Raw genomic sequence first — 41,304 nt, forward strand, 5'->3', positions numbered from 1 at the left:
CACGTCCTGCTGGCCGGGATGAACGAAATCGCGATGCTCACCGCCCGCGCCGGCGACCCCGCGAGCGCGGCCGCCGAAGGCGAGGCCGCCGCCGGGGACCTGCTCGACCGGCTGCTGCGGGCGTGAGAACGGGCCGGGGCGACGACGTCGTCCCGGCCCGTTTTCACCGCGCGCTACGCGGTCCCGAACGGCTGGACGTTCGGCTGGAACACCTGGCCGTTCGCCGGCACCTTCAGATCGGTCAGGTAGTCGGCCACGGCCTGGTCGACACCCAGCGCGTCACCCAGGATGCAGTGGCCGAACGCGTCCACCGACAGCAGCCGGGTGTTGCCGAGCTCGGCCGCCATCCGCTGCGCGAACCGGTACTGCGTTGCCGGGTCGTAGTAGTTGCCGACCACGATCACCGGGACGTCGGTCTTCGCCCGCCACGGGCCGCGGTAGGCGTCCGGCTTCTTCGCCGGCCACACCGGGCACGCCGCGGTGTCGGCGAACGCCTGGTAGCGGCCGAAGGTGCGCGACTCGCGCTCCCACTGCGCGGCGATGTCCGGCACCTGCTCCTGCCGGATCCGGAACGGCTTGTCGGCGCAGTTGACCGCGAAGTAGGAGTCGTCGCTGGTGTAGGGGCTGTCCGGGTTCTGGTCCGCGAGGCCCCGGCCGCCCGAGCCGAGCACCTGGAGCTTCGCGCCCTGCAGGGCCTGCACCTGTGCCCCGGCCGGGTGGATCGCGGCGTAGAGCTGCTGCAGGTCGGCGGCCAGCGACGGGAACCGCGCCGGCGAGTACAGGGCACTCGACACGCCGCCGGTGAACCTGCTGATGTCCAGGGGGTCGGCACCGGGGAGGGTGATCGGCTGCTTGCGGAGGTACTCCCGCAGCTCGTCGAACTTCGCCCGCGGGTTGCCGTCGCTGAACGCGCACTTCGGGCCCGCCTGGTCACAGCGCTTCAGGAACCCGTCCAGCGAAATCTCGAAGCCCTGCGCCCGCTCGCGGTCGTATTCGACGCCGTCGCTGGTCCGCAGCGCCGGGTCGACGTTGCCGTCGATGACGATGGCCCGCGACTGCTTCGGGAACATCGCCGCGTACGTCGAACCGATCAGCGTCCCGTACGAGAAGCCGACGTAGCTCAGCTTCCGGTCGCCGACGGCCGCGCGCAGCGTGTCGAGGTCGCGCACGACGTCCTTGGTCGACATGTGGTTCAGCAGCGCACCCGCGTTGTTCTTGCAGAACCGGCCGTAGTCGCGGTAGCTGGCCAGGGTTTTCGAGATCTCGGCGCGGGACAGCGGCACGCCGACCTGGGCACCGAAGACCTCGTCGGCGTCTTCCTGGGTGGTGAAGCAGCGCAGCGGGTTGCTGTCGCCGACGCCGCGCGGGTCGAAGCCGATGAGGTCGAAGCGGTCGAGGACCTGCGGCTGGAAGTAGTACTGACCGCCGATCGGCATCGTCAGGCCCGAGCCACCGGGGCCGCCGGGGTTGAGGAACAGCGACCCGACGCGCTTGTCGGGCGTGCGGGCCGCGCGCTTGAGCAGCGCGATGTCGATGGTGCCCAGCGAAGCGTTGTCGTGGTCGATCGGCACGCGGTAGCGCGCGCAGCTGTAGAGCCCGAGCTGGTCCGCGGGCACGCCGGCGAGGACATCGCTCGCGCAGGTGCCCCAGGCGACGGCCGGGGTCGCGCCGACGACGGCGGGCTTGACCGCCGCGTCTTCGGCCGCGGCCGCGGTGCCGGCCGGACCGGCCAGCCCCACGCCGGCCACGAGCGCCCCCACCAGCGCGAACGACCGCACCCGGCTCTGTGTGGATCTCGGCAAGACGTCCCTCCCTAGGTCACGCGCTCGCCGCGCGGTCACGGCGTCACGGCGCGTTACCCGGGAGAGACTGGCACAAAGCGGTGAATCCCGGCACCGGCCAATCGGATGGTCAGTGCCTATCGGGCCACCCGGGCCAGCACGAAAACCGGCAACCGCCGGGCTGCCTCCCGCTGCTCCATCTCATACCCCGGCCAGAACGCGAGCAGCTCGCGCCACATCGCGTCGTACTCCTCGCCGTGCAGTTCCCGCGCGACGACGTCGACGGGCCTGCCGGCCAGCGCGACCTCGCACTTCGGGTGCGCCCGGAGGTTGAGCGCCCACGCCGGGTCGTTCGGGCGCCCCCAGTTGGACGCCGTCAGCACGAAGTCGCCGCCGCGCGGGTAGTAGAGCAGGTTGGTGCTGCGGGGCAGCCCGCTCTTGCGGCCGGTCGTGGTCAGGCGCAGCGACGGCAGCCCGGCGAGCGCCACGAGGCTCACCCGGCCGCCGAACGCCTTGTGCAGTTTCTGATCCGCCCAGACGACGAACCAGGCGGTGCGCATCAGCCACGGTTTCGTGCCCGCGGCCCGGGCCAGCGCCCGGAGAGGATTAGCCACGCACGGATTTTGCCAGGCTCACCCCGAACCGCTGCTGGGAGTCGATCCACCAGTGTTCGAGCGCGAACCCGGCCGCCGCCAGTTCCGCCTCGACACCGCTCGGGCGGAACTTGGCCGAGATCTCGGTCCGGACGTGCTCGCCCGCGGCGAAGGCCACCGTGAGGTCCGCACCGGGGATCTCGACCGTCAGGTCCCGCCGGGCCCGCAGGCGCATCTCGATCCACTCGTTCTCCGCGTCCCAGTGCGAGACGTGCTCGAACTCGTCGGGGTCGAAGTTCGCGCCGAGCCGCGCGTTGATCACCCGCAGCACGTTCTTGTCGAACTCCGCGGTGACACCGGCGGCGTCGTCGTAGGCCCGTTCCAGGATGCGCGGGTCCTTGACCAGGTCGGTGCCGAGCAGCAGCCACTCCCCCTCGTCCAGGACCGCCCGCACCGAGCGCAGGAAGGCCGCCCGCTCGGCGGGCAGGAAGTTGCCGATCGTGCCGCCGAGGAAGGCCACCACCCGCGGCTGGCCGTCCGGCAGCAGGTCCAGGTGCTGGGTGAAGTCGCCGACGACGCCGCGGACGGCGAGGCCCGGGTAGTCCTTCGAGATGGCCTCGGCGGCTTCGGCCAGCGCCGATTCGGACACGTCCAGCGGGACGAACGCCTCCAGCGTGCCGTGCGCGGTCAGCGCGTCGAGCAGCAGCCGGGTCTTCTCGCTCGATCCCGAGCCGAGCTCGACGAGCGTGTGCGCGCCGGTCAGCTTCGCGACGTCGCCGGCGTGCGCGGCCAGCACCTCGCGCTCGCTGCGGGTCGGGTAGTACTCCGGCAGCTGGGTGATCTTCTCGAACAGCTCGCTGCCGTCGGCGTCGTAGAACCACTTGGGCGGCAGCCACTTCTGCGCCGCGGTGAGCCCGGCGACGACGTCCGCGCGCAGTTCCGCGGTGACGGCGTCGCCGGAGCGGTGGTGGTCGAGGTCGACTTCGGTCATGGGGTCTCCTGGGTCAGGGGAAGCAGGTCGACGCCGGCCGCGGTGGCGCGCACGGCGTGGTGGTCGGGGACGGGCCGCCAGCGCGGGTCGCCGTCGAGGGGTTCGGACGCGAGCCACACTCCGGCCGGGGTTTCCAGCACGGACAGCGCGTGCGTCCAGGCGGTACCGATGAGGGTCGAGCCGTCGGTGAGCAGGAAGTTGAGCCGCGAGCCGGGCGCGGCCGCCTCGACGGCGGTGGTCAGCGACGCCACCGCCGTCAGCGGGTCCTCGCCCGTGGCCAGCCGCGCTCGCAGCAACGCCCAGAGCACCACCGAGTCCGTCGGCGCTTCCAGGGTCAGCAGTTCGGTGACCGGCAGGGTCTTGGCCAGTTCGGCCAGCGAATCCGGGTAGCCGCGGACGACGCCGTTGTGGCTGAACAGCCAGGGCCCGGCGGTGAACGGCGCCGCGGCCGCCTCGGTCACCGGCAGGCCGGTGGTGCCGTTGCGGACCGCGGCGACGAACGCGCCCGCGGTGACCGCCGCGGCCAGCGGCGGCAGCGTCTCGTCCGTCCACAGTGGAGTCGAACGCCGGTGGCGCAGCGGCGGCGAGCCCGGGCCGGGGTACCAGCCCAGCCCGAACCCGTCGGCGTTGACCGAGCCGCCGCCGCGCATGTCCGCCGGGGCGTAGGACTGCACCAGCAGCGAATGCGGGGCGCGGAACACCGCCTCGGCAGGCGAAAGCGGCTCGCCGAGGTAGCCGAGGTGGCGGCACATGCGCCTACTCCACCTCGCCGGGGGCCGCGTCGCGGGCCGTGCGGAAGCCGGCGAAGATCTGCCGCCGGATCGGGTAGTCCCAGTTGCGGAACGTGCCCCGGATCGCCGCCGAGTCGGTGCCGAACGAGCCGCCGCGCAGCACCTTGTACTCCGGCCCGAAGAACACCTCCGAGTACTCCCGGTACGGGAACGGCGCGAAGCCCGGGTAGCCGTGGAAGTCGGTCGAAGTCCACTCCCAGACGTCGCCGATCAGCTGGTGCACGCCGGTCGGCGACGCGCCGGCCGGGTACGCCCCCGCGGGCGCCGGGCGCAGGTGCCGCTGGCCGAGGTTGGCGTGCTCGGCCGCGGGTTCCTCGTCGCCCCACGGGAACCGGCGCGACCGGCCGGTCGCCGGGTCGAACCGGGCGGCCTTCTCCCACTCCGCCTCGGTCGGCAGCCGCCGCCCGGCCCAGGCCGCGTACGCCTCGGCTTCGTAGTACGAGACGTGCACGACCGGCTCGTCGGCCGGGACGCGCTCGTAGACGCCGAACGCGGTCCGCCACCAGCCGTCCTGCTCCCGCTTCCAGAACCGCGGTGCGGTGATGCCGTTGTCCTGCCGGTAGGCCCACCCCGCCGGGCTCCACCAGCGCTCGTCGTCGTAGCCGCCGCCGTCGAGGAACCGCGCGTAGGCGCCGCCGGTCACCGGGACGGTGTCCATCCAGAACGCCTCGACGGCGATCTCGTGGGCCGGGCGCTCGTTGTCGAGCGCCCACGGCTCCGCCGACGTGCCCATCGTGAAGGGCCCGCCCGGCACCAGGACCTCGGCCGGAAGCGGCCCGGAGCGCGCGGGCGGCGGCTCGGGTGCGTGCAGCACCGGGTCGCCCTTGCGGAGCTGGTGGGTGGCCAGCATGGTCTCGTCGTGCTGCTGCTCGTGCTGGGTGATCATGCCGAAGGCGAACGCCTGCTCGGTCAGCCGCCTGCCGGCCATTGGCGCGTGTTCCAGCACGTCGAACGCCTTCTCGCGGACCTGCTTGACGTACGCGCGCGCCTCGGCCGGGCCGAGCAGCGGCAGCTCCGGCCGGTCGGCGCGGGCGTGCTGGAACGCGTCGTAGATGTCGTCGATGTCCGGGCGCAGCGGCTCGCGGCCGCCGACGTCGCGGACCAGCCACAGCTCCTCCTGGACACCGATGTGCGCCAGGTCCCAGACCAGCGGCGACATCAGCTTCGAGTGCTGGCGGACCAGGTCTTCGTCGTCCACGGCGTCGGTCAACGCGACGCTGCGCGCCCGCGCCCGCGTCAAGGCCTCGGCCGCCCGGGCGCGCAGGTCCTGTGCGCTCAGGTCGTGCAGTGCTTCGGTGCTCATGCTCCACTCCTCGATCGGTACGCGCGCCCCAGCACGCTCTCGCTGATCTCGGTGATCGACTCCGCCGCCAGCCCGGTCGCGCCCAGCTCGGTGCAGCCGAGCTCGGCCAGTGCGGCCGCCACGGCCGCCAGTTCCGGATCGGCCAGTCCCCGCCGCGCCGCCTCGGTCCACCGGTCCGCGACCGGCGCGCAGACCGCGCGCACCTTGTCGACGGTGGCCGGCCGGGCCAGCAGCGCCGACACCAGCGCCGCCGGGGCCAGCCACTCGTCCGGCGGTTGCGCGTCGAGGTACCGGATCTCCAGGTAACCCTGCGGGCGGACCGGGGTGAACATCGTGGTGAGGTGGTAGTCGAGGTCCGCCACCGTCGGCCTCGGCAGCAGCGCGGCCGCGCCGCGGCCCTCGATCCAGCCGGCGAACGTCAGTCCCTCGGGCGCGTCCCACGGCCGGTCGCCGCGGGGCAGCACCATCAGGGGGACGTCCATCATCCGCCCGGCCCACTCCGCGGCCGGGTCGTCGCCCGACACGGCGGCCGTGCGCGTGCGCACCGCTTCCGTGTCGTGCACCGCCAGCCACCGGGCCGAGGCGTGCCCGGTGTCGCGGCCGGCGTGGACGCGGGAGTTGGCGAAGAGGGCGAGCAGCGGCGGGCCCATCGCGTGCGCGGCCGCCCACCGCGCGGCGTAGTGCTCGGGCTCCCCCGCGTCGAGGCAGACCTGCAGGCCCGCGGTGCTGCACATCATCGTGAGGCCGCCGGGACCGATCGGCGCGAACCGCCGCTCCATCGCCGCGTACCGCGGGGTGTGCAGGAGCCTGCGGGGCGCGCGGTGGGCGTCGATGCCCGTTTCGCCCAGGACGAGGCCGTGGGCGCCGAGGCGCTCGCGCAGGTGGTGGAGGTCGGCCGTGACAACTGCGTCGAGCTCACGCAGGGAGGCCTGGGGAAGGGCGGAAATCTCGACCTGGCACCCGGGTTCGAGGCTCACGGGTGAGCCGGCCGGGAGCGGCGAGGCGGGGCTGCCGGGGCGGAGCGTCCGCGGGGTGTGCGGACCCAGCGCCGCGGCGAGGACGTCGGGATCGAGGGGTCTGGCCGGGTCCTCGGCGTGGTGCACGGTGAACTCCAGCTCCACGCCGGTCAGGCGGGGCGGCCCGTGCTTGAAACACACCGATGCGACGTACGCCTCGCCGGCCGCGCGGTCCGCCAGGACCCGCGCGGTGCGGTTCGACGCACTACCCGACTTCTCGGGGAAATCGTGCACCGTCTGCATGTCCGTTCCTGTTCCGTGTGATGGAACTTCTTGACTTCGGACGCTACACGCGGGGTACGACAAAAACAGGGCGGATCTTGCCCTGCAGGACGGGATCACCACTCCGTAAGAAGTCCCGGATCAGGGCAAAGCGGACTCGGTGCCCAGGCCCAGCTCGGCCGCCGACGCGCGCACGGCGTCGATGACCAGGTGCAGTGCGGGCCGCCGGAACGCGGTGCGCCGGTAGGCGATCGAGACCGTCCGCAGCAGCGGCGTGGTGAGCGTGACGACGTCGATGCCGGGCGGCCGCAGCAGGCGCAGGCCCAGGTCGGACACGAGGGTGATGCCCAGCCCGGCGCCCACCATCGCCATCGCCGTCGACTGCTCTTCGACCTCGTGGTTGATCTTCGGGGCGAACCCGTGCCGCCGGCAGGCCGTGCGCATCGCCCGGCCGAAGTGCGACTTGGCCCCGGCGAGGATCCACGGGTGCTCGGCGAGGTCGTCCAGTGCCGCCGCCCCGGACGGCACGGCACCCCGCGGCACCGCCGCGTGCAGCCGCTCCACCGCGACGACCGCCCGCTCCAGCCCGGCGTCCCAGGGCGTCGGCGCGTCGGAGTAGTCGATGACGAACGAGAAGTCGAGACTGCCGTCGCGGACGGCTTCGGCGGTGTCTTCGGGAGCCAGCTCGCGGGTGCGGACCTCGATGCCGGGGTGCTCGCCGGCCAGTGCCGTCAGCGCGGTCGGCAGCAGCCCGGAGGCCACCGACGCCCACACCCCGGCGGTCAGCCGGACCGTGCGGGCTTCCTGGGCCTCTTCCAGCGCGAGCGTCGCGCGCTCGACCGAGCCGAGGATCTCCTCCGCGTGCTCGGTGAGCAGGGTGCCGAGCTCGGTCAGCTGGACGCGCCGGCCGAGCCGTTCGAACAGCTTCGCACCCACGTCCCGCTCGAGCTGCGCGAGCTGCTGCGACACCGCCGAAGCGGTGTAGTGCAGCGCCGCGGCCGCCGCCGTCACGGTGCCGCGGCGGTGCAGCTCGCGCAGCATCCGCAAGCGGTGCAACGAAAGCTCCATACACAAAACTTAAACGAGATCGTGCAGGTTCGTTAAATGGACGGGCGGCCGGGCGAGGGCGCACGCTCGTGGTGGCGGTCACTCCGGCCGCCCCGGACTTCCCTGGAGGTGAGTGGCCTGATGACCCCGAGCAACGAGCCGCTGATGCGGCTCACGTGGACCGATCCCGGCACCGGCGCGCACGGTTACCTGGTCGTGCACAGCCTCGCCTCCGGGGTCGCCACCGGCGGCACCCGGATGCGGGCCGGCTGCACGATGACCGAGGTCGAGGACCTCGCGCGGGGCATGGCCAACAAGACCGCCACCTTCAACCTGCCGGTCGGCGGGGCCAAGGGCGGCATCGACTTCGACCCGAAGGACCCGCGGGCGTTCGACGTGCTGAAGCGCTTCTGCGCGTTCCTGCGGCCGTGGCTGGACGCCCATTGGGTGACGGCCGAGGACCTCGGCGTGCCGCAGCACCTGATCGACTCGGTGTTCGCCGAGCTCGGGCTGGAGCAGTCGTACCACGCGGCCATCCGCCGTTCGGCCGATCCGGCGCGCACCCTGCGCCGCGTGCAGGCCGGCCTCAACGCGCCGGTGCCGGGCGGGCTGCTGCTCGGCGACGTCGTCGGCGGCTACGGCGTGGCGCAGGCGTGCCTGGGCGTCGCGGCGGCGTGGGACTGGGACGTGCGCGAGACGACGGTGGCGATCCAGGGCATCGGCACCATGGGCGGCGGCGCGGCCTGGTACCTGCACGAAGCGGGCGCGAAGGTGGTCGCGGTGGCGGACGCCGCGGGCACGCTGTACGACCCCGCCGGCCTCGACGTCCCGGCGCTGCTGGAGCTGCGCGACCGCTTCGGTGAGGTGGACCGGTCCCGGCTGCCCGCCGGGGTCCGCTCGCTGCCGCGCGAGACGATCCTGGGCATCGACGCGGACGTCTTCGTGCCGGCCGCGATCTCCTACGCGCTGCGGGTGGACAACGAAAGCGCGGTCAAGGCCAAGGTGGTCGTCGAGGCGGCCAACGCGGCGACGACCCCGGAAGCGGAGGCGGCGCTGTCGGCCCGCGGGATCGCGGTGGTGCCCGACTTCGTCGCCAACGCGGGCGCGGCGGCCTGGGCGTGGTGGCTGCTGCTGGGCGAGGTCGGCGCGGACCCGGCCGACTCGTTCCTGCGGCTGCGCACGGAAATGCAGGCGAAGATCGCGCTGCTGCTGGCGGAGTGGAACACCGACCGGCTCCCCCTGCGCGTCACCGGGCTGCGGCTCGCCGACGCCAACCGCACCCGGCGCACCGAAGCCGCGCTCACCCCGGAAGGCGAGCCGGCCCTGCTCATCCCTTGAGCGCGAACCGGTCGGTCGCGCCGATCAGGACGTCCTGCATCGACGCGGCCGACACGGTGTGCCCGACGTCGGCCAGCAGCACCAGTTCGCTGCCGGGCCAGGCGTGGTGCAGCAGCCAGGGCGTGCCGACGAGGTTGCTCGTGTCCAGCACGCCCTGCGCCAGCACCGCCGGGATCCCGGCGAGCTCGCCCACCCGGCTCAGGATTTCGCCGTCCGGGAGGAACGCGCGGTTGCTGAAGTAGTGCGTGACGAGCCGGGCGAAGCAGAGCCGGTAGGCGGGGTCGTCGAAGACGTCGGGGCGCGGCACGCCCGGCAGCATCGCGTCTTCCCAGGCGCACCAGTCCTCCGCCGCCTTGTGGTGGACCGCGGGATCCGGGTCCATCAGGAGGCGGTGGTAGGCGGCGGACAGGTCGCCGTCGCGTTCGCCTTCCGGCACACCTTCGCGGAACGCGGCGAACCCGTCCGGGAAGTAGGCGCCGAGACCGCGGATGAGCAGCTCGATCTCGAGGTGGCGGTCGGTGGCCAGGCCCATCAGGACGATTTCGCTGACGCGGTCGGGGTGGCGCAGGGCGTAGGTCAGGCTGAGCACCGAGCCCCAGGAACCGCCGAACAGCAGCCATTGCCCGATCCCGAGGTGGCCGCGGAGGCGCTCGAAGTCCGCCACCAGGTGGTCGGTGGTGTTGGCGGACAGGTCGGCGACCGGGGCGCCGGCGTGCGGGGTGCTGCGGCCGCAGCCGCGCTGGTCGGCCAGGACGATCCGGTAGCGCGCGGGGTCGAAGAAGCGGCGGACGTTCGCCGAGCAGCCGGAGCCGGGACCGCCGTGCACGACCAGTGCGGGCTTGCCGTCGGGGTTCCCGCAGGTCTCCCAGTAGATCTCGTGGCCGTCGCCGACGTCGAGCATGCCGTGCTCGTAGGGTTCGATCTCGGGGTACAGCATCCGCGCGTCCTTCCACCGGAGATGCAACAGCGCTGTCACATTAGCCGTGGGGTGTTCCCCGCGCACGGGCTTTCCGGGTCAGCCGAGGGTGCCTGCCAGTTCGGTGAGCGTGTCGGCCAGCTCCTGCGGGCCGGCCGGACCGATGTGGATGACGGCGTCCTCGCCCGAGCCCGAGGTGTAGCTGAGGTAGCGGCCCCAGTCGGTGTCGGCGTAGTGGAGCGGCTGCTGCAGGCAGGTGTGGCGGCCGACGTCGTCGCGACGGCCGACGTAGAGTTCCCCGCTGCCCGAGACCGGGCGCTGGACGAGGCTGACGACGTCGGCGACGGCCGGGTCGAGCGGGTAGGCGGCCTGCCCGCGGCGGGCGGCCTCGGTGAGGTCCGCGACCCGCACGGTCCGCGGGTGCCCGCCGCCCGGCCCGAGCGGCGGCAGCTGCTCGACGAGCGATTCGGCGAGCCGGTTCCGGTCGATCTCCTGCACGCCGACGTGGGTCCCGTCGGAGACGGCCAGGACGGCCTGCAGCCCCTTCGCGGCGGCGAGCACCCCGTAGGTCTGCCCGCCGGTGCCGACCCAGCCGTAGCACTCCCGGGCCGGGCTGACCAGCAGCGGCAGCCAGTCGAGGAAGTCGACGGTGACCCGGCCCCGGGTGTCGACGAGCCCGGCCTCGGCGAGGGCGGCGTCGACCCGCTTGCCCGCCTCCTGCCGTTCGACGTCCGAGAGCCACAGCGGCTCCGGACGCAGGGTGAGGTGGAGCTGGCCGACCTGCTCGCGTTCGGCGAGCGCGGCCAGCGCCTCGACCGGAACGTCCACCCGGCCTGTTGCCACGTCCACCGCCTATTCGCCGATGACCGGCGGACTGGTCCGCTGGTCGGTACCGAAGATCGCGTCCGGGTCCGCTTCGATCAGGAAGTCCGGCCGCTGGTGTTCCTCGTCCTCATCGCCCTCGCCGCGGCGCCCGCCGGGCCCCATCGGCCCCATGGCCCCGCTCCGCGAGGTGCCCGCAGCCCGCGCGGCGGCCGCCTCCGCGGCGGCGGCGTTGCCGAGGCTGCCCATCCCGGAGCCGGCGCCCCGGCCGAGCCCGCGCTCCCCCGCTCCGGCGCCTCCACCGGTACCACTGCCGGTTCCGGCGCCGCCGCGGCCGGTCGGGTCGAGGAGCCGGCCGCCGGCATTGCCGCCGGCGGGACCGCGGCCACCGGTGCCGGAGTTGGGATCGTTGGCGTTGAAGGGGTTCTGGCCGTAGTTCTGACCGCCGCCGCCGGAGTTGGTGGGGTAGAAGTCGATCCCCCCGGTGTTCGGTGGGGTCTTCCCGGGCTGGTCGGTGGACTGCCCGGGCCGGGGCAGGGTGGGGGCGCCGGGGCGGCCGGAGCCGGTGGTGTGGGTGTCGTCGCCGGTGCCGGTGCCGGTGCCGGTGCTCCCGGTTCCGGTACCTCCGGTGCCACCCGGTCCCTCGGTTCCCCCGCCGCCGGTGCCGCCCGTGCCGCCTGAGCCGCCGGTTCCTCCGGTGCCGCCGGTTCCTCCGGTGTGGCCGGGGTCGAAGCCGGTGGTGGAGGTTTGGTCGTTGCCGCCGCTGCCGGGGTGGCCGGGCAGGTAGTTGCCGTGGCCACCGGGCTGGTTGACCCCGCCGGGACCGCTCGGGGTGGTCACGGCGATGGCGGCACCGTCGGACTCCAGCACGCCGTAGTCGGTCGGGAGCACGGCTCTGGTCCCGCTGGTGACGCTGCTGTACTGGTCCATGACGCGGACATTGGTCTCGTTCGCGGCGTTGTACCGCGCCATGCCCTCTTGGTAGTTGTCGATGTCGTCCTTGGCCATGAACGGCCCGGCGATGGGGATGGCGGCCTTGAGCCCGGTGGTCCAGGGGTTGGGCTTTTCGGGCTTGGGCGGGATTTCGACGACGGAGTTGCTGGACGAGTCGAAGACGGCAGCTTGGGTGTCGACGGAAGCCTTGGTCACGTCGAGGGGCGCGGCAGTCTCGGCGAAGGCCTGCTCGAGCGGCCCGGCCCCGGCGTTCGCCGCGTCGGCGGCGTTACCGGTCCAAGCCTGCTTCATCCGCTCCTGCAGCGACTTGATCCCCTGGGCGCGGTCCAGGTAGGCCGACGAAAGCTTTGAAACCTCGTCCGCGGCGTTGCGGAGGCCGGTGGTATCGCCCTGTCTGAAGTTGTCGTAGATCTGCTTGCCGTCCACTCGTCATGCCCCCTTGAGTGTGGTGATGATCGCCGACGCCACCTTTTGGGCCGCGGCACAGGAATCATCCTTGCCGTCGTACCCCCCGGCGTACACGTTGATCGCGATGTCGTCGGCGACACCGACGTCCATGACGCAGTTGCCGATCGGCCGGCGATCACGCTTGTCCAGGTAGATCGCCGGGTAACCATCCACAGCCGGGGCAGGTTCGAGGAACGGCAACTGGCCGCTCTCGTGCGCTCCGTACAGCCCCGCCAGCCCGCCGGCACCCCGGTCACGGTTTCCGGTGCCGATGATGACCTGCATGCTCACGCCTTCGCCGGCGATCTTCCAGCCACACCCCGGCCCGGCCGCGCCGAATCCGTCGTCCTGCAGCTGGGTGTGCCCCGGGTCCGTGAACCGCAAGGACGACAGCACCGAACCCGGCACGATGTCGCAAGGCTTTGAAGCGTATTTCGAGACGTCGAGCGGTGCGGTCACTTTCGGCACGTCGGGATCGGACGACGCACTGGGCGACGACGCCGACCCGCTCGGCGCGGGTGTGGCCGTTCCGGTCTTTTCGGGGGAACACCCCGCGAGCAGCAGCGCGGCGGCCGCACCGCCGGCCAGGATGCGGGCAGGCAGGCGCACGGTCACACCGTCCGGAAGGGGTCGGCCATGCCCTGGTCGGTCGCGACGGTCTTCGTCTGCGCTTCCTTGAGCTTCTTGACGTACCCCTGCACGTACTTGCGCATGGAGTCGTTCTGGCTTTGGAGCGCCGCGAGGGAGTCCATGCTCGTCGACACGTAACCCCCGCTGACCGAGTCCTTCCCGGGCGCTTCGAGCATCACCATGATGTTCTGGATGCGTTCACCGTCGTCGACGATCTTGTCCAGTTCCGCTTCCCACCGGCCGATCACCGCGGCGAGCTCCTCCGGGTCCATCTCGAACCGGCCGCCCCCGCCGCCACCGCCGCCGTAGACGCGGCCGCTCTCGCCGAGGATGTCGCCACCCCACACCGCTTGGACCGCCTGCCCGGCCTCACCGATGATCACGACCGCACCTTCCCCTCAGTTCACCCACCTTGATGGGGCAAACCATAGCCAACCGTCTCACTTCGTGTCAGCGAAACGCCGCAACGTTCGGACGGTGGGGACGCCCGCCCGGTTCCCGCGCACTCCGGGTCACAGTACGTACGTACGGATTGCGAGAAGCCGGTCCGCGGTGCCAGGATTTCAGGATGCCACGCGTAAGCCAGGATCACCTCGACGCACGCCGGCGCCAGATCCTCGACGGCTCGCGCGTCTGCTTCGCGCGCTACGGCTACGAAGGTGCCACAGTCCGGCGCCTGGAGGAAGCCACCGGTCTCTCGCGCGGGGCCATCTTCCACCACTTCCGGGACAAGGAGTCGCTCTTCCTCGCCCTCGCCGAGGACGATGCCCTCCGGATGGCCGACGTCGTCGCCGAACAGGGGCTCGTGCAGGTCATGCGGGACCTCCTGGCCGGGGGTGACCACCCCGCCGACTGGCTCGGGACGCGGCTGGAGGTCAGCCGGCGGCTGCGGACCGATCCCGAGTTCCGGGGCCGCTGGGCCGAACGCTCGCAGCAGCTGACCACCGCCACCCGGCTGCGGCTGCTGCGGCAGCGGGAGGCCGGGAACCTGCGGGACGACGTCGACGTCGACGTCCTCACCGCCTTCCTCGAACTCGTCCTCGAAGGACTCGTCTCGCACCTGGCCATGGGCCTGCCCGCCGCGGGCCTGGGGCCGGTGCTCGACCTCGTCGAGGAGACCGTGCGGCGGCACCGGCCGGGCGCCGCCTGATCCGCGGGTGAGCGCTCCGACACACCCCGACCGCGAGCGGTGCACCACGAAGACACGTTAAACTGGCCCGCATATCCGCAGTACACGCCGATTTCCTGCTAGGAGTGACCGTTTCGTGCGCGCAGCGCAGTCACCCGGTGACAGTACCGGGCCGGGTGACCGACCCGGCTGTCCGATAGGTTCACCCCCCGCCGCCGAGGCGGGTGCGGAATGATCCAGATCCTCTTCGCCGTGCTCGGCGTGCTCCTCTTCGTGCTGCTGACGATCGGCACCGGCCTCGCCGTCGCCGCCGAGTTCTCGCTCACCGCGCTGGAACGCAGCACCGTCGAGGCCAACGCCCGCCAGGTCGGCGACCGCCGCGCGCTGACCGTCCAGAAGGCGCACCGGACGCTGTCCTTCCAGCTCTCCGGCGCCCAGGTCGCGATCACCCTGACCACGCTGATCACCGGGTACCTGGCCGAGCCGCTGATCGGCGAGCTCGTCCGGCCGCTGCTCACCGCCGTCGGCCTGCCGGCCGGGTTCGCCGGGGGCGCGTCGATCGTGCTCGCCCTGGTCATCGCCACGTCGCTGTCGATGATCCTCGGCGAGATGGTGCCGAAGAACCTGGCGATCGCCCGGCCACTGCCGACCGCCCGCGCGGTCGCCGGCTACCACTCGCGGTTCTCTTCGCTCTTCCGCTGGCTCATCACGCTGATGAACAACAGCGCGAACTTCCTCGTGCGCAAGTTCGGCGTCGAGCCGCAGGAAGAGCTGCGTTCGGCGCGCTCGCCGCAGGAACTGGGCTCGATCGTGCGGTCCAGCGCCGAAAGCGGCACGCTCGACACGTCCACCGCGGAGCTGCTCGACCGCTCGCTGCGGTTCGGCGAGCGCACCGCCGAAGAGCTGATGACCCCGCGCGTGCAGCTCGAGTCCCTCGCCGTCGACGACTCCGTGGCCGACCTCATCGCGATCTCGCTGCGCACCGGGTTCTCGCGCTTCCCGGTGCACGCCGAAGACCTCGACGACGTCCGCGGCGCCGTGCACGTCAAGCAGGCCTTCGCCGTGCCCGCCGCGGACCGGGCCGCCGTGCCGATCGGCTCGGTCATGCGGCCGGTGCCGACCGTGCCCGAGTCGCTGCCCGGGGACGACCTGCTGCTGCGCCTGCGCGACTCGCGCTTCCAGCTGGCCATCGTCGTCGACGAGTACGGCGGCACGGCCGGGCTGGTGACGCTGGAGGACGTCGTCGAAGAGATCATCGGCGACGTCCGCGACGAGCACGACGAACGCGAAGCGCCGGCCTCCCAGCAGGTCGGCACGGACAGCTGGCTGGTGTCCGGGCAGCTGCGCGCCGACGAGGTCACCGGGGTCACCGGGTTCCGGATGCCCGACGGCGACTACGAGACCATCGCCGGGCTGATCCTCGAGCGGCTGGGCAAGATCCCCGCCGAGGGGGACGCCACCGAGGTCGACGGCTGGCTGCTGACCGTGACCACGATGGACAAGCGCCGGATCGCCGAGGTCGAAGTCGCTCCGGTCCGCGCCGCTCCGGAAACGGCCCCGGAAGCGGCTTCGGAAGCGGAGGTGGCCTCGTGACCGACTGGCTGAACATCGCCCTCGTCGTGGTCCTGCTGCTGACCAACGCCTTCTTCGTCGGCGCCGAGTTCACCTTGATCTCCTCGCGCCGCGACCGGCTGGAAGCGTTGCTGGAGCAGGGCAAGACGCGGGCGCAGATCGTGATCAACGCGAGCAGGCACGTGTCCCTGATGCTCGCCGGCGCGCAGCTGGGCATCACCATCTGCTCGCTGCTGCTCGGGCGCCTCGGCGAGCCCGCCATCGCGCATCGGCTGTCGGCGGGCTTCGACCTGCTGGGGCTGCCCGAGGCGCTGCTGCACCCGATTTCGTTCGCCATCGCGCTGGCGTTCATCACCGTGGCGCACGTGCTGATCGGCGAGATGGTGCCGAAGAACCTCGCCATCGCCGAGCCCGAGCGGCTCGCGCTGTGGCTGGTGCCGGTGCACGTGGGCTGGGTCAAGCTGGCCCGGCCGTTCATCTGGCTGCTGAACTTCGTGGCCAACTCGCTGTTGCGCGCGGTCCGCGTCGAGCCGAAGGACGAGCTGGAGACGGCCTACACCTCCGACGAGCTGGCCGAGCTGCTCAGCGAGTCGCGTCGCGAGGGCCTGCTCGACCAGTCCGAGCACCAGCGGCTCGCCCAGACGCTGTCGTCGGTGCAGAAGACGGTCGCGGACGTGCTCGTACCCACCGCCGAGCTGACCACGCTCCCCTGCGGGCCCACCGTCGGCGAGGTGGAGCAGGCCGTGTCGTCCACCGGGTTCTCGCGGTTCCCGGTGTGCACCGACGACGGGCGCCTGACCGGCTACATCCACGTCAAGGACATCCTCGACCTGGCGGGCCAGGACCCGAAGACGACCGTGCCCGCCTCGAAGACGCGGGCGCTGACCGAACTGCGCGCCGACGCCCGGCTCGACGTCGCGCTCTCGGCCATGCGCAAGGAACGCAGCCACCTCGCGCGGGCGCTGGACGCGAACGGGAACGCCGTCGGCGTCGTGGCGCTGGAAGACCTCGTCGAGGAGTACGTGGGCACGGTGCGCGACGGCACCCACGTGGGCGCATGACCGGCGCGGAGGTGCTGGCCGAGCCGGACTGGCTGGCCCGGGAGGCGGCGCACGTTTCGCGGATGCGGCGGTGGACCGGCCCGCACCAGGAGCGGCGGTCCCGTGGCGAGAAGCACCCGGTGCTGGACTTCCTCTTCACCTACTACTCGTACCGGCCGTCGCACCTGCAGCGCTGGCAGCCCGGGCCCGGCGTCACGCTCGCCGGGCCCGCGGCGCGGCGGTTCCTGGACCGCAAGGGGTACGTCGAAACACCGGACGGCGTGGTGCTGGATCCCGCCGGGTTCGGCGCGGGCAAGGTGCGGACGGCCGAGTTCGTCCTCGGCCTGCTGACCGCGACGGCGTCCCGCGCGCCCCGGCTGAGCTGCTTCGGGCTGCACGAGTGGGCGATGGTCTACCGCGAGCCGGCGGACTCGGTGCGCCACGACCAGCTGCCGCTGCGGCTCGGGTCGGCGGGCACCGACGCCGTCGTGGAGTCACTGGACATCCGGTGCGGGCACTTCGACGCGTTCCGGTTCTTCACCCCACCGGCGCGGCCCCTGAACGGGTTGACGCCGTCGCGGGAGACGCAGATCGCACTCGAGCAGCCGGGCTGCCTGCACGCGAACATGGACCTGTTCAAATGGGCGTACAAGCTCGACCCGTTCGTGCCCGCCGAGCTCGTGGCGGACTGTTTCGAGCTGGCGGTCGAGATCCGGACGCTGGACATGCGGGCGAGCCCGTACGACCTGGCTTCCCTCGGCTACGCCCCGGTCCGGATCGAGACCGCGGCGGGCCGGGCCGAATACGCCAGGGTTCAAGCGGAGTTCGCCCGCCGGGCGGCACCGCTGCGTCATCGCCTGATTGCGCACTGCCATCGCCTGGTCAGCGCAGCACCCTGAGCACGATCAACTGTGAGTCAGATTATTCTCTCTCCGATACTCACCTGTTAGGGTGATAACGGTTTGATTGCATAGCAGCGCGTGCTTGGCATGCGCTCACCCGGAAAGGATGACGGATGGGGCGACACTACCGGGACGAGGAGCCGGTGCCGCACCCTCAGGACCGCACACCGCGCGCCCCCGCCGAGGGACGCAGCGAAGCTTCCGGCGCGTTCCGCACCCCGGGCCGCAGTTCGATCTCGGACGCGTTCGGCATCGCCGGCCGCGGCGGTTCCGCCGCGCGCACCTCCGGCGAGTCATCCGGTTCGGCTTTCTTCACGAAAGGGGCGAAGGCCCCCGGCTTCCCGCCGGAGAACGGCGGAGGGGCGCCTGCCGGGCGACGGGGCGAGACTTCGGGCTCGTATCCGGTTGCGGGTCGCCCTGACGAGACTTCCGGCTCGCACCCGGTTGCGGGTCGCCCTGGTGAGACTTCCGGCTCGTATCCCGCTGCGGGTCGCCCTGACGAGACTTCGGGCTCGTACCCGGCCGCGGGCGGTGAATCCGTCGTGACCCGCGCTCCTCGGCGTGGTGAGGCTTCCGGCGCCTACCCGGTCGCGAGCAGCGAAATCACCACGACGCTCTCCCCACAGCGAGGCGAGAACCCCGGCGCGCACCCGGCCGCCGGCAGCCCGAGCCGCTCCCGCCGCAAGGGCGGGGACAACTCGGCCCCGGACCGCGTCGAAGCCCCCGGTGGCCGGTTCAGCCGGGCCGCCCGGCGTGGCGAAGCCTCTGGTGCCACCCCAGTGGCGCCCGCCGAGTCCGCCGGCCCGCGCTCGCGGCGCAAGGGCCGGAGTGCCGCTCCCGAGTCCGCCGCCGAGCGGACCGAGGTCATCACCCGGCAGGACGACGCCGAGGCTCGCAGCGAAGCAACCGGAGCAGCCCGCACCCTCGACCGCAGCGAAGGGGCCGAGCCGACCCCCGCCGAGGCGACGGGAGCGGCTCGCATCCTCGACCGCACCGAAGCGACCGGGGCCGCTCGCACCCTCGACCGCAGCGACGACACCGGCACCTCCCGCGCCGCCGGGCGGCGGGGGCGGGCCGCCGACCGCAGTGATCCGACCGGCCCCGACCGCGGTCGCGACGACACCACCGGGCCGCAGCGGGCCGGCCGGAGCGAAGGCACCGGTTCGCACCGCGTGGTCGGGAAGAGCGATGCCACCGGGTCGCACCGGATCGTCGGGAAGAAGGCGCCGCGACGGCGGATCGCCACCTGGCCGATCGCCTGTGCCGTCCTCGCCCTGCTCATCGGGCTCGGCGTCGTCGGCTGGAACTGGGCCGACAACGAGCTCAACAGCCGCGCCGAGGCGCAGGCCGCCAGCTGCAACGGCGGCACCGCGAACATGCGGGTCGTCGTCACCCCGAGCGCGCAGAAGCCGCTCACCGCCGCGGCCCAGCGGTGGAACCAGGCCGCCACCGTCGTCCATGGGCAGTGCGTGCACGTCGTGATCGAAGCCAAGCAGTCGGCGCAGGTGCTCGACGCGCTGGTCGGCCGGGCGAACATGGACTCCATCGGCGGGCTCCCGGCGGCGTGGCTGCCCGAATCGTCATACTGGGTCAGCGAGCTCACCACCAAGAAGCCCGAGATGATCGGCTCGCCCGCGCAGTCGGTGGCGAACGCGCGCTCGGCGGACTACCCGTTCATCGGGCTCGCCGGCCCGGGCATCGACGACACCGCGCTGCGCGCCGCCCAGACGTTCCGCGAGTACCTGGAGCAGCCCGCCCAGCAGGCCGACTTCGCCGCGGCGGGCATCAAGTCGGCCTAGACGCGGGTGCCGTTGTCGAGCTCGGCCACCACGTCGAGGTCGTCGTCGGCCAGCTCGAAGTCGAAGATGCCGAAGTTCTCGCGGATGCGGGTCGTGGTGGCCGACGCCGCCACCGCGACCGTGTCGTTCTGCAGGTGCCAGCGGAGCACGATCTGGGCCGGGGTCTTGCCGTACTTGGCGGCGAGCCCGGTGACCGTCTCGTCCGACAGCAGCGCGGCGTTCGCCGCCGGGCTGGCCGCGGCCGTCACGATGCCGCGCTCGGCGTGGAACGCGCGCAGCGGCACCTGCTGCAGCCACGGGTGCAGCTCGACCTGGTTGACCGCGGGCACCGAGCCGGTCGCGTCGATCAGCCGGCGCAGCTCGGAGACGCCGAACCCGGCCACGCCGACCGCGCGGGCCCGGCCGTCGGTGCGCAGCCGGCTCAGCGCGCGCCAGGTGTCGGCGAACGCGCCCTTCGTGCCGTCCAGCAGGCACAGGTCCACCTGCTCGAGCTGGAGCTCCTCCAGCGCGCGGTCGGCGGCCCGGCGGGCGGTGTCGTAGCCCTGGGCGGGCACCTGGACGGCGACGAACAGCTCTTCGCGCGGCACCTCGGCCGCGGCGAGCACCGCGCCCACCGCGGCCTCGGTGCCCGGCGCGGTGGCGATGCCGCGGTAACCGGTGTCGAGGGCGATGCGGAGGGCGCGGCCGGTTTCGGCCGGGGACAGCCCGGCGACACCGAACAGCAGCTGGGGGATGCGGACTCCGAGGGACAGGGCGAGCGAAGGCGGGACGGCCATCAACCGGTGATCCTCACTTCGGATGCTGCGCGGACCCCCATCATCCCACCCGGACGGTCCGCTCGCGCAGGTACGCCGCTGTCGCCGGGTCGGCCGGGAAGAACGACTCGATGACCAGTTCCGCCACGGTCACGTCCAGCGGGGTGCCGAACGTGGCCACCGTGCTGAAGAACGTCAGGTCGGTGCCCTCGTGGCGGAACTTCAGCGGCACGAAGATGTCGCCGGGGCCGGGAACTTCCACCTCGGGCACCGGCTGGTCGCACGGGTACCCGCGCAGCTCCGCCAGCAGCTCGGCGAGCCCGGCGTCCGCGCTCTGGGCCACCTGGCGCCGCAGCCGGCCGAGCAGGTGGGCGCGCCACTCCCCCAGGTTCAGGATGTGCGGCGCCATGCCGTCGGGGTGCAGGGTCGCGCGCAGGACGTTGGTGGTCAGCCCGGGCGCGATCCCGGCGACGAACAGCCCGACGCCGGCGTTGGCTTCGACGAGGTTCCAGTTCCGGTCGACGACGGCGGCCGGATAGGGGTCGTGGCCCGCGAGCAGCTGCCGCACGGCCTGGCGGACGGCGTCCATTTCCGGGTCCCCCAGCGCGTTCTCGGTGTAGGCGGGCGCGTACCCGGCGGCGAGCAGCAGCCGGTTGCGTTCCCGCAGCGGGACGTCCAGGTGCTCGCCCAGCCGCAGCACCATGTCCCGGCTCGGCTTGGACCGCCCGGTTTCCACGAAACTGAGGTGGCGGGTGGAGATGTCCGCCGAGATCGCCAGGTCGAGCTGGCTGATCCGGCGCCGGTCCCGCCATTCCCGCAGCAGCTCACCGACCGGCCGCTGCCGCGTCTGCACCATCGTCGTCACGCGGGTGACGCTACGGCGATCACGACGGCGCTGCCATTACTTCCGGGGTAATGCCCGTGACCGCCCTCGACCGCCGCCGCGGCATTACCTCGCGCGTAATCGACGCGGCCCGCTCGGTGCGCCAAAGTCGATCTCAGCGCAGGACGACGGCGAAACCGTTGTCCCCCAACTGAAGGAGAAAGTCATGAGCGACGTCCGCAGCATCGTCGAGCAGTACATCGCCGTGTGGAACGAGACCGACGCCGACAAGCGGCGCGCGCTGATCGCCGAGGTCTTCACCGACGGCGCCGGCTACACCGACCCGCTCGGCGCCGTCACCGGGCACGACGGGATCGACCAGTTCGTGGCCGGGGCGCAGCAGCAGTTCGGCGGTCTCACCTTCAGCCTGCCGGCCGACCCGGACGCCCACCACGACCTCGCCCGGTTCCAGTGGTACCTCGGCACGCCCGGCGCGGAGCCGGTCGCCATCGGGTTCGACGTCGTCGAGCTGGAAGACGGCAAGATCGCGAAGGTGCACGGGTTCCTGGACAAGCTGCCCGGCTGAAGGAGCGGGGCACCCGTCCGGGAGCCCCGCTTCCGCTAGGCCTTCAGCGCGCCGCGCCAGCGCACGGTCGGACGCAGCTTCTCGGAGTTCACCCGGTGCTTGTTGGCGCCCACGATGTCGAACATCGACTCGATCAGCGTGTCCGACAGCAGGTGCGGCTCCAGGCCCAGCCCGACCAGCCCGGTGTGCTTGACGTTGTAGTAGTGCTCCGGCGCCTCGGTGCGCGGGTTCTCCAGCTGCTCGATCTGCACCGGGCCGGGGAACCGGTCGGCCACCAGCTCGGCGATGCCGGCGACCGACATGCTCTCGGTCATCTGGTTGAACACGCGGAACTCGCCGGGCTCGGCCGGGTGCTCCACGGCGAGGCGGATGCACTCCACGGTGTCGCGGATGTCGATCAGGCCGCGGGTCTGCGTGCCCTGGCCGTACACCGTGAGCGGCTGGCCGAGCACGGCTTGGATGACGAAGCGGTTGAGCACCGTGCCGAACACCGCGTCGTAGTCGAAGCGGGTCGCCAGCCGCGGGTCCAGCGCCGTCTGCGGCGTCTGCTGGCCGTACACGATGCCCTGGTTGAGATCCGTCGCGCGCAGGCCCCACGCGCGGCAGGTGAATTCGATGTTGTGGGAATCGTGGACCTTGGTCAGGTGGTAGAACGAACCCGGCCGCTTCGGGAACAGCACCCGGTCGGAGCGGCCGTTGTGCTCCAGCTCCAGCCAGCCCTCTTCGATGTCGATGTTCGGCGTGCCGTACTCGCCCATCGTGCCGAGCTTGACGAGGTGGATCGCCGGGTCCACCTCCGCGATCGCGTACAGCAGGTTCAGCGTCCCGACCACGTTGTTGTGCTGCGTGTACACCGCGTGTTCGCGGTCGATCATGGAGTACGGCGCCGACCGCTGCTCGGCGTAGTGGACGACGGCGTCGGGCGCGAAGTCGCGCACCGCGCCGAACAGGAATTCCGCGTCGAGGAGGTCGCCTTCGTAACGGGCGATCGTCCGGCCGGAGACCTCCTGCCACGCGGCGATCCGGTCGGCGAGGGGCTCGATCGGGACCAGGCTTTCGACGCCGAGTTCGGTGTCGTAGCCGCGCCGCGCGAAGTTGTCGAGGACGGCTACCTCGTGACCCTTGTCCGACAAGTGCAGCGCCGTCGGCCAGCCCAGATATCCGTCACCGCCGAGAACCAGCACCCGCATTGTGCCGCCTTTCCTGCTCGTTTGCGCCCCACGAACGCTATAGATCACGTGCTGATGAGGACCTGGCAATGACCTGTGAATCTCCTATGCATGAGGGGGCCGGACGGGGGCGCGGCCGGCCCGCGGGGAGGATGGGGGCATGACGACCGTAACCAACGGCGTGCGGCCCCGCACAGCGGACGGAACCCGCCACCGCGGCTGGGCCCGGCTGGTGCGCGCCGCGACGACGTCGGTCGCGGCCACGGTCCTCAGCCAGGTGGTGCTGCTCGCCGTCCTCGCGACCGGCGGCGCCGCCGCACTGGCGAGCACGCTGGCCTGGGCGGCCGGCGCGGTGCTGAACTTCCTGGTCACCCGCCGCTGGGTGTGGGGCCGCACCGGGCGCCCGCGCGTCCGCCGGGAACTGCTGCCCTACCTGATCGTCATCGGCCTGGGCGGGCTGGCTTCGATCGGCCTGACGACGCTGGCGGGCTCGCTGCTGACGCCGCTGGACCTGCCGCACTTCTGGTGGGTCGCGCTCGTCGACGGCGCTTATGTCGCCAGTTACGCCGTGGTGTTCGTCGTCAAGTTCGCGCTGCTCGACCGGCTCGTGTTCGGCCGCGGCGCAGCACGTACCCCCGCCACCACGTCCCGGTCATGACGCGGGCGTAGTTGGCGCCGTAGACGAGGCTGCCGCCCTTCTTGCTCTTGCCCGCCTTGCGCAGCCGCATGCTCATCGGCAGCTCGACGACCCGGGCCCCGCGGGCGGTGACGCCGAGCAGCAGCTCCGAGGACTGGTACTGCGGCTCGTTCAGCGGCACCGCGCAGGCCAGGTCCGCCCGCATGGCGCGGAAGCCGAACGACGTGTCGGTGATCCGCCGCCGGGTCAGCACCGACGCCAGCGCGGCGAACACGCGCACGCCGAGCCAGCGGACGCGGCTGTCGGCCTCCTCGTGCCCCAGCCGCCGTGACCCGGTGACGAAGTCCGCGGTGCCCTCGACGACCGGGCGGACGAGCGCCTCCAGCTCGCTGTTGTCGTACTGGCCGTCGGCGTCCGTCGTCACGACGTACTCCGCGCCGCCGTCCGCCGCGAGGTGGTACCCCAGCCGCAGCGCGGCCCCCTGGCCGCGGTTGCGGGGCGCGACGCACACGTACGCGCCGTGGTCCTCGGCGATCGCGGCGGTGTCGTCGGTTCCGCCGTCGACGACCACGAGGACGTCCACCGGCATGCCGAGGCACTGGTCCGGCATTTTCTCGAGGACTTCGCCGATGCCGCCGGCTTCGTTGTAGGCGGCGATGACGACGGTCAGTGGCGCCAGGTGCCGTTCCGGGTGCCGGCCGCGGAAGTCGTCGAGGGCACCGGCATCGACGTCGTCGGGGAAGGCGGCGAGCCGCTTCCGGCTCGCCGACGTCAGCGTGGTGAAGCCGAGCGCGCCGGCGACCGGCAGCAGTACGAGCGCCGGGAGCTGGTAGCGCCAGGAGAACTCGAACACCGCCGAGGCGAAGAGGAGCACGAGCCCGCCGGACGCCGCCAGCAGCGCGCCCGCTTGCGCGCGATCCAGGGGTTTCTTGCGCCGGAACACCGTCAGGAGGCCGAGCAGGGCGCCGATGCCGAGGACCGCGCCCGGGACGTACCCGCCGCCGAGCTGGTAGTCGCGCAGGAGCTTCGCCAGTGGCTGGTCGACGCTCGCGACGACGCCGTCGTTCTGCAGCGTGACCAGGTCGATCAGGGACTGGTCGGCCCACTGCGGGTAGGTGAGCTGGAACTGCCACCGGTCCAGCGGGACGTCGGCGGGATCCTGCTCGCGCGTCCAGGCGAAACTCTTGGCGAAGTCGTTCAGGATCGCTTCGGCGACGTCGCCGGGCTGTTCCTTCAGGACGTCGACGGCGAACTCGTGGGCCAGTGCGGCCCGGTCCGCGCCCGCGGGCAGCGGACCCGGCCAGTTCGGGTCGAGGTCGGCGTGGGTGTAGTTGTCGACCAAGCGCGTCTCACGCGGCTCGGCCGGGCAGAACACCTGGAGTTCCGGGGCGAGGTGGCGGTTCGCGCAGTCGGCGACGGCGGCGGTGCGGCCGTAGAGCATGTTCCCGGACGGCCCGGTCAGGCCCCACTTGCCGGTCTCGGCGTGCACCCGGGCCGCGTACGGCACCAGGACGACGAGCAGGCCCAGGAGGCCCACGCCGGCTCGGCGCCAGCCCGCCCACCGCCGCCGCCACGCTCCCCCGGCGACGACCAGGAACACCAGCAGCGGCAACGCCAGCGAGATCCCGATCAGCCGAGTCAGGACACCGAAGCCGAGCAGCAGGCCCGCGGCGCCGGCGCGCTTCCAGCCGGGGGTGCCCCGGCCGAGCAGCAGCCAGAGCAGCCCGAGGAGCACGGCCTCGAACGTCACCTCGGACATGAGGTTCTGCTCGATCTGCAGCTGGTAGGCGTCGAGCAGCAGCGGGGTCGCGGCGAGCGCGCCGACCCACGGCCGGCCGCCGAGACGCAGCACCAGCGCGTAGAGGCCGATCGCGACGAGGATGCCGCCGACGTGCTGGACCGCCGCCACCCAGGCCAGGCCGCCGACGGCCAGCAGCGGCCGCAGGACGAGGTCGTAACCGATCGGGTTGAGCTGGTCGGCCCGCAGGGCGTGCAGGTTGTCGATGTAGCGGAACGAATCGATGTACAGCAGCGCCGGGCGGTAGGCCAGCCAGGTCAGCACCCGGAGGACGATCGCCGGGACGAGGAGCAGGAAGAGCAGCCAGTGCCGCTTGAGGAACCCGGTCACGGGTTCTCGAGGCCGGAGAAGTACTTCCACGCCGTCGCCAGGCCGTCGGTGAGCGACACCTCCGGCCGGTAGCCGATGGTCTCCGCGCTCGCCGAGACGTCGACGACGACCGCGGGCATCTCCCCGGCCGGGGCTTCGACGTGCTCCACCGGCAACTCCGCGCCGGTCACCTCGCGCACGGCCTCCACCAGCTCCAGCACGGACACCGAACGCCCGGCACCGACGATCGCGCGGCCGGCGTACCCGCTGGCCAGGGCCAGCAGGATCGCGCGGACGACGTCGTCGACGTGCACGAGGTCGCGGCGCTGGCGGCCGTCGCCGTAGACCTTCACCCCGCCGCCGGTCAGCGCGGCCCGCATCATCCGCGGCACGAAACTGTCCTTGTGGGACATTCCCGGGCCGTAGACGTTGGTGAACCGCAACGCACACGTCGTCATGCCGTACGCGCCGGCGTACCCGGACAGCAGCATTTCGCACGCGGCTTTGGTGGCGCCGTACGGGGTCAGCGGGCGCAGCGGCAGGTCCGGGGTGATGGTCGCCGTGCCGACGTTGCCGATCACCGCGTTGGTCGAGGCGAGCAGGAACTTCGGCACCTCCCGGCGGCGCGCGAGTTCCAGCAGTTCCTGGGTGACGAGGACGTTGTCGGCGTAGGTGTCTTCGGGCCGCTCGACCGACTTCAGCACCGACGTCAGCGCGGCGAGGTGCACGATGCCCGCGGTCTCCGGCGTGACGGCTTCTTCGCGAACCGCGGCTTCCCGGAGTTCCCCGGTCACCACGCGGACGCCGTCGAGCTCTTCCGGGAACGGGACCCGGTCCACGACGACGACCGGGACGCCCCGGTCGCGCAGGGCTCGCACGACGGCCCGGCCGATGAAGCCGCTGCCGCCGGTGACGACCACGGACGTCCGATCGGGACCGTGCGCACTCAGCATGGCGCCAACCTACCTCCCGTTCCTGTGCGCCGCGGATCAGGCGAACGCCGCCGGCGGCGGGCACGAGCAGACCAGGTTCCGGTCGCCCGCGGCGCCGTCGATCCGCCGGACCGGCGGCCAGATCTTCGGCGCGGCCGGGCCCGCCGGGAACACCGCCGTTTCGCGGCTGTACGGGCGGTCCCACTCGCCCGCGAGGCAGCGGGCCGTGTGCGGCGCCTGCCGCAGCGGCGAGTCTTCGAGGGGCCACTCCCCCGCCGCGACGCGGTCGATCTCGGCGCGGATCGCGATCATCGCGGCGCAGAAGCGGTCGAGTTCGGCGAGGTCCTCGCTCTCCGTCGGCTCCACCATCAGCGTCCCCGCGACGGGGAACGACATCGTCGGCGCGTGCAGGCCGTAGTCCGCCAGCCGCTTCGCGACGTCGTCGACCGTGACGCCGGTGGCCTTCGTCAGCGGCCGCAGGTCGAGGACGCATTCGTGCGCGAGGAGTCCCTCGCGCCCGGCGTACAGCACCGGGTAGTGCCCGGCGAGGCGCCGCGCGACGTAGTTGGCGTTGGCCACCGCCACCAGCGTCGCCCGGCGGAGGCCCGCGGCGCCCATCATCCGGACGTAGGCCCAGGAGATCGGCAGGATCGACGCGCTGCCCCACGGCGCCGCGCTGACCGGGCCGACGCCGGTGGCCGGGCCGGCCGCCGGCTGCAGCGGGTGGTTCGGCAGGAACGGCGCCAGGTGCGCGCGGACCCCGACCGGGCCGACGCCGGGCCCGCCACCGCCGTGCGGGATGCAGAACGTCTTGTGCAGGTTGAGGTGCGAGACGTCGGCGCCGAACCGGCCGTACTGGGCGACCCCGATCAGCGCGTTCAGGTTGGCGCCGTCGACGTACACCTGCCCGCCGGCGTCGTGCACCGCCGCGCACACTTCGCCGACGGTGTCTTCGTAGACGCCGTGCGTCGAAGGGTAGGTGAGCATGATCGCGGCGAGGTCGGCGCGGTGCTCGTCCACTGTGGACCGCAGGTGCGCGAGGTCGATGTTGCCGTCGTCGTCGCAGCGGACGACGACCACGCGCAGGCCCGCCATCACCGCGCTGGCCGCGTTCGTACCGTGGGCGCTGGCCGGGATGAGGCAGACGTCGCGCGCGTGCTCGCCGCGGGCGCGGTAGTGGGCGCGGATGGCGAGCAGGCCCGCGAACTCGCCTTGGCTGCCGGCGTTGGGTTGCAGCGAAACCGTGTCGTAACCGGTGATCCGCGCGAGCCAGGCGCTCAGGTCCGCGGCCACGTCCAGCAGCCCGGCGGCGTCCTCGGCGGGCGCGAACGGGTGCAGCCCGGCGAACTCGGGCCAGCTGATCGGTTCCATCCCGGCGGCGGCGTTGAGCTTCATGGTGCAGGAGCCGAGCGGGATCATGCTGCGGTCGAGCGCGACGTCCTTGTCGGCCAGCTGCCGCAGGTAGCGCAGCATGGCCGTTTCCGACCGGTGCGCGTGGAACACCGGGTGCGCGAGGTAGCCGCTCGTGCGCCGCAGCGGGGCCGGAAGCGCGTCCGCGGTGTCGGCGTCCAGCCCGTCCACATCGGACACCGAGACGCCGAACGCCTTCCACACGCGGGAGAGCCGCTCGCGGGTCGTGGTTTCGTCACAGGCGGCGCCGACGTGGTCCGCGTCGATCCGGCGCAGGGAGACACCGAGGTCGCGGGCCGCGGCGACGACCGCGTCCGCCCGGCCGGGCACCGCCGCGGCGACGGTGTCGAAGAACTCGCCGTGCACGACGTCGACGCCGCCTTCGGCGAGGCCGGCGGCCAGCACGGTGGCCATCCGGTGCGCCCGCAGCGCGATCGAGCGCAGCCCGTCGGGCCCGTGGTACACGGCGTACATCGAGGCCAGCACGGCCGGCAGGACCTGCGCGGTGCAGATGTTGGAGGTCGCCTTCTCCCGGCGGATGTGCTGCTCGCGCGTCTGCAGGGCGAGCCGGTACGCCGGGTGGCCGTCGGCGTCTTCCGAGACGCCGACCAGCCGGCCGGGCAGCTGCCGTTCGAGGCCGTGCCGCACGGCGAGGTAGGCGGCGTGCGGGCCGCCGAAGCCGAGCGGGACGCCGAACCGCTGCGTCGACCCGACGGCGACGTCGGCGCCGAGTTCGCCGGGCGGCCGCAGCAGGGTGAGGGCGAGCGGGTCGGCGGCGACGACCACGCCCGCGCCGTGGTCCTTCGCTTCGGCGATGGCGAGGTCGAGCTCGCGCACCGCGCCGGACGCGCCGGGGCAGGACAGGAGGATGCCGAAGAAGTCGCCGCCGAGCCCGAGCCCGGTCAGCCCCTGCGACAGGTCCTCGACGACGAGTTCGATCCCCAGCGGTTCGGCCCGGGTCCGCAGGACGGCGAGGGTCTGCGGCAGGGTGTCGGCGTCGACGACGAACCGCGGCGACGTCCCCCGCCCGGCCCGGCGCAGGAGGGTCATCGCCTCGGCGGCGGCGGTGGCTTCGTCGAGCAGGGAGGCGTTGGCGACGGGCAGCCCGGTCAGGTCGGCGATCACGGTCTGGAAGTTGAGCAGCGCTTCCAGGCGCCCTTGGGAGATTTCGGGCTGGTAGGGCGTGTAGGCGGTGTACCAGGCCGGGTTCTCCAGGACGCCGCGCCGGATGACGGGCGGGGTGACGGTGTCGTGGTAGCCGAGCCCGATCATGGCGGCGGTCGGCCGGTTCCGCGCGGCCCGCTCCCGGAGTTCGGCGAGCGCCTGGGCTTCCGTGGCGGCGGGCGGCAGCTCGAGCGGCTGCGCGGACGCCCGCAGCGACTCGGGCACGGCCCGCTCGGCGAGTTCGTCGAGCGAGGCGACGCCGATGACGTCGAGGATGTGCCGGAGTTCGTCCGGACCGGGGCCGATGTGCCGGTCGGCGAAGGGGATGCCCTGTTCCAGGGAGGCGAGTGACGGATCCACGATGGCCTCCTGAAAACGACAGCGCTTACCCGACCGACTCTAGAACGCGAGGGCGAGCGCGAGGTGACCACGGCGGGGGTCCGGGGGCGGAGCCCGCCGGGCGGGGTGTGGGGGTTGCACCCCCACAAGACACTCCGGAGGGTTCGGGTGAGCGCTTGCCGCGAGCAGGACTCACCCAAACCCGGAGGAAACCTCCCCGCTCTGTCTGACCCCGAAAGGGGCGCCTGAGAGTTTCGCCCGCAGGTTGAGCCGGGCTTGCACCGTCGGCGGGGCCATCAGGGTGTGTCCTGACGACCCGCTTTCCAGAGGCGTCTCGTCCGCGCGGTCCGGGGTGCCTGAGAGGTTCCGGGGAGGATTTGCTCCTTCGGCGCCGAGCTCAAGGTGTGGCTCGGACTCTCCCGCGCGGATTCGTCGACCGCACGGTGAACCTTACTCTGCCTGCCGCGGCGATGATCAACCGGTCTTGCGGGCGTTGCGGCGCTGGGTGAGTTCGTCCGGTTCGTGGGTCTCGACGATGCCGCCGTCGGCGCGTTCGGCCGGGAACTCGTGGATGGTGCCGCTGATTTCCTGCATCGCGCCGCTGACGGCGATGCCGAAGACGCCCTGGCCGCCCTGGAGGAGGTCGACGATCTCCTCCGGCGACGTGCATTCGTAGACCGTGGTGCCGTCGGAGAACAGCGTCACCCGGGCCAGGTCGCGGACGCCGCGGACGCGCAGGTGGTCGACGGCCACCCGGATGTTCTGGAGCGAGACGCCGGTGTCGAGCAGGCGCTTGACGACCTTGAGGACCAGGATGTCCTTGAAGGAGTACAGCCGCTGCGAGCCGGAGCCGTGCGCGGTGCGGATGCTGGGCGCGACCAGCTTGGTGCGGGCCCAGTAGTCGAGCTGGCGGTACGTGATGCCGGCGATCTGGCACGCCGCCGGACCCCGGTAGCCCACCAGCTCGTCGGGCAGCGAGTCGTCGGGGAACAGTTCACCCTGCTCACCAGCCGCGACCCCGACAGGCTGCTTCTCGGAACCAGCCTCGACCACGCAAGCCTCCCCTCGCCCGACCTGACGGCCGGCGAATGACAGCCGGACGGTCCCAGGAGCGGGACCCGCCGGAGATCAACCACCACGGTCCGGCCCCAGACCGTGAATCACACCGTGGCGATTTACCTCCTTCGACGGTAAGCGTCCGGAGAACACCGGTCAACGCGACGCGCGGCAAGCCCCCGCGGTCGGCTGAGCCTTTGAGCCGTTCGCCGTACCCCTGATCGCGTGGCTTCAAACCTGGTGCACCTTTTTACTCACTCAGGTAACTTGTTACTCATGCAAGTAAAAACCGACCTCATGGCGGAACTGGGGCTCAGCGTCACCGAGGCCGCGCGCCGGGCGCAGATCCTCGGCGCGACCATCGGCGTGCTCGCCGACCTCGGCTACCGCCGGACGACGTTCGCCAAGATCAAGGAACGAGCCGGGCTCAGCAGCACCCGGCTCATCTCCTACCACTTCACGAACAAGGCCGGCCTGATGCAGTCCGTGCTCAGCACGGTGCTGGAGACGCGGCAGGAGTTCCTCACCCAACGCACCGGCGGTGGCCTCGACCCAGCCGACCGGCCCGGTTACCTGCGCGCGCACATCGAGACGTCGATCGCGTTCCTGCGCGCGTACCCGGAGTGCGTCCGGGCGCTGACGGAGCTGGCCGCCAACGCCGACGACGCCGACGGCTGGGTGATGACGAAGGTCGTGCTCGACGACCTGCGCGTGCACGGCCTGGCCCGGCAGCTTAAGCAGGGCCAGGCCGAGGGCGTCTTCGGCCGCGGCTTCACGCCCGAGGTGATGGCGATGTCGATCGCGCAGGCCGTCGACGGCGTCGCGGCCGCCTACGCGGCGGACCCGGCGCTGGACCTGGAGAAGTACGCGCGCGAGGTGGCGGACACCTTCGTCAAAGCGACGGCGCCTTGAGCACCCGGTCGAGGCGGTCTTCGATGCGGGCCTTCGGGAACGCGCCGACGATCGTCTCGACCGGCTCGCCGCCGCGGAAGAGGATCATCGTCGGCAGCGACATGACCTGGTAGGACCGGGTGGTCTCCGGGTTCTCGTCGGCGTTGATCTTGCGGACGGCGAGCTCGCCCGCCCGCTCGGCGGCCAGCTGCTGCAGCACCGGGCCGACCATCCGGCACGGGCCGCACCAGGTGGCCCAGAACTCGACGAGCACGGGGACGTCGTGGGCGAGGACCTCGGCGAAGGTCGCATCGGTGACGTCGGCGATTTCGGACACGGCGGGGCTCCTCAGGGACGCGGGGCTTCGGGCACGACACACGGATCGGGCGCCTGCCGGGCCAGGGCGGCGGCGAGTTTCGCGGCCAGTTCGCCGCGGATGCCGCCGAGCCGCGCGAGGAGCGCGTCGGCTTCTTCGAGCTTGCGCCGGTAGACCTCGATGGAGTTCGCGCAGGAATCGCCGGTTTCGTGGCCGCTGCGCAGGCAGTCGACGAACGGACGCGTCTCCTCCAGCGTCAGGCCGACCGTCTGGAGGGTCTGGATCTCCTGGACCAGCTGGAGGTCGTCCTCGTCGTATTCGCGGTAGCCGTTCGCCGAGCGCCGGGCCGCGAGGAGGCCTTGGTCCTCGTAAAACCGCAGCGCACGGGTGGTGGTACCCGTGCGCTGCGCCAGTTCTCCGATCCGCATGCCTCGACGCTAGACGTTGACGTGCGCGTCAAGGCAAGGTTTTGTCCTACGTATCCGCTCCGCGGAAGTCTTCCGGGGAGACCGAGTCGAGGAACTCGCGGAACTTCTCGACCTCGTCCTCCTGCTCGTCCGGGATGATCAGGCCGGCTTCCTCCAGCACCGAGTCCACGGCGTGGATGGGGACACCGATCCGCAGGGCCAGCGCGACCGAGTCGCTCGGCCGGGCGGACACCCTGATGTCGCCGTCGAACACGAGTTCCGCGAAGAACGTGCCTTCCTTCAGGTCGGTGATGACGACCTGCTCCAGCTCCCGGCCGAGCGCTCCGATGACCTCTTTCAGCAGGTCATGCGTGAGCGGGCGGGCGGGGCGGACGCCCTGCTGCTCCAGGGCGATGGCGGTGGCTTCGACCGAGCCGATCCAGATCGGCAGGTACCGTTCACCTTCGGTCTCCCGCAGCAACAAGATCGGCTGATTCGCGGGCAGCTCGACCCGCACACCGACGACGCGCATTTCGCTCATCGGGCTTCGCCTCCCTCTCGTGCACACGGGCTGCAGCGCTGAACCGGCTTCACGCCCATACTCCCGACGCTACCCGTCATCCGTGCGCTGTGCTCGCTGTCCGGACTCTCTCGGTTCGCCTGCCGCAAACCCGTCCCTTCACGGTACGGCATGCGGTGCCGAACATTCAGTCATTGACATGGGACCGCAAAGAGGATCTCACTGCCCCGTTATCGATCAACACCCGGCGACGCCGCGGATCCCGGCCTTGACGAGGAGCGTGTGCAGGGTCACGGACAGGGCCGCGAGCTCCCGCACCACTTCGTCGGCGCGCGACTTCGCCTCCGGGTCGCGGTGCCGGTACACCGGCGTCACGATCTGCTCCAGCAGCCCGACCTCGCGGTCGGCCGCGGCGCGGAAAGCACGCAGGTGTCTCGGTTCGATCCCGAATTCGGTCATCGCCTTCACCGTCCGCGCGACCAGCACCGCGTCCGGGTCGAAGAACCCGGCGGTACCGGGCCGGACCAGGCCGTACTGCTGCAGCTCGGCCAGCGCGGCGGCGTCGATGCCCGCCTGCTCCAGGAGTTCCTCCCGGGTCAGGCGCAGCTCCTTGCCTGGGACGAAGTCCGCCGCCACGGGCAGGCCGACGTTCTCCGCCGAGACGTCGATGGGCACCAGCCGGCGCGGCGGGCGGGGCAGGGCCGCGGCGGGCTCGGCCCCCGAGTCCGCCGCGTCCAGCTGTTCCTTGATGACTTTCAGCGGGAGGTAGTGGTCCCGCTGGGCGGCCAGGACGAACCTCAGTCGCTCCACGTCCGCCGCGGCGAACTGCCGGTAACCCGACGGCGTCCGGCCCGGGGTGACCAGGCCTTCCGCTTCGAGGAACCGGATCTTGGAGATCGTGACATCGGGGAAGTCGCCGCGCAGCTGCGCGAGTACCGCCCCGATGCTCAGTCCGTGGTTCTGTGGCCGTCCGGCCGCCGTCACTGCGCCCCCTGGCCCCCGTGCCCCGGGCCGGTCAGGAAGACCAGGCGGAACTTCCCGATCTGCACCTCGTCGCCGCCGGCGAGGACGGCCTGGTCGACCGGCTCGCGGTTGACGTAGGTGCCGTTGAGGCTGCCGACGTCGATGACGACGAACTCGCCGCCTTCACGCCGGAACTCGGCGTGCCGGCGGGAGACCGTGACGTCGTCGAGGAAGATGTCGCTGTCCGGGTGCCGTCCGGCGCTGGTGGTGTCGCGGTCGAGCAGGAACCGCGAACCCGCGTTCGGGCCGCGCTTCACGACCAGCAGGGCCGAACCCGGGGGCAGGGCGTCGACACCCTGGACCGGGGCTTCCGGGGCGGGCTCGCGACCTTCGGCTTCGGCCAGGAAGTCGGCCCGGAAGACAGAGGTCCGCTCCGGAGACTGCTCCGGGGGAACGCCGCCGGGCCCGTCGTTCGTGCTCACCTGAGCTCTCCTCCACACATGCTGTGTTGCCAGTACTCAAGAACGTGTAGCTGCCAACGTACCGTGCCTGATCGATTCTCCGAGCCCCGGCTCCCCGAACCGGCGGAGCGGGCTTCAGCCCTTGGTCAGCGCGTCGTACGCCTCGGCTTCGAGCAGGGCTTCCAGGCCCGCCGGGTCGTCGAGCCGGATCTCGATCAGCCAGCCCTCACCGTAGGGGTCGCTGTTGATCAGCTCGGGCGAGTCGGCGACGGCGTCGTTGACCGCGACGACCTCCCCGTCGACCGGCGCGAACAGCTCGGAGACGCTCTTGGTCGACTCGACCTCGCCGAAGACGTCGCCCGCGCTCACCTGCCTGCCGACGTCGGGCAGGTCGACGAACACGACGTCGCCGAGCTGGTCCTGCGCGTACTCGGTGATGCCGACGCGCACGAGGGTGTCCTCGCCGCGGGTGGCGACCCACTCGTGTTCCTCGGTGTAGCGAAGCTCTTCAGGAGCGGACAACGCCGGTCCCCTTTCATGCCTTCACTGGCGAAAAGTGTTGGGCGAAGTCTTACACCCACACGGCGCAGCCGCCCGCCACGACCCGGCAGAACTCATTCCCGGGCGCCGCGGAGCGCGTTGCGCGCCTGCACGACGTAGAGGACGCCGGACCAGACGTAGAGGACGGCGCCCCAGATGGTGAAGGCGTACCCGATCGGCCGCGCGACCGCGGCGACGTCCGAGCCGCCCTGGGCGAGCAGCAGGAACGGGAAGGCGTACATGAGGACGAAGGTGGCCCCCTTCCCGATGTAGGTGACCTCGGGCGGCGCGAAGCCCCGGCGGCGCAGGGTGACGACGCAGACGCCGAGCACGGCCTCCCGCAGGACGAGCGGGACGACGACCCACCACGGGATGATGCCGCGGACGAGGAAGGCGACGAGGGTGGCGAGGATGTAGAGCCGGTCGGCGGCGGGGTCGAGCAGCTGCCCGAGCCGCGACATCTGGTTGAGCCAGCGGGCGAGCTTGCCGTCGAGCCAGTCGGTGAGGGCGCTGAAGACGAGCAGGGCCAGCGCCCAGCCGTCTTCTTCGGGGCCGAGCAGCAGCCAGAGGAAGACGGGCACCCCGGCCAGCCGCAGCAGCGACAGGATGTTGGGGACGTTGAGGGCCTGCCGCAGCAGCGACGGCTCGGCGGCGGAGCCCGTCTGAGCGGCGGGTTCGGGGGCGGCTGTGCTCACCGGGCCATTAAACAGCGGTGGGAGGTGGCGGCGCCCGGTGGTGCGGCGGCTGGGCCGGCGGGATTGTGGTGGCGGCGGGGCGCTGGGATGGCGGGCCCGGTGGCGCAGCGGCTGGGCGCGGGCTTAGTGGTGGCGGCGGGGCCGGCGTGGCAGGCCCGGTGGCGCGGCGGCTGGGCGGCGGGCTTAGCCGTGCGGCGGGACCGGCATAGGGGGCCCGGTGGTGCGGCGGCTGGGCGCGGGATTGGTCGTGGCGGCGGGGCTGGCATGGCGCGCTTGCGGCTCGGCGGACCGTCGGACACTCCCACCCGGTGAGCCGGGAGCAGGCAGCGTGCCAGCTGAAGCCCGCTCGATGTCGCGGCGCTTCGGACCGGGCGGCGCGGAGCTCCGGTTGCCAAGTCATCTTGATGGCGCCCGCTTGCTCGGGGCGGCGAGGTGCCTGCCAGGTCGAAGCGGCGCCAGGCTCGCGCGAGAACGGTGTGCGGTAGACCGGCCAACTGGCGCCCGCTCCTACCCGGCTCCGGTGAGGTGGCTCGGCCTGTCCGGCTCCGCCGCTCCTCGGCGGGCCACCCCCGACATCCCGGCCCAGCGGCCCCACCTACCCAGGCCGGCCACTCTCCGTGGTCCAACCCCCGGGCGGCCGACCTCCCCATCCGGCCCAGCCCGGGCACCCCGTGGCGCGACCAGCCAACTCTCAGCAACCCGCCTCCCCGGGCAGCCCGGGCTCAAGGCGGCCCCCAGCCGACCCAGGCCAGGCGGCCGCAGCCGGGCCGCCCCCTCGGCGCGGCCCGGCCTCGGCTCAGCTCGCGCGGCGGTGGCTCCAGCCGCGGCGCTGCAGCTCCGCGCTGGTCAGCGACTCGGGGCGGCCGCGGTAGTCGGTGCCCATCCAGCGGGCTCGGCCCGATCCGCCCTCGAGGACGTACGGGCGGCCGCAGCACCAGACCACGGTGCTCGGGACGGTCGGCGGACTGGACGGGTCTTCGGTGCTGCTCACAGCGTCGGCGTTCATCGCTCTCACGGGATTCGGGACGGTTGTCGGGGACGGGAAGCTCGGCGGCCTCCACCAAGATCTTCGGCACGCGGGACCGTTTTGTTAACCGTCGCGGCGCGAATTAGACCGATCGATTCTTGATGACAGCGGGAGGTTTCGGAGCGTGAACGGAATGTTAATCGTCCATTGTGGACACCATTTCGACGGCCACCGGAGCCGGCCGCCACCCGGCTGGAGTAATCTCCGGCACAACGTCCACACCAGCCAGCCGGGGAGGAAGGATCGCGGTGTCCCACCCGACCACCACGAAGACGTGGCTCGTGGCCTGCCTCGCCCTGCCCGTGCTCGCCGCCTGCTCGGGCGACCCCGCCGCGCAGGCTCCGCCGGCGCCGCCGCCCGCGTCCGCCGCGCCCTCCGTGACCACGTCCGCGAGCGCTCCGACGCTGCCGCCGTCCCCCGGCGGCAGCGCGCCCGCACCCGCGCCGGCCAACCGGCCGTCCGGGCCGCCGCCGTCCGTGCCGGGCTCGTGCGGCACCGTGACCGCCGCCAGCGGGCTGACGCTCTACGTCTTCGACAGCGGCTCCGCCGGCGTCAGCTGCGTCGCCGCGACGAAGCTGGTCGGCGACTTCCACCGCAAGATCACCGGGCGCCAGGACTCCGGCTCGAACGACGCGGTGAACGAGACCGTCGACGGCTGGCTGTGCACCTCCGGGCCGCCCGCCGCCCAGGGCGGTACCACCTGCACGAAGGGTGAGCAGACGGTCTTCGCCGCCGTCGTGCCGTCCGAGTGAGTCCGTTCCGATCCCCGCGCTCCTGAAGGGTCCATGAAGACACTCGCGTACCCCCTGCTGCTCGTCGCCGCGGCCGCCGCGCTGGCCGGCTGCGGCAGCGACCCGGCGCCCGCCGCGTCGCCCTCCGCACCCGCCCCCGTTCCCGCCGCGGCCGCGGCGGCCGCCTCGACGGCCCCCGGCGTGCCGTGCGGCGACACCACCGGCCCGGGTGGCGCGAAGACGGCGGTCGTCGCGCACGGCCGGGTCGACTGCGCCGCGGCGACGAAGCTGCTGAAGGACTACTTCGCGAAGCTGACCCCGGCGGAGGCGGCCTCCGCCGACGGCCCCGGCCCGATCGCCCTCGACGAGTGGACGTGCGGCAGCGGCCCGAACGACCCGGTGACGGTGTGCTCGACCGAGGACGGCCGCCAGGTCGAGGGCACCCGCCGCTGAGCGGTCCCCGACCGCCCCAAGGCGGCCTTCGGTGCTCCATCCATGCCCCCACCACCACCCTCAACGGAGGCGCTCCGCGCCGCAGTCCTGATTCAACGCACCCAAGGCCGCCTTGGGGCGCTTGAGGCGGGGTGCCGTCAGGACTTGAGGTCCGGGAAGTCCTCTTCGCGGTACTCGGTGCCCGCGCCCCGCGCCGGGTCGCTCTCGCGGCCTCGCAGCTCGACGCGGCGGATCTTGCCCGAGATCGTCTTCGGCAGCTCCGCGAACTCCAGCCGCCGGATCCGCTTGTACGGCGCCAGGTGCTCGCGGCAGTACGCCAGGATCGACCGCGCGGTCGCGGCGTCGGCCGGGAACCCGGCCGCGAGCACGACGTACGCCTTCGGCACCGCCAGCCGGATCGGGTCGGGGGCCGGGACCACCGCCGCCTCGGCCACCGCCTCGTGCTCGATCAGGACGCTCTCCAGCTCGAACGGCGAGATCCGGTAGTCCGACGCCTTGAACACGTCGTCGGTGCGCCCGACGTAGGTGATGTAGCCGCGTTCGTCGATCGAACCGACGTCACCCGTGTGGTAGAAGCCGCCGGCGAAGGCCGCCGACGTGCGCTCGTCGTCGTCGGCGTACCCCGTCATCAGGCCCACCGGCCGGTGCGCGAGGTCGAGGCAGATTTCGCCCTCCGCCGCGCGCTCGCCGCCGACCGGGTCGACCAGCGCGACCACGAAGCCGGGCAGCGGACGGCCCATCGAGCCGGGCACGACGTCCTGGCCCGGCGTGTTCGCGATCTGCACGCTGCTTTCGGTCTGGCCGAAGCCGTCGCGGATGGTGACGCCCCAGGCCTTCTCGACCTGGTCGATCACCTCGGGGTTGAGCGGCTCCCCCGCCCCGACGACCTTCTTCGGCGGGGTCTTCAACGCCGTCAGGTCGGCCTGGATGAGCATCCGCCACACCGTCGGCGGCGCGCAGAAGCTGGTCACCCCGCACCGGTCCATCTGCGCCATCAGCGCACCCGCGTCGAACCGGCTGTAGTTGTAGAGGAACACCGTCGCCTCGGCGTTCCACGGCGCGAAGAAGTTGCTCCACGCGTGCTTCGCCCAGCCCGGCGAAGAAATGTTCAAGTGGACGTCGCCCGGTTCCAGCCCGATCCAGTACATCGTCGACAGGTGGCCGACCGGGTAGGACACGTGGGTGTGCTGCACCAGCTTGGGCTTCGCGGTCGTGCCGGAGGTGAAGTACAGCAGCAGCGGGTCGCCGGCCCGCGTCGGGCCGTCCGGGGTGAACTCCGGGGACTCGGCGGACGCGGCCGCGTACGAGTGCCAGCCCTCGACCGGCTCCCCCACCGCGATCCGCGTGTAGCCGCCCTCGACGCCGTCGAACTTCGGCGCGTCGGCCGAGCGGACGACGACGTGCCGGGCCGCGCCGCGCTCCACGCGGTCGGCCAGGTCGACCGGCCCGAGCAGCGTCGACGCCGGGATGATCACCGCGCCGAGCTTGATCGCGGCGAGGATCGTCTCCCACAGTTCGCCCTGGTTGCCGAGCATGAGGATCAGCCGGTCGCCGCGGCGGACGCCGAGGCCGCGCAGCCAGTTCGCCACCCGGTCGGACCGGGCGGCCATCTCCGGGAACGTCCAGCGGTTCTCGGTGCCGTCCTCCTCGACGATCCACAGCGCGTACCGCTGCGCGTTGGCGGGGTCGTGCGCGACGACGTCGAACCAGTCGATCGCCCAGTTGAACTCCGTGAGCTGCGGCCAGGCGAAGTCGCGGTACGCCGTCTCGTAGTCCTCGCGGTGGGCCTGCAGGTAGTCCCGCGCCGCGCGGAACGCTTGGTGGACCTCCGAAGCGGTCACGCTGCCTCCTTCTACTCGCCCTTGAACTCCGGCGGGCGGCGTTCCATGAAGGCCTGGACCGCTTCGCCGAGGTCCTTGCTGGGCAGGAACGCCGAGTTCCAGGCGGCGACGTACCGGAGGCCGTCGGCGACCTGGCGTTCGGTGTTCGCCGCCAGTACCTGCTTCGTACCCTGCACCACCAGCGGCGGGTTCGCAGCGATCTCGCCGGCGAGTTCCCGTGCGGCCTTCAGCAGCGTCTCCTGGTCCGGGTGGACGTCGTTGACCAGGCCGATCTTCTCGGCGCGGGCGGCGTCGATGTCCTTGCCGGTGAGGGCGAGCTCGCGCAGGTGGCCCTCCCCGACGATCGAGGCGAGCCGCTGGAGGCTGCCGAGGTCGGCGACGATGGCGACGCGCACCTCGCGGACGCTGAACTTGGCGTCCGCGCTGGCCAGGCGGACGTCCGCGGCGGCGACGACGTCGACGCCGCCGCCGATGCACCAGCCGGACACGGCCGCGACGACCGGTTTGCGGCAGTCCGCGATCGAGCTGACCGCCGCCTGCAGCGACCGGACCTGGTCGAGGAACGCCGTCCGCGGGCCGGCCAGGCTGTCCCCGCCCAGCATCGGCGCCCAGTCGCCCATCATCGCGGGCAGGTCGAGGCCGTAGGAGAAGTGCTTGCCGCTGCCGGTCAGCACGACGGCCCTGACCTGCGGGTCGGCGTCCAGCGCGCGGAACACCAGCGGCAGCTCGCGCCAGAAGTCCGGGCCCATCGCGTTGCCCTTGGACGGGCCGAGGAGCGTCACTTCGGCCACGTGGCCGTCGACGTCGACCTTCAGGGACACCAGGTCGGGCAGACTGTCAGCAGTAGCGGTCATGGGGGCCATCTTGACCCATGCCCGCGACACCCCGCCATTGGCACCGCGTCAATTGCTCCGCACGTCACTGTGCCAACCTGGTCGGGGGATGCTTTCCTGAACGAGACTCGCACACGACCGGGGAGGACGGTGGGACATGGGCCCGGCCGGCGCGACCGCGATCGAACCCGAAACCCCGGCCGAGCCGGTCCGGCGGGCGTCTCGCCCCATCGAGCTGACCGGCTCGTTCGACCACGAAGGCCACCGGCTCTGGTACACCGAGTTCGGCAGCGGCGACAGGGTCGTCGTCCTCACCCACGGGATCATGCTGACCCGCCGGATGCACGCGCCGCTGGCGCGCCGGCTGGCCCGCGCCGGCTTCCGGGTGATCACCCTCGACCTGCTCGGCCACGGCGACTCGGACCGGCCGACCGAGTCGTGGCTGTACTCGATGCCGTCGTTCGCCGAGCAGACCCTGGCCCTGCTGGACCACCTCGAGGTGCCGTCCGCGGTGATCGGCGGGACGTCCCTGGGCGCGAACGTCTCGCTGGAGGTGGCGGTGCAGGCGCCTTCGCGGGTGCGGGGGCTGATCGTCGAGATGCCGGTGCTGGACAACGCGATCGTCGCGGGGCTGGTGACGTTCGCCCCGCTACTGATGGCGGCCCGGTTCCTGCCGTTCACGGTGCAGGCGGTGGCGCTGGCGGCCTCGGTGGTCCCGCACGGCAACCAGTGGGTCGACGTCGTGACGGACACGCTGTCGCAGCGGCCGGCCCCGATGGCGGCGCTGCTGCACGGGGTGCTGTTCGGCCGGATCGCGCCGCCGAAGTCGGTGCGCCGCAAGATCACGACCCGCGCACTGGTGATCGGGCACCAGAACGACCCGATCCACCCGTTCGGCGACGCGGACACCCTGGCGGTCGACATGCCGGAGGCGGAGTTCGTCCAGGCCCGCAGCCCGGTCGAGCTCCGGTTCGACCCGACCAGGCTGTCGGACGCGATCCGCGACTTCGCCGCGAGCTGCTACGAAGACTGAACCCGGATCTTGCGTGATCGAGCACCTGACTCGCGTGATTGAAGGCGTAACTCGCGTGTCCGGAGGGGCATCTCGCGTGATTGGAGGGGCATCTCGCGTGATTGGAGGGGCATCTCGCGTGACTGGAGGGGCATCTCGGGTGATGCCCCGCTGATCACGCGTGATGCCCCGCTGATCACGCGTGATGCCCGGCTGATCACGCGTGTGGAGTTGCCCCGGTGAGGCGGACACGGGTTTTTCAGGCAGCCAGGGCCTGACGGTAGCTGGTTCGGGCTTCGGCTGGGGTGTGGTGGCCGACCGTTGAGTGCAGCCGGTTGTGGTT

The 41,304-nt window shown here is 72.2% G+C and carries 42 protein-coding genes and 1 riboswitch (1 of these 43 running past the window's edge); of the genes, 13 read left to right on the forward strand and 29 right to left on the reverse strand.

The features are described 5' to 3' along the window. On the forward strand, positions 1-126 hold the end of the coding sequence (locus ACLJPY_RS47775) for a TetR/AcrR family transcriptional regulator (protein ID WP_410597651.1). It extends 453 nt beyond the left edge of the window; only the last 126 of its 579 coding nucleotides appear in the window; its start codon lies off the left edge, out of view; its stop codon occupies positions 124-126. A gap of 47 nt (positions 127-173) precedes the next feature. Here the strand turns inward: ACLJPY_RS47775 and ACLJPY_RS47780 are convergent, their stop codons facing one another. The 7 genes from ACLJPY_RS47780 to ACLJPY_RS47810 form a co-directional block, all read right to left on the reverse strand. Then, positions 174-1,778, reverse strand: a complete 1,605-nt coding sequence (locus ACLJPY_RS47780) for an alpha/beta hydrolase (RefSeq protein WP_410597685.1) — start codon at positions 1,776-1,778, stop codon at positions 174-176. Between the two features lie 140 nt (positions 1,779-1,918). Continuing rightward, positions 1,919-2,341, reverse strand: a complete 423-nt coding sequence (locus ACLJPY_RS47785; protein WP_410597686.1) for a nitroreductase family deazaflavin-dependent oxidoreductase — start codon at positions 2,339-2,341, stop codon at positions 1,919-1,921. A gap of 46 nt (positions 2,342-2,387) precedes the next feature. Continuing rightward, positions 2,388-3,365 (reverse strand): L-histidine N(alpha)-methyltransferase, encoded by a 978-nt coding sequence (egtD, locus tag ACLJPY_RS47790; RefSeq protein WP_410597652.1) that lies wholly within the window; start codon positions 3,363-3,365, stop codon positions 2,388-2,390. Continuing rightward, positions 3,362-4,117: an ergothioneine biosynthesis protein EgtC gene (egtC, locus tag ACLJPY_RS47795; RefSeq protein ID WP_410597653.1), complete on the reverse strand. Its 756-nt coding sequence runs from the start codon at positions 4,115-4,117 to the stop codon at positions 3,362-3,364. Before egtC ends, egtD begins: the two co-directional genes overlap by 4 nt. 4 nt (positions 4,118-4,121) lie before the next feature. Next, positions 4,122-5,459: an ergothioneine biosynthesis protein EgtB gene (gene egtB, locus ACLJPY_RS47800; RefSeq protein WP_410597654.1), complete on the reverse strand. Its 1,338-nt coding sequence runs from the start codon at positions 5,457-5,459 to the stop codon at positions 4,122-4,124. Next, entirely contained in the window at positions 5,456-6,718 is a 1,263-nt protein-coding gene (locus ACLJPY_RS47805) for a glutamate-cysteine ligase family protein (RefSeq protein WP_410597655.1), read from the reverse strand. The genes egtB and ACLJPY_RS47805 overlap by 4 nt, the downstream gene beginning before the upstream one ends. A gap of 120 nt (positions 6,719-6,838) precedes the next feature. After that, positions 6,839-7,765 carry a LysR substrate-binding domain-containing protein gene (locus ACLJPY_RS47810; protein WP_410597656.1) on the reverse strand — a complete coding sequence of 309 codons (927 nt, stop codon included), beginning with the start codon at positions 7,763-7,765 and terminating at the stop codon, positions 6,839-6,841. A 120-nt stretch (positions 7,766-7,885) separates the two neighbouring features. On the opposite strand from ACLJPY_RS47810, the gene ACLJPY_RS47815 reads away from it, so the two are divergent. Further along, entirely contained in the window at positions 7,886-9,082 is a 1,197-nt protein-coding gene (locus ACLJPY_RS47815) for a Glu/Leu/Phe/Val dehydrogenase dimerization domain-containing protein (RefSeq protein ID WP_410597657.1), read from the forward strand. On the opposite strand, the gene pip is transcribed toward ACLJPY_RS47815, so the two are convergent. From pip to ACLJPY_RS47840, 5 genes are all read right to left on the reverse strand, one after another. Continuing rightward, positions 9,072-10,019 (reverse strand): prolyl aminopeptidase, encoded by a 948-nt coding sequence (pip, locus tag ACLJPY_RS47820; protein ID WP_410597658.1) that lies wholly within the window; start codon positions 10,017-10,019, stop codon positions 9,072-9,074. The genes ACLJPY_RS47815 and pip overlap by 11 nt on opposite strands. A gap of 78 nt (positions 10,020-10,097) precedes the next feature. After that, positions 10,098-10,826 carry an ESX secretion-associated protein EspG gene (locus ACLJPY_RS47825; protein ID WP_410597687.1) on the reverse strand — a complete coding sequence of 243 codons (729 nt, stop codon included), beginning with the start codon at positions 10,824-10,826 and terminating at the stop codon, positions 10,098-10,100. 24 nt (positions 10,827-10,850) lie between these two features. Further along, on the reverse strand, positions 10,851-12,200 hold the full coding sequence (locus ACLJPY_RS47830; RefSeq protein WP_410597659.1) for a hypothetical protein: 1,350 nt from the start codon (positions 12,198-12,200) through the stop codon (positions 10,851-10,853). 3 nt (positions 12,201-12,203) lie between these two features. Then, positions 12,204-12,836: a DUF3558 domain-containing protein gene (locus ACLJPY_RS47835; RefSeq protein ID WP_410597660.1), complete on the reverse strand. Its 633-nt coding sequence runs from the start codon at positions 12,834-12,836 to the stop codon at positions 12,204-12,206. Continuing rightward, the gene (locus ACLJPY_RS47840; RefSeq protein WP_410597661.1) at positions 12,833-13,234 is read right to left on the reverse strand and encodes a hypothetical protein; all 402 of its coding nucleotides are present in this window, start codon (positions 13,232-13,234) and stop codon (positions 12,833-12,835) included. Before ACLJPY_RS47840 ends, ACLJPY_RS47835 begins: the two co-directional genes overlap by 4 nt. Positions 13,235-13,419: 185 nt before the next feature. Here ACLJPY_RS47840 and ACLJPY_RS47845 point away from each other — a divergent pair, with 185 nt between their 5' ends. The 5 genes from ACLJPY_RS47845 to ACLJPY_RS47865 all read left to right on the forward strand — a co-directional run bounded on the left by ACLJPY_RS47845 (position 13,420) and on the right by ACLJPY_RS47865 (position 19,293). Then, positions 13,420-14,001, forward strand: a complete 582-nt coding sequence (locus tag ACLJPY_RS47845; RefSeq protein WP_410574645.1) for a TetR/AcrR family transcriptional regulator — start codon at positions 13,420-13,422, stop codon at positions 13,999-14,001. Between the two features lie 210 nt (positions 14,002-14,211). Then, complete coding sequence (locus ACLJPY_RS47850; RefSeq protein WP_410597662.1) at positions 14,212-15,573, forward strand: hemolysin family protein; 1,362 nt, start codon at positions 14,212-14,214, stop codon at positions 15,571-15,573. Continuing rightward, complete coding sequence (locus ACLJPY_RS47855; protein WP_410597663.1) at positions 15,570-16,613, forward strand: hemolysin family protein; 1,044 nt, start codon at positions 15,570-15,572, stop codon at positions 16,611-16,613. Before ACLJPY_RS47850 ends, ACLJPY_RS47855 begins: the two co-directional genes overlap by 4 nt. Further along, the gene (locus ACLJPY_RS47860) at positions 16,610-17,491 is read left to right on the forward strand and encodes a 3-methyladenine DNA glycosylase (RefSeq protein WP_410597664.1); all 882 of its coding nucleotides are present in this window, start codon (positions 16,610-16,612) and stop codon (positions 17,489-17,491) included. Before ACLJPY_RS47855 ends, ACLJPY_RS47860 begins: the two co-directional genes overlap by 4 nt. A 545-nt stretch (positions 17,492-18,036) precedes the next feature. Next, on the forward strand, positions 18,037-19,293 hold the full coding sequence (locus ACLJPY_RS47865; protein ID WP_410597665.1) for a hypothetical protein: 1,257 nt from the start codon (positions 18,037-18,039) through the stop codon (positions 19,291-19,293). Here ACLJPY_RS47865 and ACLJPY_RS47870 read toward each other — a convergent pair. Both ACLJPY_RS47870 and ACLJPY_RS47875 read right to left on the reverse strand, forming a co-directional pair. Further along, positions 19,290-20,069, reverse strand: coding sequence for an aldo/keto reductase (locus ACLJPY_RS47870; RefSeq protein ID WP_410597666.1), 780 nt, complete (start codon positions 20,067-20,069; stop codon positions 19,290-19,292). The genes ACLJPY_RS47865 and ACLJPY_RS47870 overlap by 4 nt on opposite strands. Before the next feature lie 40 nt (positions 20,070-20,109). Then, entirely contained in the window at positions 20,110-20,904 is a 795-nt protein-coding gene (locus ACLJPY_RS47875) for a helix-turn-helix domain-containing protein (RefSeq protein WP_410597688.1), read from the reverse strand. 193 nt (positions 20,905-21,097) lie between these two features. Between ACLJPY_RS47875 and ACLJPY_RS47880 the strand changes: the two genes are divergently transcribed. Then, on the forward strand, positions 21,098-21,457 hold the full coding sequence (locus tag ACLJPY_RS47880) for a nuclear transport factor 2 family protein (RefSeq protein ID WP_410597667.1): 360 nt from the start codon (positions 21,098-21,100) through the stop codon (positions 21,455-21,457). Positions 21,458-21,492: 35 nt separating this feature from the next. On the opposite strand, the gene ACLJPY_RS47885 is transcribed toward ACLJPY_RS47880, so the two are convergent. Continuing rightward, positions 21,493-22,647, reverse strand: coding sequence for an NAD-dependent epimerase/dehydratase family protein (locus ACLJPY_RS47885; RefSeq protein WP_410597668.1), 1,155 nt, complete (start codon positions 22,645-22,647; stop codon positions 21,493-21,495). A 139-nt stretch (positions 22,648-22,786) separates the two neighbouring features. Between ACLJPY_RS47885 and ACLJPY_RS47890 the strand changes: the two genes are divergently transcribed. Next, a complete protein-coding gene (locus tag ACLJPY_RS47890; RefSeq protein WP_410597669.1) occupies positions 22,787-23,284 on the forward strand; it encodes a GtrA family protein in 498 nt (165 codons plus the stop codon). Here ACLJPY_RS47890 and ACLJPY_RS47895 read toward each other — a convergent pair. From ACLJPY_RS47895 to ACLJPY_RS47910, 4 genes are all read right to left on the reverse strand, one after another. Then, complete coding sequence (locus ACLJPY_RS47895) at positions 23,208-25,391, reverse strand: glycosyltransferase family 2 protein (RefSeq protein ID WP_410597670.1); 2,184 nt, start codon at positions 25,389-25,391, stop codon at positions 23,208-23,210. The two genes, ACLJPY_RS47890 and ACLJPY_RS47895, sit on opposite strands and share 77 nt — an antisense overlap. Beyond that, the gene (locus tag ACLJPY_RS47900; protein WP_410597671.1) at positions 25,388-26,323 is read right to left on the reverse strand and encodes an NAD-dependent epimerase/dehydratase family protein; all 936 of its coding nucleotides are present in this window, start codon (positions 26,321-26,323) and stop codon (positions 25,388-25,390) included. Before ACLJPY_RS47900 ends, ACLJPY_RS47895 begins: the two co-directional genes overlap by 4 nt. Before the next feature lie 36 nt (positions 26,324-26,359). Continuing rightward, positions 26,360-29,236: an aminomethyl-transferring glycine dehydrogenase gene (gene gcvP / locus ACLJPY_RS47905; protein WP_410597672.1), complete on the reverse strand. Its 2,877-nt coding sequence runs from the start codon at positions 29,234-29,236 to the stop codon at positions 26,360-26,362. Between the two features lie 312 nt (positions 29,237-29,548). Continuing rightward, positions 29,549-29,647, reverse strand: a riboswitch (glycine riboswitch). A gap of 42 nt (positions 29,648-29,689) precedes the next feature. Continuing rightward, on the reverse strand, positions 29,690-30,268 hold the full coding sequence (locus ACLJPY_RS47910; protein WP_103352915.1) for a MerR family transcriptional regulator: 579 nt from the start codon (positions 30,266-30,268) through the stop codon (positions 29,690-29,692). Positions 30,269-30,568: 300 nt separating this feature from the next. Here ACLJPY_RS47910 and ACLJPY_RS47915 point away from each other — a divergent pair, with 300 nt between their 5' ends. Then, complete coding sequence (locus tag ACLJPY_RS47915) at positions 30,569-31,183, forward strand: TetR/AcrR family transcriptional regulator (RefSeq protein ID WP_410597689.1); 615 nt, start codon at positions 30,569-30,571, stop codon at positions 31,181-31,183. Here ACLJPY_RS47915 and trxA read toward each other — a convergent pair. From trxA to ACLJPY_RS47955, 8 genes are all read right to left on the reverse strand, one after another. Beyond that, positions 31,164-31,499, reverse strand: a complete 336-nt coding sequence (gene trxA / locus ACLJPY_RS47920) for a thioredoxin (RefSeq protein WP_410597673.1) — start codon at positions 31,497-31,499, stop codon at positions 31,164-31,166. The two genes, ACLJPY_RS47915 and trxA, sit on opposite strands and share 20 nt — an antisense overlap. An 11-nt stretch (positions 31,500-31,510) precedes the next feature. After that, on the reverse strand, positions 31,511-31,906 hold the full coding sequence (locus ACLJPY_RS47925; protein WP_410597674.1) for a MerR family transcriptional regulator: 396 nt from the start codon (positions 31,904-31,906) through the stop codon (positions 31,511-31,513). A 46-nt stretch (positions 31,907-31,952) separates the two neighbouring features. Next, positions 31,953-32,426, reverse strand: coding sequence for a bifunctional nuclease family protein (locus ACLJPY_RS47930; RefSeq protein ID WP_004559569.1), 474 nt, complete (start codon positions 32,424-32,426; stop codon positions 31,953-31,955). A gap of 216 nt (positions 32,427-32,642) precedes the next feature. After that, positions 32,643-33,389 (reverse strand): MerR family transcriptional regulator, encoded by a 747-nt coding sequence (locus tag ACLJPY_RS47935; RefSeq protein WP_410597675.1) that lies wholly within the window; start codon positions 33,387-33,389, stop codon positions 32,643-32,645. Beyond that, positions 33,386-33,850 carry a glycogen accumulation regulator GarA gene (garA, locus tag ACLJPY_RS47940; protein ID WP_004559567.1) on the reverse strand — a complete coding sequence of 155 codons (465 nt, stop codon included), beginning with the start codon at positions 33,848-33,850 and terminating at the stop codon, positions 33,386-33,388. The genes ACLJPY_RS47935 and garA overlap by 4 nt, the downstream gene beginning before the upstream one ends. Before the next feature lie 114 nt (positions 33,851-33,964). Then, positions 33,965-34,351 carry a glycine cleavage system protein GcvH gene (gcvH, locus tag ACLJPY_RS47945; protein ID WP_013226819.1) on the reverse strand — a complete coding sequence of 129 codons (387 nt, stop codon included), beginning with the start codon at positions 34,349-34,351 and terminating at the stop codon, positions 33,965-33,967. 92 nt (positions 34,352-34,443) lie between these two features. Then, a complete protein-coding gene (locus ACLJPY_RS47950) occupies positions 34,444-35,064 on the reverse strand; it encodes a CDP-alcohol phosphatidyltransferase family protein (protein ID WP_410597676.1) in 621 nt (206 codons plus the stop codon). 796 nt (positions 35,065-35,860) lie between these two features. Further along, a complete protein-coding gene (locus ACLJPY_RS47955) occupies positions 35,861-36,070 on the reverse strand; it encodes a hypothetical protein (RefSeq protein WP_410597677.1) in 210 nt (69 codons plus the stop codon). 269 nt (positions 36,071-36,339) lie between these two features. On the opposite strand from ACLJPY_RS47955, the gene ACLJPY_RS47960 reads away from it, so the two are divergent. Then, a complete protein-coding gene (locus tag ACLJPY_RS47960) occupies positions 36,340-36,843 on the forward strand; it encodes a hypothetical protein (protein ID WP_410597678.1) in 504 nt (167 codons plus the stop codon). 33 nt (positions 36,844-36,876) lie between these two features. Further along, positions 36,877-37,275, forward strand: coding sequence for a hypothetical protein (locus ACLJPY_RS47965; protein ID WP_410597679.1), 399 nt, complete (start codon positions 36,877-36,879; stop codon positions 37,273-37,275). Between the two features lie 137 nt (positions 37,276-37,412). On the opposite strand, the gene ACLJPY_RS47970 is transcribed toward ACLJPY_RS47965, so the two are convergent. Further along, complete coding sequence (locus ACLJPY_RS47970; RefSeq protein WP_410597680.1) at positions 37,413-39,116, reverse strand: AMP-binding protein; 1,704 nt, start codon at positions 39,114-39,116, stop codon at positions 37,413-37,415. 11 nt (positions 39,117-39,127) lie between these two features. After that, entirely contained in the window at positions 39,128-39,970 is an 843-nt protein-coding gene (locus ACLJPY_RS47975; protein ID WP_410597681.1) for a crotonase/enoyl-CoA hydratase family protein, read from the reverse strand. Between the two features lie 136 nt (positions 39,971-40,106). On the opposite strand from ACLJPY_RS47975, the gene ACLJPY_RS47980 reads away from it, so the two are divergent. Next, positions 40,107-40,982, forward strand: a complete 876-nt coding sequence (locus ACLJPY_RS47980) for an alpha/beta fold hydrolase (protein ID WP_410597682.1) — start codon at positions 40,107-40,109, stop codon at positions 40,980-40,982. Positions 40,983-41,304: the final 322 nt, after the last annotated feature.

The organism is Amycolatopsis sp. lyj-23 (genome assembly GCF_046549135.1).
GTDB lineage: Bacteria > Actinomycetota > Actinomycetes > Mycobacteriales > Pseudonocardiaceae > Amycolatopsis.

Bases quoted from the DNA above. Each gene is read 5' to 3' on its own strand.
- pip (WP_410597658.1), bottom strand. From the start codon at position 10,019: ATGCTGTACCCCGAGATCGAACCCTACGAGCACGGCATGCTCGACGTC.
- ACLJPY_RS47955 (WP_410597677.1), bottom strand. From the start codon at position 36,070: ATGAACGCCGACGCTGTGAGCAGCACCGAAGACCCGTCCAGTCCGCCG.
- ACLJPY_RS47915 (WP_410597689.1), top strand. From the start codon at position 30,569: ATGGCGGAACTGGGGCTCAGCGTCACCGAGGCCGCGCGCCGGGCGCAG.
- egtB (WP_410597654.1), bottom strand. From the start codon at position 5,459: ATGAGCACCGAAGCACTGCACGACCTGAGCGCACAGGACCTGCGCGCC.
- ACLJPY_RS47885 (WP_410597668.1), bottom strand. From the start codon at position 22,647: ATGCGGGTGCTGGTTCTCGGCGGTGACGGATATCTGGGCTGGCCGACG.
- ACLJPY_RS47875 (WP_410597688.1), bottom strand. From the start codon at position 20,904: ATGGTGCAGACGCGGCAGCGGCCGGTCGGTGAGCTGCTGCGGGAATGG.
- ACLJPY_RS47805 (WP_410597655.1), bottom strand. From the start codon at position 6,718: ATGCAGACGGTGCACGATTTCCCCGAGAAGTCGGGTAGTGCGTCGAAC.
- ACLJPY_RS47965 (WP_410597679.1), top strand. From the start codon at position 36,877: ATGAAGACACTCGCGTACCCCCTGCTGCTCGTCGCCGCGGCCGCCGCG.
- ACLJPY_RS47975 (WP_410597681.1), bottom strand. From the start codon at position 39,970: ATGACCGCTACTGCTGACAGTCTGCCCGACCTGGTGTCCCTGAAGGTC.
- ACLJPY_RS47845 (WP_410574645.1), top strand. From the start codon at position 13,420: ATGCCACGCGTAAGCCAGGATCACCTCGACGCACGCCGGCGCCAGATC.
- ACLJPY_RS47850 (WP_410597662.1), top strand. From the start codon at position 14,212: ATGATCCAGATCCTCTTCGCCGTGCTCGGCGTGCTCCTCTTCGTGCTG.
- ACLJPY_RS47815 (WP_410597657.1), top strand. From the start codon at position 7,886: ATGACCCCGAGCAACGAGCCGCTGATGCGGCTCACGTGGACCGATCCC.
- ACLJPY_RS47880 (WP_410597667.1), top strand. From the start codon at position 21,098: ATGAGCGACGTCCGCAGCATCGTCGAGCAGTACATCGCCGTGTGGAAC.
- ACLJPY_RS47890 (WP_410597669.1), top strand. From the start codon at position 22,787: ATGACGACCGTAACCAACGGCGTGCGGCCCCGCACAGCGGACGGAACC.
- ACLJPY_RS47900 (WP_410597671.1), bottom strand. From the start codon at position 26,323: ATGCTGAGTGCGCACGGTCCCGATCGGACGTCCGTGGTCGTCACCGGC.
- ACLJPY_RS47925 (WP_410597674.1), bottom strand. From the start codon at position 31,906: ATGCGGATCGGAGAACTGGCGCAGCGCACGGGTACCACCACCCGTGCG.
- ACLJPY_RS47810 (WP_410597656.1), bottom strand. From the start codon at position 7,765: ATGGAGCTTTCGTTGCACCGCTTGCGGATGCTGCGCGAGCTGCACCGC.
- ACLJPY_RS47785 (WP_410597686.1), bottom strand. From the start codon at position 2,341: ATGCGCACCGCCTGGTTCGTCGTCTGGGCGGATCAGAAACTGCACAAG.
- ACLJPY_RS47980 (WP_410597682.1), top strand. From the start codon at position 40,107: ATGGGCCCGGCCGGCGCGACCGCGATCGAACCCGAAACCCCGGCCGAG.
- ACLJPY_RS47870 (WP_410597666.1), bottom strand. From the start codon at position 20,069: ATGGCCGTCCCGCCTTCGCTCGCCCTGTCCCTCGGAGTCCGCATCCCC.
- ACLJPY_RS47860 (WP_410597664.1), top strand. From the start codon at position 16,610: ATGACCGGCGCGGAGGTGCTGGCCGAGCCGGACTGGCTGGCCCGGGAG.
- egtC (WP_410597653.1), bottom strand. From the start codon at position 4,117: ATGTGCCGCCACCTCGGCTACCTCGGCGAGCCGCTTTCGCCTGCCGAG.
- ACLJPY_RS47930 (WP_004559569.1), bottom strand. From the start codon at position 32,426: ATGAGCGAAATGCGCGTCGTCGGTGTGCGGGTCGAGCTGCCCGCGAAT.
- egtD (WP_410597652.1), bottom strand. From the start codon at position 3,365: ATGACCGAAGTCGACCTCGACCACCACCGCTCCGGCGACGCCGTCACC.